Below are 55,709 nucleotides of genomic sequence, written 5' to 3'. Positions count from 1 at the left end.
ATATCCGGCGGCCGAGGTGCGCGGCGACCGGGACGCCGTTCATCCGGGCGAGTGCCTCGTTGATCCGGACGAAGCGCAGCTGGGTGTCGTACACGGCCATGCCGATCGGGGAGCGGCCGAAGATGCCGTCGAGGACGGCCAGGTCGGCCTCGACCTCGTGGAGGGCGCGGGTGTCGGAGGCGGTCGCGAGCAGCAGGAGGGTGCCGGCCGGGCCGGCGATCGGGTAGGTGCGGAACTCCAGGTCGACCTTGTGGCCGTCGCGGTGACGGACCGGAAAGACGAAGGAGGTGCCGGACCCGTCCATGATCCGCTGGAAGATCGCGAGCACCTCGGCGCGGTCGGTGTCGTCGGTGAGCAGCCGGGCGGCGTAGCTGCCGACTGCCTCCTCGGCGGTGTAGCCGAGCAGGGCCTCGGCGTCCTCGCTCCAGTGCAGGATCAGGCCGTCGCCCTGGAGCAGGGCCGTGGCGAGCGGGACCAGCCGGTGGCCCTCGGGACGTGCGGGGGTGCCGCCAGGTGCGGGGCCGGCGGCGTCGGTCGCGTCCCACTCGTTTCCGTGCATGATCAGGCAGCACCCCGGTTCGACTCGTGCCCGGCCGGGTGGGCCTCGCGGTCCGTGCCGGCCGGGTTTCTTCTCCAGACTGCACGGACATCGGCCGCCCGGCGACCCTGTGATCGGGGGCCGTCCGGGCGCTCCGGGTGCACGGGCGTCATGGGCGTACCGGGCGCAGCGTACTCTCCAGAAGGCCCGCCCACTGCCGGATCACTCCGGATCGTCGGGCGCTGTCGTCGGTGAGCAGGTTGGCCAGTCCCAGCCCGCGGGCGAGGTCCAGGGTGGCCTGCACCGATTCGCGCACGCCGGGGCGGGTCTGGTCGGCGTCCAGGAACTCGACGGCGGCCCGGTGGGCCTCGCGGCCGACGTGGCCCTCCAGGGCGATGATCCGCTCGCGCAGCGGCTCCTCGGTGGCGGCGGCCGTCCACAGGTGGAGGGCGGCGCGGAACAGCGGGCCGGTGTAGAGGCGGACGATCATGTCGACGACGGCCCGGGTGCGGTCCGGGCCGGCGGCCGGCAGCTCGTCCGCGTGGGCGCGGACGGCGGCCAGCCGCTCGGCGGTGACGCGCTCGACGGCCGCGGTGAACAGGTCCTCGCGGGTCGGGAAGTGGTGCTGGGCGGCGCCGCGGGACACCCCGGCGCGTTCGGCGACCACGGCGACGGTGGAGCCGTTCCAGCCGCGTTCGGCCAGGCAGTCCACGGCCGCCGCGAGCAGCCGGGCCCGGGTGGCGCGGCTGCGGTCCTGCTGCGGGGTGCGGGCGGCGGGGTGGCGGGTCATCGCTGCTGGTGGTTCCTGTTCCGGTGGGGGCGCGGCGGGTCGATCCTCACAGACGGGGGCCGGCCCGTGGTCAGCGGGTGGCGGCCTCGCGGGCGCGCAGTTCGCGGCGGAGGATCTTGCCGGCCGCGGACTTGGGGACGGACTCGACGAACTCCACCGCGCGGACCTTCTTGTACGGGGCGACCTGGCCGGCCACGAAGGCGCTGACCTCCTCGGCGCTGATCCGGCTGCCGGGGATGCGGACCACGAAGGCCTTGGGGCACTCGGTGCCCTCGGCGTCCGGCACGCCGATCACGGCGGCGTCGGCGATCTGCGGGTGGGTGAGCAGGACGGCCTCCAGCTCGGCGGGGGCCACCTGGTAGCCCTTGTACTTGATCAGCTCCTTGACCCGGTCGACGATGTGCAGGTAGCCGCGGTCGTCGACGTAGCCGATGTCGCCGGTGTGCAGCCAGCCCTCGTCGTCGATCATGGCGGTGGTGTCGGAGGGGCGGCCGAAGTAGCCCTTCATCACCTGCGGGCCGCGGATCAGCAGTTCGCCGGGCTCGCCGGCCCCGAGGTCGGTGCCGGTGCCGTCCAGGGCGGCGACCCGCAGCTCGGTGGAGGGCAGCATCCGGCCGACCGCGCCGGGGGCGGGGTCGGGGTCCAGCGGGGAGATCACGTGGGAGACCGGGGACAGCTCGGTCATGCCGTAGCCCTGGAGGAGGTGCGGGAGGCCGAGGCGGCGGGCGCAGGCGGCGGCGAGTTCGGGGTCGAGCGGCGCGGCGGCGCACAGCAGGTACTCGACGGAGGACAGGTCGAAGCGGTCCACCACCGGGTGCTTGGCGAGGGCGAGGGCGATCGGCGGGGCCACGATCAGCGCCTGGACCTGCTGCTCCTCGATGGTGCGGCAGAACTGCTCCAGGTCGAAGCGCGGCAGCACGACCACGGTGGCGCCGCAGCGCAGCGGCTGGTTGAGCAGCGCGGCGAGGCCGTAGATGTGGAAGAACGGCAGGACGGCGAGCACGCGTTCGCCCACGGCGGGCCGGTAGAGGGCGTCGCACTGGGCGAGGTTGGTGGCGATCGAGCGGTGGGTGAGCATCACGCCCTTGGGCAGGCCGGTGGTGCCGCTGGAGTACGGCAGGACGGCGATGTCCTCGCCGGGGTCGATGGCGACCTCGGGCACCGGCCCGGTGGCGGCGAGCAGGTCGGCGAGCGAGCGGTGGCCCTCGGCGCCGTCCAGCACGACGATCCCGGCCAGTGGGCGGCCCTGGGCGGCGAGCAGCTCGGCGGCCTGCTCGGCGGTGGGCAGGAACGGGGAGACGGTGATCAGCCAGCGGGCGCCGCTGTCGCCGAGCTGGCCGGTGAGCTCGCCGGGGGTGGCGAGGGAGGAGACGGTGGTGACGGTGGCGCCGGCCCGGGTGGCGCCGTAGAAGGCCATCGGGTAGCCGATCGTGTTGGGGCTGAACAGGGCCACCACGTCGCCCTTGCGCACCCCCGCCTCGGCCAGTCCGGCGGCGACCCGGCGGACGGCCCCGGCGAGCCGCGCGTAGCTCACGGTCTCCCCGGTGACGCCGTCGACGAGGGCCGCCCGGTCGCCGTACTGCTCGGCGGCGCCGAGCACCGCGTCATGGATCGGCAGGTCCACCGCCGGCACGTCGGGGAAGTCGCTGTGGAACACCAAGGTAAGCCTCCACTAAGGTAGTTGACGCAGAATCGGGGGCCGGCGACGGGTCTCCGGGGGCGGCCGGCCGGGGGCGCGTTCAGGAGCATACGGACAGCGGAGGGACGCTGCGCCATTGTGAGGAACGACGGCCGGAGCTCGCGTGGCACAGTTGCCGCCGGGGGGCGCCCGACGGACGGTGTGCACCACGGCCGCCCGCCCCTGGGAGCGGCCCCCGAGCCTGGAGCACCCCACCGTGAGAACCGCCTCCCGTCCCCTGCCGTCCGGCCGCCGTCTGCTCGCCGCCTCCACCGCCGCCGTCGCGCTCACCCTCGGCGCGGCCCCGGTCGCACTGGCCGCGCCCGGCGACAACGGTGACGTCAAGATCCACGAGAGCACTACGCCGGTCACCGACCAGAGGGACGAACCCAAGGTCTGCAAGTTCTATCTGGACGCCTTCAACTTCGACACCATCCAGCTGGTGTCCTGGACCATCGAGCAGCAGCCGCCCACCGGCACCGCGCAGGTGCTGTCCGGGACGATCACGATCGTCGGCGGCACCGGGCACACCGGCAACTTCAACCTGCCGGACGGGCACTACAAGCTCGACTGGACGTTCGTGGGCGAGAACGGGTCGGCCAAGCACAAGGTCTTCGACGTGCAGTGCGCCTCGTCGTCGCCCTCACCGTCCCCGTCGCCGTCCCCGTCATCGTCACCCTCGCCGTCATCGTCGCCCTCGCCCTCGCACTCGCACTCGCACTCGCACTCGCCTGGCACGTCGCCCAGCGCCTCGCCGAAGCCCAGCGGCGGGCCGACCGGAGGGGTCGAGACCGGTGGCGGCGGCACCTCCGGGACGAGCCCCGCCGAGGTGCTCGGCGGCGCGGCCCTGCTGACCGGTGCGGCCGGGCTCGGGATCCGCGCGCTGCGCCGTCGTCCCGGGCGCAATGCCGAATCCTGACCGCCTGCTCCGCGCCCGGCGCGGCGGCCCCGGCCCGTTGACGGCCGGGGCCGTCGCCGTGGCGCTGGCAGCGGGCGGCATCTGGCTGTTACGCGACGGCACCGCGGACGGCGCCGGCCCGCCGCTGCCTCCGCCTTCCGTGCCCACGAGCGCACTTCGGAGCCCCTCCGCAAGTGCGTCGCCCACCCGGCCGGCTCCCGCCGTACCGCCGCTGCCCGCCTCGGTGCCGACCAGGATCCGAATCCCCGCGATCAAGGTCGACGCCCCGATGGTGGGCCTCGGGCTGGGCACCTCCCGGCAGTTGGCCACCCCGCCGATGGAGCAGCGCAACCTGGCCGGCTGGTACCGGGACGGCCCGGCGCCCGGGGCCGCCGGCAACGCGATCACCATCGGGCACGCCGACAACCGCAGCGGGCCGGCCGTGTTCTACCGGCTCGGACTGCTGCGCCCGGGCAACACCGTCGAGGTGACCCGCAAGGACCGGCGCACCGCCGTGTTCACCGTGGACTCCGTCCGGGTGTTCCTGAAGAAGGACTTCCCGGACGCCCTGGTGTACGGCGCCACCGACCAGGCCGAGCTGCGGGTGATCACCTGCGGCGGCCGGTTCGACAAGCACACCGGGTACGAGTCCAACACCGTGGTGTTCGCACACCTGTCGGCCGTCCGGTGACTCGGGCCGTCCGGTGACTCAGTACGACTTCGGCAGGCCGAGGGTGTGCTGGGCAACGTAGTTGAGCACCATCTCCCGGCTGACCGGGGCGACCCGGCCCACCCGGGTGGCGGCCAGCAGCGCGCCCAGCCCGTACTCCTGGGTGAGGCCGTTGCCGCCGAGCGTCTGCACCGCCTGGTCGACGGTGCGGGCGGCGGCCTCACCGGCGGCGTACTTGGCCATGTTGGCGGCCTCGCCGGCGGCGAGGTCCTCGCCCGCGTCGTAGAGCAGCCCGGCCTTCTGGGTCATCAGCCGGGCCAGCTCGATCTCCACCGCGCACTGGGCGAGCGGGTGGGCCAGGCCCTGGTGGGCGCCGATCGGGGTGGACCACACCGTACGCGTCCTCGCGTACTCGACGGCCTTGCCGAGGGCCTGGCGGGCGAGACCGAGGGAGAACGCGGCGGTGAGGATGCGCTCGGGGTTGAGGCCGGCGAACAGCTGGAGCAGGCCCGCGTTCTCGTCGCCGATCAGGGCGTCGGCGGGCAGCCTGACGTCGTCCAGGAAGACCTGGAACTGCTTCTCGGGGGCGACGAGTTCCATCGGGATGGCCCGGTACTCGAAGCCGGGGGTGTCGCGCGGGACGACGAACAGGCAGGGCTTCAGCTTGCCGGTGCGGCCCCCTCCGGTGTCCGCAGTCTCGGTGCGGGCGACGAACAGCACGGCGTCGGAGTGGTCGATGCCGGAGACGAACACCTTGCGGCCGGTGAGCAGCCAGTCCTCGCCGTCCCGGCGCGCGACGGTGGAGATCCGGTGCGAGTTGGAGCCGGCGTCCGGCTCGGTGATGCCGAAGGCCATCTTCCGGCTGCCGTCCGCCAGTCCGGGCAGCCAGCGCCGCTTCTGCTCCTCGGTGCCGTAGCGGGCGATGACCGTGCCGCAGATCGCCGGGGAGACAATGAGCAGGAGCAACGGGCAGCCGGCGGTGCCCAGTTCCTCCAGGACGATGGCGAGGTCGGTGATGCCGCCGCCCCCGCCGCCGTACTCGGCGGGCAGGTTGACGCCGAGGTAGCCGGCCTTGCCGGCGTCGGCCCAGAGCTCCTCGGCGGGCTCGCCGGCCCGGGCCTTGGCGAGGTAGTAGGCGGAGCCGTAGCGACGGCCCAGGTCGCCGACGGCCTGGCGCAGGGCCCGGCGTTCGGGGGTTTCGAGGAGCTGACTGCCGATGGTGGACATGCGGGGGTCCTTCCGCAGGCTGGAATCAGGCTGTTATGAGCTGGACCACGGCGAGCAGGGTGCCGAGCTCGACCTGCTGGCCGGGGGTGGCGCGGAGTTCGACGAGGGTGCCGTCGGCGGGGGCGGTGACGCGGTGCTCCATCTTCATCGCCTCCAGGAAGAGGAGCGGCTGGCCGGCGGTGACGGTGTCGCCGACGGCGGCGGCGGTGCGGATGACGGTGCCGGGCATCGGGGCGAGCAGAGCGCCCGGGTCGGTGTGCGCGGTGGGGTCGGGGAAGCGGGGGACGGCGGTGAGCGCGGTGGCGCCGTCCGGGGTGTCGACGTACACCCGGTCGCCGTAGCGGGCGACGCGGTAGGTGCGTCGGATCGTTCCCTCGCCCAGGGTGACGTGGCCGGGTGCGGCGTCGATCAGGGCCGTTTCCGGGTGGTCCTCGGCCTGCAGGCCGTCCCGGGTGAGGCGGTAGCGGATCTCCAACTCGCTGCCGTCGTCGGTGCGGTAGCGCTTCACCTGCGGCTGGGACGGCAGGTTGCGCCAGCCGGAGGGCAGCGGGGTGCGGCGGGCTGCGGCGTCGGCGAGGGCGGCGGCCAGGGCGGCGCGGGCGGTGCCCTTGCCGTCCGGGGCTGTGAGGTCGGCGGCGTGCTCGGCCAGGAAGCCGGTGTGCAGCCGCTCGGCCAGGAAGGCCGGGTGCCGCAGCGAGCGGACCAGCAACTCCCGGTTGGTGGCCGGGCCGTGGAGGCCGGCGCGGGCGAGCGCGCCGGCCAGGCGGCGGGCGGCGGCCGGGCGGGTCGGGGCCCAGGCGATCACCTTGGCGAGCATCGCGTCGTAGTGCGGAGTGATCTCGCTGCCGGATTCGACGCCGGAGTCGAGCCTGAGGCCCCGTCCGGTGAACTCCTCGTGCTGGACGGTGAGTTCGATGTGGTGCAGGGTACCGGTGGCGGGCTGCCAGTCCTTCGCCGGGTCCTCGGCGTAGAGCCGGGCCTCGATCGCGCAGCCGGTCGTCGGCGGGGGCTCTGCGGGCAGCTTCTCGCCCTCGGCGACGGCGAGTTGGAGAGCGACCAGGTCGAGACCGGTGACGGCCTCGGTCACCGGGTGCTCGACCTGGAGGCGGGTGTTCATCTCCAGGAAGAAGAACCGGCCGTCCTCGGCGAGCAGGAACTCGGCGGTGCCGGCGCCGACATAGCGGATCGCCCGGGCGGCGGTGACGGCGGCCTCGTGCAGCGCGGCGCGCACCTCGTCCGGGAGGCCGGGTGCCGGGGCCTCCTCGATCACCTTCTGGTGGCGCCGCTGCAGCGAGCAGTCGCGGTCGCCGACCGCCCAGACCGTGCCGTGCGCGTCGGCCATCAGCTGGACCTCGACGTGCCGGCCGGTGGGCAGGTAGCGCTCGCAGAACACCTCGTCCGAGCCGAAGGCCTTGGCGGCCTCGGCGCGGGCGGCGGCCAGTTCGCCGGGGAGCTCCTCGAGCGTGCGGACCACGCGCATGCCGCGGCCGCCGCCGCCCGCCGCCGCCTTGACCAGCAGCGGCAGGTCGGCCCCGGAGGGGTCGGTCAGGGCGCCCAGGACGGGTACGCCGGCCTCGGCCATCAGGCGCTTGGCGGCCGTCTTTGAGCCCATCGCGGCGATCGCGGCCGGCGGCGGGCCGACCCAGACCAGGCCCGCGTCGAGCACGGCCTGCGCGAAATCGGCGTTCTCGGACAGGAATCCGTACCCCGGGTGGACGGCGTCGGCCCCGGCTTCGAGCGCGGCCCGGACGATCAGGTCGCCGCGCAGATAGGTGTCGGCGGGCGCGGCCCCGGGCAGCCGGACGGCGGCGTCGGCCTCGCGGACGTGCGGGGCGTGCGCGTCCGGGTCGGAGTGGACGGCGGTGGTCGCGATGCCCAGGCCCCGGCACGTCCGGAAGACCCGGCGGGCGATCTCGCCCCGGTTGGCGACCAGCAGGTTGGTGATCATGTGTGGGTCCCTCACTGCTCGGGCTTACATCCGGAAGACGCCGTAGCCGCGCGCGCCCTCGACCGGCGCGTTGTGGATCGCGGACAGGCAGAGGCCGAGCACCGTCCGGGTGTCGCGCGGGTCGATCACGCCGTCGTCGTAGAGCCGGCCGGACAGGAACACCGGCAGCGACTCCGCCTCGATCTGCTGCTCGACCATCGCGCGGATCGCCGCGTCCGCGTCCTCGTCGTACGGCTGCCCCTTCGCCGCCGCCGACTGCCGGGCCACGATCGACAGCACCCCGGCGAGCTGCTGCGGGCCCATCACCGCGGACTTGGCGCTCGGCCAGGCGAACAGGAACCTCGGCTCGTACGCCCGCCCGCACATCCCGTAGTGGCCGGCGCCGTAGGAGGCACCCATCAGCAGCGAGATGTGCGGCACCCGGGAGTTGGCGACGGCGTTGATCATCATCGCGCCGTGCTTGATGATGCCGCCCTGCTCGTAGTCCTTGCCGACCATGTAGCCGGTGGTGTTGTGCAGGAACAGCAGCGGGACGTCCCGCTGGTTCGCCAACTGGATGAACTGGGCGGCCTTCTGGGACTCCGCGCTGAACAGCACGCCCTGCGCGTTCGCCAGGATGCCGACCGGGTAGCCGTGCAGGCGGGCCCAGCCGGTGGCCAGGCTGGTGCCGTAGAGCGGCTTGAACTCGTCGAAGTCGGAGCCGTCGACGATCCGGGCGATCACCTCGCGCGGATCGAACGGCACCTTGAGGTCGCCCGGGACGATGCCCAGCAGCTCCTCCTCGGGATACTTGGGCGGTTCGGCGAGCGGGTCCGGGCCCGGGCCCGGCTTGCGGTGATCGAGCCGCGCGACGATCCGGCGGGCCAGGCGCAGCGCGTCCGCCTCGTCCACCGCGAAGTGGTCGGCCAGGCCCGAGACGCGGGCGTGCATCTCGGCGCCGCCCAGCGACTCGTCGTCGGCCTCCTCGCCGGTGGCCATCCTCACCAACGGCGGGCCGCCCAGGAACACCTTGGCGCGCTCCTTGACCAGCACGGTGTGGTCGGACATGCCCGGCACGTAGGCGCCGCCGGCCGTCGAGTTGCCGAACACCACGGCCACGGTGGGGATTCCGGCGGCGGAGAGGCGGGTGAGGTCGCGGAAGAGGGCGCCGCCGGGGATGAAGATCTCCTTCTGGCTGGGCAGGTCGGCACCGCCCGACTCGACCAGGTTCACCAGCGGGAGACGGTTGTCGAGCGCGATCTCGTTGGCGCGCAGGGCCTTTCGGAGCGTCCACGGGTTGCTGGCACCGCCGCGGACCGTCGGGTCGTTGGCGGTGATCACGCACTCGACGCCCTCGATGACCCCGATGCCGGTGACCAGCGCCGCGCCCACCGGGTGGTCGCTGCCCCAGGCGGCCAGCGGGGAGAGCTCCAGGAACGGCGAGTCCGGGTCGACGAGCAGCTCGATCCGCTCGCGCGGCAGCAACTTGCCGCGGGCGCGGTGGCGTTCGACGTACTTGGGGCCGCCGCCGGCCAGCGCCTTGGCGTGCTCCGCGGCCAGCTCGGCGAGCTTGCCGAGCATCGCGGCGCGGTGCTCGGCGTGGTCGGGGCCGGCCGGGTCGACGCGGGTGGGCAGGACGGTCACAGCTGGGCCTCCGGGCTGTCTAGGGGCGTCGCCGGGCGGTCCAGGAGGATCTCCGGGCGGTCGAGGAGGATCTCCGGGCGGTCGAGGAGGATCTCCGGGCGGTCGAGGAGGATCTCCGGGCGGTCGAGGAGGATCTCCGGGATATCGACGTGGCGGGAGCGCAGCCACTCCCCCAGCGCCTTGGCCTGCGGGTCGAAGCGGTGCTGGGCGGCTACGCCCTCGCCGAGGAGGCCGGTAATGACGAAGTTGACCGCGCAGAGGTTCGGGAGAAGGTGCCGGGTGACGGGCAAGTCGGCTGTCTCTGGCAGGAGTTCGCGCAGGAGGTCGATGGTGAGGGTGTGCGCGAGCCAGCGCCAGCCGTCCTCGTCGCGGGCCCAGACACCGAGGTTGGCGTCGCCGCCCTTGTCGCCGCTGCGGGCTCCGGCCACCAGGCCGAGCGGGGCCCGGCGGGTGGGGGTGCGCGGTAGCACTTCGGGGAGCCTTGGCGTCTCCTCGGGCCGGGGCGGCTGGGCCGGTTGGGCGGTGACCGGGACCGGGGGGATGCTCAGGCGGCGGCCGTCCGGGAGGACGGCGGTGTGCTCGACGGCTTTGGCGTCGACGTGGGCGGCAGTGAAGACCCCGTACGGCGCGCCCGGGCCGGGCGGGGCGGTGAGGTGGAAGCCCGGGTAGCCGGCCAGGCCCAACTCCACGGCTGCCTTGCCGAGTCCGCGCCCGACCTTGGCCGGGTCGGGGTCGCGGGCGGTGAGGCGCAGCAGCGCGGAGGCCGTCTCCTCGGTGGCGGCGTCGGGGTGATCGGTGCGGGCGAGGGTCCAGCGCAGTTCGGCCGGGCGCTGCCCAGGCGGCAGCGCGTCGGCCAACTGCCGTTGCACCAAGGCTGCTTTGGCCTCGATGTCGAGCCCGGTGAGGACGAACACCACCTCGTTGCGGTGGCCGCCGAGGCGGTTCAGCCCCACCTTGAGCGTGGGTGGCGGGGCCTCGCCGCGCACCCCGTCGATCCGCACCCGGTCCGGGCCTTCCTGGGTGAGCCGGACGCTGTCGAGGCGGGCCGTGACGTCCGGGCCGAGGTAGCGCTCACCGCTTGTCTCGTACAGGAGTTGGGCGGTGACGGTGCCGGTGGTGACGGCGCCGCCGGTGTCCGGGTGCTTGGTGATCACGCTGGAGCCGTCGGCGTGCAGCTCGGCGATCGGGAAGCCGGGCCTGGTCACGTCATGCTCGCGGAAGAACGCGTAGTTCCCGCCGGTGGCCTGCGCGCCGCACTCCAGCACGTGCCCGGCGACGACGGCCCCGGCGAGCGCGTCCAGGTCGGCCGGGGTCCACCCGAAGTGGGCGATCGCCGGGCCGGCCACCAGGGCCGCGTCGGTGACCCGGCCGGTCACCACGATGTCGGCGCCTTCGGCCAGGCAGGCGGCGATGCCGAACGCGCCGAGGTAGGCGTTGGCGGCCAACAGGCCGTCGGGTAAGCCGAGTTCGGTGCTGCGCGGGAGCAGGTCGTCGCCCTCGACGTGGGCGACGGCGGCCGCGATGCCGTGGCGCTGCGCCAGCTTCCTGAGCTCACCGGCCAGCCGGGCCGGGTTGAGCCCGCCCGCGTTCACCACGATCCGCACCCCGCGCTCCCGGGCCAGGCCGAGGCACTCCTCCATCTGCCGCAGGAACGTCCGCGCGTACCCCAGCGACGGGTCCTTCAGCCGGTCCCTGGCCAGGATGAGCATCGTCAGCTCCGCCAGGTAGTCCCCGGTCAGCACGTCCAGCGGCCCACCCGTGAGCATCTCCCGGACCGCCGCGAACCGGTCCCCGTAGAACCCCGAGGCGTTCCCGATCCGCAGTCCCGCACGCGCGCGCGCCAAAGCGCCTCCCCTGCCGGTGGGTTGACGGCGACTGAGCGGTCACCGCCGGGCAGCAGCGTGGCACCGGGCGGAGAAAAAAGCAATCATGCCTGCTTGTTTTCCCCACAGGCCGCCCACGCACCGGGAGTCAGCTGATTGAGGCCGGAACCGATGGTTGACCACGGGAAGCGCCAGTTGGCCACAGCGCCCATCCAGTTACGGTGAGTAGCGGGCCGGGCAGGGTAAGTACCTGTTTCTGAACCCAGAGCCGCTCGACAGGACCGGAGCGACGTAGGAAGAGAGATGAGAAATGAACGCTCTACCTTGCGCTCTCGAGAGGCAGTAGACCCGGCAAGAGAGTCACGGGTGCCGCGATACGCGCCGGGGACCCTTGCCTCACACGTGATCCAGTTCACAGGGCGAAGGTGCATAGTGGGCCGGGCGCCAGTGCCTTTCAACAGTTACAGGCGTTCGGAGGTTGGAGAGGAGGTGCTGGATGAGGCAGTCGCGAGCGGATGGTTTCGATGAGTTCGTAGCGACTCGCTGGTCGGCGCTGTTCCACCTCGCACGCCTGCTCACCGGCGGAGACCGACACCGGGCCGAGGACCTGCTTCAGGACGGGCTCCTCAAGCTGTGGTCCGCCTGGCCGAAGGTCGCCGGGCAAGCCCCTGAGGCGTACGTGCGTCAGGTTCTGGTGCGTGCGGCGGCCCGCTCGGCCCGTCGGCGCTGGTGGGGCGAACGCCCCACCGAGGAGCTGCCCGAGACTGCTGACTGTCAGGATCTGGCTGCCGTCGTGGAGGAACGCACCCGGCTGGAGACCGCACTTGCCCTCCTGTCAGCCCGGCAGCGGGCCGCGGTCGTCCTGCGCTACTACCAGGATCTGCCGGAGCAGCAGGTCGCCGAGGTGATGGGCTGCCCAGTGGGCACCGCCCGCTCCCTGGCGTCGCGCGGGGTGGCGAAACTGCGGCAGGCCCTGACCGAGGTCAGCGAGCCGGTGGGGTGAGGGAGAAACACATGGATCATTTCGAACAGGAGCTGGCACGCATGATGCGCGACACCCAGGAACACACCCCCTTCGAACCCCGGCACCGCGAGCGCTTGCAGGCCGGCGTGCGGGTACGCCGCCGCACCCGGGCAGCCCTCATGGCCGGCGGCTCCCTCCTGCTCCTCACCGGAGTCGGTGTGGGCCTTCCCGCCGCCTTCGCCCAGGACCACCACACCACCATCCCGGCCTCCACCACCACGTCCACCCCTGCGCCCGTTCCGACGGCGACCCCGACGGCGACCCCGACGGCGACCCCGACGACGACCCCGACGACGACCCCGACGGCGGCCCAGTCCCGGTAGGAGAAGGCCGGACCAGCTGCGGCCCGAAAGACTGAAATGACGGGCCGCAGCTGGATTCCGGATATTTCGTCCGGCATCGTTTCGTGCCCCGATGCGCTGACAGCGGGTGTCACCCCGGCCGGTGGTTGTTGCCTGGGCGGTGTCCTCTTTCGGGGATTCCACCCCTATGCGGTCGTTTCGGGTGATGCGGCTCTGGCATGAGTACGCGGACCGGGCCCGGGATCCGTTCGGATGTGTGCGATCTCGACGCGCTGATCAGCCCGTTCACGGGTGATGCGGCCTTCCGCCAACGGCTGGTGCTCGATGAGTCCTGGCCACGGCGGTGGTCGACGACCTGGCTGTTCGACGGCGGCCAGGTCGTCTGGCCGGTGCGGCGTCTGGAGTCGGTGCCAGTGCCGGACTCGCAGCCGGTTCGCCGGTTCACCTGGCGGGCCCGGCAGCGGCACCGGCCGGGGCTGGAGTTCATGGTCTCCACCGGCCGCCAGCACGGCTTCGAGGCCCGCCTCACGCGGCTGACGCCTGACGAGGCCCAGGCGCTGACTCTGCGGCGGTTCTCGGGCCGCGATCCCGCCGTCACCGAGCTTCTGGAGCGGCCAGGTGGGAACCAACATGCCAGAATGGTGGTCCCGCCCTGGCTGCTGCTGAGGTCAAGCCGCTACTGCCCCCAGTGTCCGGCCGGCGACGGCAGCGACGTCCAGGACCGCCACGGCGGGCCCTGGAAGCTGCATTGGCGCCTCGCGACCGTCTTCGCCTGCCTGGAGCACAGCGTCCTCCTGGAAGACCTCTGCCCCGCCTGCCACTACCCCTCTGGCACCTACGACCCGACGAATGGCAGACCATCCTGGATCGGTTGCCACCCGCCGTCGAAGGCCACTCAACCGATCCCGGCGGCGAAGTCCATCTGGGGGCATCCGCCCATATCTGGACCGCCATCACAGGCAGCGATTGGGAACTCACCCCCTGCTTCAACCCCCCGCTCGCCCCCAGTCCACAAGCGCTCTACTCCGGCCTGCCCCAGCACAACGGCCTCAAGCAAATCCACGAACCCACAGGAGACCCCTTCTGGACGGCCCTGCGGGAAGCTCTCGATGACCACACCCGCCACCTGCACAGCAAGTGATAGTGGCCAGTTGGGATTCCCCGCTGGCGGCCAGTTAGTGGGGAGCTATCTGGCCGCCACTTGTCACGGTCAGTGATCGCGGGGCTAAGGAGTCGGCCCTGTGGTCACAAGGTGCGCAGGAAGTCTTCGAGGGCCTTGTTGAAGGCTTCCGGGCGTTCCATGTTGGGGTAGTGGGCGGTCCCGTCGATCGAGATCGCGTCGCCACTGGTGACGGTGTGGGTGAGGCGTTCGGCCATGCCGATGTGATCGGGTGAGTCGATGGCGCCGTTGATGGCGAGCACAGGTACGTCGATCTTGGCGGCACGGTTCCAAGTGTCGCGGACAGGGATGCGCAGGTCGGGTTCGTCGGTGGTGTGCTTGGACAGGGTGCTGCGGGTCATCTCGCGCAGGCGGCCGACGACCTGAGGGGCGAGATCGTCGAGGGTGCGGTCCGGGCCTGCGGCGAAGAGCGTGAATGCCTCGACGGCGGCGTCCAGGTCGCCGGCGGCCATCGCCGTTTGCCAGGCGGTCCAGGTTCGGGTGGTCCAGGGGTCCGTGAAGATCGGCTCACTGGTTCCGGCGCCGCTGACGACCACGGCACTGACCAGTTCCGGATGCTCCAGTGCGGTGTCGACCGCGATGCTTCCTCCCATGGAGACGCCTACCAGGACCGCGGGGCCGATGTCCAAGTGTCGTAGCAGCGCGGCGAGGTCGTCGGTGTGCCGGAACGGTTCGGTGGCGTTGGCGGACCGGCCGTGGCCGCGGGCGTCGGGCGTGATGACGCGGTGCCGCGCGGCGAGGGTGGGTATCTGGTCGTCCCACATGCGGTGGTCCAGGAAGCCGCCGTGCAGCAGGACGAGGGGTTGTCCGACGCCGGTGTCGAGCCAGAATAGATCATTCATGACAACCAAGGTGTCATTCTTGGAGGAGAATGGCAACCAAGGTGTCATCATGGCGGTGTGAATGAAACAGATCCCGGCCAGGTGTCCGAAGAGCTGACGGACCGGCTCACCGAGGTGTTCGACCTGGTGGGGCCGTTGTACCGGCGCACCCACCGCAAGGTGGAGCAAGACATGTCCGCCGAAGGGCTGTCGGCGGGGGTGCGGGCCGTCCTCAACTTGCTTCGCGAGCACGGGCCCATGACCGTCCCTCAGATGAGTCGGGCGCAGGCGCTCAGCCGCCAGTTCGTCCAGCGCATGGTCAACGACGCGGCCGCAAGAGGTCTTGTCGAGTCCGCCCCCAACCCGGCCCACCAGAGGTCATCCCTCATCCGACTGACCGAACACGGCCAGACCGTTATTACCGCCGTAATCAACCGCGAACGCATAGTGCTGCGCCAGGCCGGCGGTGACCTCACCGAGACCGAGATTGACGCCTGCCTCCGAGTCCTCTCCCGCCTCCTCGAAGTCATGGGCAACGTCGACGTCGACTGAACCAGACCGTATGAGGTCAGCGAGATCACTTACGGAGAGTGACACCACAACTGGCCGTACGTGGGGAATTCGAGCTGGCCGCTGTCAAGCAAGTCGACCGGGCATACGAATACCCTGGCCGGCAACCCTAAGTGACGAGCTGTCGCAGCATTGGCCAACTATCACTTCCCAAAGTGGCCAACAAGCGATTCTGATTCCTGGCGCGACCTGCACACATCCCCGACTCCACGGCCAACCATCGATTCCGGTCACAAGCGGGCGCCGCGAGTCGAGCGACAGGGCCATCTCCGGCGGCCGGGGGCGGTGATCGCCCGCTCAATAGAATCGGCGGATGACGCCGATGACGCTTCCGCCGTTCCCGCCGTTCCCGATCCGGGGTGTACGGGCGCGGTACGTGCGGCAGGCCGGGTGTCCGTCCGACTTCGCGGACGTCACGGTGGACTTCGAGCCGTGGGAGGACGGGCTGGTCTTCGAGGTCGCCGATGGGGCCGAGGTCGCCGGGGGTCCTGCGGGGAGTGATCTGATGGTGTATCACAAAGCCTTCGTCGCCGGCGTGCGCGAGGAGTTGGCCGCGCGGGCGGCTGATGTCGCGGTGGCGGTGGTCGTGCACCGGACGGCCGTGCACGATGTCGACTCGCACGAGCGGGCGTTCCACGCGGCCGGGCGGGTCGCCGTCCGCGAGGCGTTCGCGCGGATCGACGGGCCGCCGCGTCGGCCCAAGCGGCGGCGGGCGGGAATGGCCTGATCCGGGCCCGTCCCGAGGAAGAGGGGAGAACCGCCGGGGCGGCCGGCCGCCGAGAGCTGATCGCCCGGATCATGCTGAGCGGCGGCCGACGCATCCCCTCAGCGCAGCGGCAAGGACAGGTCCGCCGGGCCGAAGGTCACCGTGCTGCCCGGCGGGGTGGCGCCGCCGTACAGGTCGTCCCGGGTGCCGAGCACCAGGGCGATCCGGTGGCCGGCCGGCACGTCGTACGCGGTGGGGAACAGCGTGACGTCCAGCGGGAACGCCTGCCCCGGCGGGCGTCCGGACCAGCTCTGCGGCGCGTGCGCGATCAGGCGGCCGACGCCGAGCGCATCCACGTCGTAGAGGTAGCCGACGGCCGTGCCCTGCGGCGCGGACGCGGTGACCGTGGTGTGCAGCCGGACGGCGCCGCGCACCTGCAGGCCCTGCCAGTACGGCTGCGACTGCTGCACGACGGCGGCCGAGCGGTCGAGGAGGGGGACGAGGACGGTCGGCGGCTGGTGCGCCGCCTGGTCGAGCAGCCCGGACAGCAGGGCGGCACCACCGCTCGCACCGGAGCGGCGGTCGCCCTCGACCGTGGCCCGGGTTCCCGCGTCGAACGTCAGCTGCTCGGTGCGGGAGCTGACGGACTGCCAGTCGGGGTGCTCCTCGTGCACGCCGGTCGGGCGGACCTCCAGATCGACCGGCTGCCCCTGGTCCGCCGGGGCTCCCTTGAGGTAGCGGTCGAACCAGGTGCGGGCGCTGTTCCAGGTGGCGTTGGAGAAGCCGAGCAGGCCGGTGAGCTCCTGGGTCGCGTGGTCGCCCGGGCGCAGTTCGAGGCGCTTGGGCCCGGTGAGCCGCTGGTAGAAGGCGGTGATCTGGCCGGGGTTGAAGAAGCTGTCACCCCAGCCGTTGGCCAGGAGGACGGCGGTGCCGTGGGCGTTGATCCGGTCCAGGTAGGCGGACGGCGAGCGGGTGTCCGCCCACCGGATCACGTCCGGCAGGTCGCGGTCGGCGAAGAGGTCGTCCAGGACCCGCGCGAACTCGGGGCTCCTGCGGCCGGTGGGCGCCTGGATCGCGGCCAGCACGGCGGCGGCCTGGGTGTGCCGGGTCTGCCCGCTGTACAGCGCGTCGGTCAGGTCGGCCCAGCCGCTCAACGAGGCGACGGCCTTGATCCGCGCGTCGAAGGCCGCGCCCAGCAGGGTGAGGCCGCCGCCCAGCGAGAGGCCGACCATGCCGACACGGTCGGGGTCGGCCGCGGTGCGGGCGAGGGCCCAGTCGATCACGGTCGAGATGTCGGCGACGTCCTTCGACCCGGCGACGTCCACCTCGCCGCCGGAGCCCCAGAACCCGCGCACGGTATAGGTGACGACGACGTACCCGGCGGCGGCGAAGCGGTGGCCCTGGGCGACGTACTCCAGATCGTTCTGCCCCCAGCTGGCCGGCTGCACGATCACCGGGTAGCGGCCCTGCGCATCCGCGCCCGGGGTGCCGGGGGGCGGGGTGAACACGTCGGCCTTGAGGACGACGCCGTCCTGCGCGGGAATATCGGCGAGGCGGAACGAGCCGAGGGCCTGGACGACGGCGGGCGCTGCCACGGCGGGCTGCGCGACGGCGCCCGCGCCGACGGCGAGCGCCACGGCGAGGACGGCGCTCGCCGCCCGATGTCCGCGGCTTCGGTGGGGTCGTGCCATCGCTGCTCCTCGGTTCGCAGGGGGTTTTCCGGGAGCCTAGCGATCTGACGGATCTTCAGAGGAGATGATGATCAGCCAAATTACTGGCCGGTAACGTGAGGGTGGCGGTGTCGTGCTCACGCGAGCTGCACGTGATCTCCGCAGAAGCCTCGCGCCGGCCCGGTGTTGCGACCAGGGCCGATCTGCGTACGCTCCGCATGCAATCGGGCTCGGCATGCGGGCGGCGAACAAGTCACCGTCGGGTGCGGTCATTCGGGCATCGACGGAGAAGGTCGCATTGAGTTACTGCACGCCCTGCCAACGCCATCTCAATGGCGCGCTGTCCTGTCCCGGCTGCGGACGGGCCGCCGGACCCTCGGCCGCGGAACCGCTGAACGAGGAACGCGGACACGAGGAGCGCCGGACCGAGCCTCGACACCCGAGCGAGGCGGCGCCCGCCACACCCGCGAGCCGGTCAACGAGGCGGAGTCGCGGGCGACGGAACACCAGGCGACGGGGCACTGGACGGCGGGGTGCCGTGGTGGCCCTGTCGGCGGTCGGCGCGGTGGCCGGCGGGCTGGCCACCGCCTTGCTGGCGGTCGGCCACGCGGGCGGCGAAGCGGCCCCGGCCCCGTCGGGCAAAGTGGTGGCGCCCGCCTCCCCGGGCTCCCCGTCACAGGCCCGGGAGTCCGCGAGCGCCTCTGCCATCACGGCCACCCGGGCAACGGCCCCCGTCTCCGGCACGGCCCGTCCGCAGCCGTCGTCCGCCGGCGCCCAGCCGAGCGCGTCGGGCAGCGCGACCTCGTCCACCGCTCCGCCGCCGACCGCCACCCCCGCACCCCCGCCAACCTCCGCCCGGCCGTCCGCGACGCCACCGCCGAGCCCGACCGGGCCGAGCACCGGCCCCGGCACACAGCCGGCACCCACCCCGCAGCCGACCAGACCGACGTCCACGCCGGCCCCGAAACCGAGTTGCACGCCGTTCCTGTTCTGGTGCACCTGACCTTCAGGCCCGGACACGCAGATCTTTCCGGAAGCCTCACCAACCATGCCCGTTCCCTACACATCCCGGGAACTAGGCTCCCGGAGCACACGATTCCGCTTGTGTCCTCTGTGTCCTCGAGCAAGACCACCGGCCGGTGCCGGTGGCATCGCCACGTACGGAAAGATCGAATGGACCACTGCTCGTCCTGTGGGAATCGGCCCGACCACGCCGAGCCCTGCCCCGACTGCGCCCGGCCCACGGCCGACACCCGGCCCGTGGAAGGGACCGCGGCCACGGAGGCCATGGAAGCGACCGTGGCCGTGGAAACCGTGGAAGCGACCGTGGCCATGGAGGCCGCGGAAGCCCTGGAAGCGAACGGAGCCACGGACGCCGAGGCGGCCGCAGGCACGACGACCCCTGACACCCGGTCCGACCAGCCGGCACAGCCCCCGGCACCGGCGGAGCCACCCGCCCCCGCAGACGACCTGCCGCCCGGGCAGCACGCCGAGGGACCGGCCGACGAGCCGGCCACCTCGCCCCGCGCCAGGCTGAAGCGGTGGCAACTGGCCGCCGGCGTCGCCGCAGCGGGCATCGCGATCACCGCTTTCGGCACGATCGCCCTCCACTCGAACGACTCGGACGGGTCCGTCGGCCCGGCCGCTTCGCCCAGCGCACAGCCGACCCCGGCCGAGCAGAGCACCAGCGCGCCGGGCGAGCCCTCCCCCAGCCTGCGCCCGAGCCAGCACCCGACGTCGGCCTCCCCGAAGCCCCACTCTTCCCCAGGACCGGGCCACACCACCGCCACCGCCTCGCCGACACCCGGCCACACTGGCGCCGTCCCGCCCGGGTCACCCACCCCGCCGGCACCGGGCCACGCCTCGGCCGCCCCGGCCACCCAGCCGGCACCCCCGAGCGCCCACCCCTCCTCACCCGAGCCACCCCAGCCGGCGCCGAGCCCGAGCACCAGCCCGAAGCCGACCTGCACACCGTTCCTCTTCTGGTGCACCGGCTAGGAGCGTGGGTCGGTAACGAGCAATTGGCCGGGTCGGTGTGATCGCCGATCGCCCGGCACTCCCCGCCTGGCGACGGGTGACGCTACGGTACGCGCATGCATTTCTTCCTCGGTGCTGGTTTCCGCGGGCTCATGAACGCGCTCATCAACGGCGATCCGCTGTGGCCTGCGGTGACGCTCTTCCTGGTGTCCATCCTGATCACGATCGTCATCGCCGCCGTTCGCGCCTCCCGTGGGTAGCGCGGCAGACCGCTGAGTGGCCCCGCCCCCTCAGACGTTACTGACCCACGCTCCTAGCCCCCGGCGCCACCGGGAACCAGCCGTAGGGGGCGTCGGCGTGGCATCAGGAGCTGTGGTCATCCGCCTTCTCCCTCACCGGTGTTGTGCCGGGCGGCGGACCGGCCGCCGTCGCCGGCGAGAGTGCGGACGACGTGTCGTGCTCGCCGGGCTCGGCGCCGCTGTGCGCGGTCGCAGGGCTCAGTGGTCGCCGGCCGCGGAGGGGCCCGGCAGGTCTCCGATCGGGCCGACCGCCTCGCGCGAAGAGCGGCACCGCCGCCGGCCTCCGCGGCCTCAGGCCATCTCGATGCGCTCGACGATCTGCTCGTACAACTCGTGCGCGCACAGGGCGTCGTGGGCGTCGAGGGTCTTCCCTGCCCGCACGGCATCCAGGAACGCACGGCCGGCAGCCGGCCCCGTGGGGTGGGCCGGCTGCCGGGGTGGGGTGGCGGAGGCGGTCAGCAGCCGCCGGAGTGGGCGCCGGCCCAGGTGCCGCCGTCGCCGTAGTTGTGCAGGGTGCCGAGCGCCCACGAGCCGCAGCTGTTGACGATCGCCTGCGCGCGCCAGGCGTCCGGGCTGGCCGAGTGGATGTCGGCGCCACCCGTGCAGATGTCCTTGGAGTAGGTGTTCCCGCCGCCGTAGCCGACCTGGCCGCCGTACGGGGAGACGATGTTGACGTCCACCCACGCGCCGGCGTGGCTGCTCTGGAACCCGACCGTGATCGCGCTCGACCTGTCCGCGCCCTCGCCCGGGACAGCGCCGGCCGCCCTCGACGACCACGAGCAGGCCCTGGCCTGGTACCGGGCCGAGCAGGCGGTGCTCACCGCCACGGTCGCCCGCGCCCACGCGGCCGGATTCGACGACCACGCCTGGCAGCTCTCCGCCGTGCTGGCGCCCTTCCTGCTCCGGGCCGGAGCGTGGCGAGAGTGGGAGGAGGTCAGCCGGGCCGCGCTGGCCGCGGCCGAGCGCAGCGGGCACCGGGACCGTCAGGCCCATGCCCACCGCCGGCTGGGACAGGTCCACCGGTCGGAGGACCGGCAGCCCGAGGCCCACGCCCAGCTCCGGCTGGCCCTCGATCTCTTCGACGCGCTCGGTGACCGCCCGCGCCAGGGCGGCACCGAGGCCGCCCGCACCGCCTGGCAGGACGCCCTCACCATCCTCGACGACCTCCAGCACCGCGACGCCGTGGCGGTCCGCGGCAGGCTCGACGCACTCACCAAGCCCCGGCTGGAGGGGCCTGGGCGGTGAATACCGCGCTCGGCCCCGCACTCGGCCCAGGGGCGCCCTACGGTCCGTCAGAACGAGGCTCGGCGCAGTACCGCGTCACCAGTGCTGCGGGCGCCATTCGAAGAGCAGGATGGTCGCGTCGTCCCGCAGTCGGTTGCGATGGTGGTCGAGGACGGCGTGGATGAGCAGCCGCAGCACCTCGGCCGGGCGCTGGCCGGCGGAGGAGGAGCGGATGATGAAGTCGGTGAACCGGTCGAGGCCGAACTCCGCACCGTTCGCGTCTCGAGCGTCCACAACGCCGTCGGTGTAGAGCAGGACCTGGTCGCCCGGTTCCAGTGTCGTCTCGTGGACCTGCCGGGCTGCCGGAGCGAGTTGGCCGGCCAGGCCGATCGGCGGCTGCGGGGGGCTGTCCAGCGCCCCCTCGCGCACCCGCTCGGCCCGGATCAGCAGCGGCGGCGGGTGACCGCAGTTGACCCAGTGCAGCACCCCGGTCTCCGCGTCGAGCCGGCACAGCACACCGGTGGAGAAATGGTCGGGCAGCCACTGGGCGAGTGCCCGGTCGACGGAGCCGATGATGTCGGCCAGGTCGCCACCGCCGCGGCGGGCGTTCCGCGCCGCCGCCATGGCGACCGACGTGGTCAGGCCGGCGGCCAGATCGTGACCCATGGAGTCGAGGATCATGGTGTGCAGCACGTTCTTGACCACCGAGTGGTCGAAGGCGTCGCCGGCGACGTCGTACGCCGGTTCCAGGACCGCGGTCGAGACGCACCTGCTGCTGCCGACGGTGTGGGGTGGCAGGAAGGCCCGCAGCATCTCGGCGGGCAACAGCATGGTCGCGGTGCGGGCGCGGGCGGCGAGCCAGTCGCTGTAGGCGCGCTTGGAGGTGATCAGCATGGCGAACAGATGGGCCAGCATCCGGCTGCGGCGCATCCGCACCCCGTCGAGCAAGGCGGTCCGCACCGCCAGCACGCCCAGCCGCTCCGCACCGTCGACCAGAGGCATCCAGACGATCACGCCGTCGTCGGCGTCGGCCACCCGCGGGGAGACCGTGCGGTACGCCCAGCCGGCCAACGAGTGGTCCACCGGCAGCGGCTCCAAGGCCTCGTCGAGTGGGATGAGCAGCCGTTGTTGCAGGTCGACGAGGTAGATCAGCGCGGTGCCCAGGCCGAGGGCCGAGGCGCACCGGTTCGCCAGGGCGGGCAGTTCGACCGGCAGGGCCGTCTGCGCCTCGGTGATCAACTCTTCCAGCCGATTCTCGTCGACGGTGGTGTCGGGACCGGCTGACACGTGCGGTGGATCCGACACGGGGATCACCCCTTCCGTGCCCAGTCTCACATCGATCCCGACCTCTCTCACGTCAGGCTCGATGGCACAGTGGGCCGACCCATCACATGGGCTCCGTCAGCACCGCCCTCGCTACCTGCCCCAGATCGTCCGGTACGCCTGGCGGTAGCCCGACGGGTCCCAGGAGGTTGCTCCGCCACTGTTGGCGGCGGTGGAGATGTGGACCGGGGCGACGTAGTCGCTGGCGGGCTGGCGGGAGAAGGCGCGGTTGAACTCGTCGACGATCTGCCAGCCCTGCTCGGTGAGGGGCTCGGGGACGGTGGCGGCCTGGAACTGCCTGTTGTCGATGCGCTGGAAGGCCGAGGGGTCGCCGTCGCCCGCGCCGATGTTGTACGGGGCGGCGTTGCCGGGCTTGCCGGCCGCGCGCAGGGCGGGCGCGGCGTCGGCGAAGTACAGGTCGTTGATGGCGACGGAGTGTGTCCACTGGCCCTGGAAGCGGGCAAGGAGGGCGGAGACCTCCTGGGGGGTGCGGCTGGTCGCGTCCGGGATGGGGATGTTCTCGGAGGCCAGAAGTCTCACGCTGGGGCAGGTGGCGAGTTCGCCCTTGATCAGTTGGGACTTGCTCCTGGCGAACGGGATCGAGTCGTCGGTGAAGACGACGACTCCGGCGTTGCCGTTGGACTCCGCGATGACCCAGTCCGCGCTGAGCCGCGCGACGTCCTCGACGCTGGTGGTGATGTTGCTGAAGAGCAGGGGGCTCCTGCTCGGCCCGGGGGCCGCGACCGCGTGCCAGCCGATGAGCGGGATGTGTGCCGTGTCGGCCTGCGCGACCTGCTGCGAGGTCAGCTCCGGGTCGAAGCCGCCGATGATGATGCCCGAGGGTTCGAGGTCGACCGCCTGGCCGAGCGCCGCCTGGATGCCGGCGGGCGTGCCCTGTCCGTCGATCACCCGGACGCTCCAGCCGATGACCGTCGCGGCTTCGATGACGCCCCTGGCGACACCCGCGACGCCGGGGTTGGTCATGGTCTGGGCAACGTAGACGATGGTCCTGCCGGGAACCGCCCTGGGGCCGCTGGTGGGACCGTTCCAGGGGGCGTCGGCCTGCTCGGCCTGCTGGACGTCCGCCTTCGCCCTGGCGAGGGTGGCCGGGCAGCCGGCCCTCGACGGCCCTGCGGCGGGGGCCCCGGTCCCGGTCGACAGGCCGCGCTGGCAGCCGTCCAGGGCGGTGCCGGCCGTTGCCAGCATGACTGCTGCCAGCACAGTCGCGGCGCCGCGGTTCATGGCGTGTCCGGCGAGGAAGCCCCGTCCGTCGACGGCGGCGTGAGCGAACGGCGGGTCTCGGCGGCGCCGGCGCGCAGCCGGCGGCGCGCGGAGTAGCCGGCCAGGCCGACGGCGAGGAGCAGCGTCGCGCCGTTGAACAGCGGCACGGCCCAGAAGTCGGCGCCGAGCTGCCCGATACCGGCCAGGCCGATGGCGAGAACGGCGACGGCGACCACGGTGCCCAGGGCGTTGGCGCGTCCGGGTTTGATCGCGGTGGAGCCGAGCAGCGCGCCGACGAATGCGGGCAACAGGTACTCCAGGCCGACGCTCGGGTTGCCGATCTGCTGCTGCGCGGCGAGCAGGACCCCCGCGAAGCCGACGACCAGGCCCGATCCGGCGAAGGCATAGACGCTGTAGCGGCGGGTGGGGATGCCGACGAGTTCGGCGGCGCGCGGGTTGGAGCCGATGACGTACAGGTATCGGCCGAGCGGCAGCCGTTCCTGCAGCAGCCACAGGACGGCCGCGAGCGCGAGCACGTAGGAGGCGGACACCGGCAGTCCGAGGAATGTGGAGTCGTAGAGGTCGGTGAAGGCGACCGGCAGACCGCCGGTACCGGGGAGGACCCGGGCGCCACCGGTGATCCAGCCGGTGAAGGCGTACAGGATGCTGCCGGTGCCGAGCGTGGCGATGAAGGAGTCGATCCGCCCGAACTCGACGATGACACCGTTGAGGGCCCCGAAGGCCGCTCCGCCCAGGATCACCGCCAGGCAGGCGAGCGGCCAGGGCCAGTTGCCGTCGACGATGAGCCGCAGCACCACGACGTGCGCGAGGCCGAGGCCGTAGCCGATGGACAGGTCGAACTTGCCGGTGGCGATGGGGATGGTCGCAGCGAGCGCGAGGATGGCGGGGATCGACTGGTTGGACAGGATCGAGGAGACGTTGTTGAGGGTGGGGAAGGTGTCCGGCAGCGCGACGGAGAAGATCAGGAACAGCAGGGCGGCGAGGGCCGGCAGGCCGTAGCTGCCGATCAGGTGCCCGCGCCGGCGGCCCTGCGGGGATCGGCGGAAGGGGGGCGCGGTCATCGGCCTGTCGCACGCCTGTTGCCGTCACCGCCGGTGACGGGAGGCACGGCCGAGGCGGCGGAGGTGAGTTCGGTGACGGTGAGGGCCGCACCGGTCGGCTCGGCGGTCACGGTCCCGCGGACGAATACCAGGGCACGGTGGCACACGGTGACGACCTCCTCGAAGTCGGTGGAGATGAGCAGGACCGCGAGGCCGGCGGCCAGCGCCTGGTCGAGCAGGCGGTAGAGCTCGGCCTTGGCGCCGACGTCCACGCTGGCGGTGGGCTCTTCGAGGATCAACAGCCGCCGGTGCACCCGGAGCCACCGGCCGACCATGATCTTCTGCTGGTTCCCGCCGGACAGCGTGGCGATCGGCGCCTCGCTGTCGCGGGGGTGCACCGAGAACCGCTCGATCAGGGCGGCGGCCTCGGCCCGCTCGCGCCGCGGGCTGATCCAGTGCAGCGCCGACCGGCCGCCCGCCCGGGGGTTGGCCAGAAAGTTCTCACGGACCGTCAGTTCGGCGGCACAGCCCTCCTCCTGGCGGTTGCCGGTGACCAGGCCGACGCCGGAGTCGACGGCAGCGGCCACCGTGTGCGGGGTGTACGGCCGGCCGTCGAGCAGGGCCCGCCCGCCGAGGATCGGACGGGATCCGGCGAGGGCGCGGCCCAGGTCGAGGTGGCCGGCGCCGGTGAGGCCCACCATGCCAAGGATTTCGCCGGCGCGCAGCTCCAGGCTGACCGGCCCGGCGTTCGCGGTCCGCACCCCGTCGAGGCTCAGCACCACCGGGCCCTCGGCGGGGGCGACCGGGGCGGCCCGGTGACCGACCGGTTCGCGGCCCACGATGTCGTGGACCAGGCGCCGGCGGCTGTGGCCGGCGAGCGGGCCGGAGCTGATCAGACGGCCGTCGCGCAGGACGGCGAAAGTGTCGGCGACCTGGTGGACCTCGTCGAGCCGGTGGGTGACGTAGACGATGCCGTGCCCTCGGTCGCGCAGGGTGCGCAGTACGGCGAAGAGCCGGGCGCAGTCCGCGGCGGGGAGGCTGGCGGTCGGCTCGTCCAGGACGATGAGCTCCGCCCGCGTCGCCAGCGCGCGGGCGATGGCGACCAGCGAGCGCTCGGCGGGGGCGAGGTCGGCGATTCGCGCGTCGGCGTCGAGGTGCCCGCCGATCAGGGCGAGGGCGTCGGCGCAGCGCTCCCGGGTGCGCCGCCACGAGACCAGTCCGTGACGGCGCGGGTAGCCGGCGACCAGGGCGATGTTCTCGGCGACCGTCATCCACTCGACGAGACCGAGATCCTGGTGGATGAAGGCCATGCGGCGAGCGGCGGCCTCGGTGCCGAGCGGGTGCCCGGCCACCGTCACCTCGCCCTGGTCCGCGTGGTGGACCCCGGCGAGTGTCTGGATGAGGGTGGACTTGCCGGCGCCGTTCGGACCGAGCAGGGCCAGGATGCTGCCGCGATGGATGTCGAGGTCGATCCCGGCCAGCGCGGGAGTGCCTCCGAACCGCTTGCCGAGACCGCGGATGCGGACGAGTGGGCCGCGGCCCGCGGGTGGGCCCGCCGAGGGGTCGGGAGCGTCGCGCATGGACCACCGTTCCTACCAGCTCAGCCCGGCCGCCGCGGTGTCGACACGCCACGGTTCCCGTCGATGTCCGAAAGGCGGGTCATTCGATTCCGGGAATGTCCGCGAACTGGTTGTCGAAGAAGTGGCTCTCGAAGGGGTCGGGACCGCCGGACGCATCCAGGGAGCATTCGGCCCAGATGACCTTGCCCCGGGCGGTGTAGCGGGTGCCCCAGGCCTGGGTGAGCTGGGCGACGAGGAACAGGCCGCGACCGCCCTCGTCGGTGGTGGCCGCGTGGCGCAGGTGCGGGGCGGTGCTGCTGCCGTCGGAGACCTCGCAGATCAGGGCACGGTCGTGGATCAGACGGACCTGGATGGGCTCGGTGCCGTAGCGGATGGCGTTGGTGACCAGCTCGCTGAGCAGCAGTTCGGTGACGAAGGCGACCTCGTCCAGCCCCCAGTCGCTCAGCCGGCGGGCGGCGGCGGCGCGGATGTCGGAGACGCGGGCCGGGTCGGCGGGCAGGTCCCAGGTGGCGATCCGGTCGGGGTCAAGGGCGTGGGTGCGGGCGACGAGCAGCGTGACGTCGTCGGCCGGGTGTTCGGGTACCACGGCCTCCACGACCGCGCGGCAGGTGTCCTCGGGCGAGCGGTTCGGGCGGGCCAGGGCACCGCACAGCCGGTCGAGGGCCGCGTCGACGTCGCGGTGGTGGTCCAGGAGGAGTCCGTCGGAGTAGAGGACCAGCTGGCTGCCCTCGGGGAGGTGGAGCTCGGCCGTTTCGAACGGCAGACCGCCCAGGCCGAGCGGGGGCCCGGCGGGGAGGTCGGGAAGGGTGACCGTGCCGTCCGGGCGGACCACCGCGGGTGGCGGGTGGCCGGCGCGGGCGACGGTGCAGCGCTGCGAGGTCGGGTCGTAGACGGCGTACAGGCAGGACGAGCCGATGATGCCGTCGCTGCGGGTGGCGGGGTCCGCGCCGTCCTCGTCCCGGTCCAGGCGCCCCACGAGGTTGTCCAGGTGGGTGAGGAGCTCGTCGGGGGCGAGGTCCAGTTCGGCGAAGTTGTGCACGGCGGTGCGCAGGCGGCCCATGGTGGCGGCGGCGTGCAGTCCCTGGCCGACGACATCGCCGACGACCAGGGCGACCCGGGCACCGGAGAGGGGGATGACGTCGAACCAGTCCCCGCGCACCCCGGACCCGGCGGGCAGATAGCGGTGGGCGACCTCGATGGCGCTCTGCTCGGGCAGGCTGCGCGGGAGCAGGCTGCGCTGCAGGGCCAGGACCATGGCGTGTTCGCGGGTGTAGCGGCGGGCGTTGTCGATGCAGATGGCGGCGCGGGTGGCCAGCTCCTGGGCCAGCGAGCGGTCGTCGTCCCCGTAGGGGGCGGGGTCCTGTGCCCGGTAGAAGCTGGCGATGCCCAGCACGACGCCGCGGGCCAGCAGCGGGACGGCGATCAGGGAGTGGACGTGGTGCGCGAAGAAGCGCTCGGCAGCCTCGGGGTCCTGCGAAATCCAGCCGGCGGCTCTCCGCAGATCGGGTTCCAGCACCGTCTGCCCGCTGGCCAGGCAGCGGCGATGGGGCGTGGTGGGGCTGAGGTCGACCCGTTCGCCGACCGGGTAGAAGGGGCAGTCGGTGCTGATGCCGTGGACCACCGTGCGGTGCAGCTCGCTGCCGGGGTCGGTGGGCTCCTCGCCGCGCAGGACGGTCTCGGGAAGGTCGATGGTGACGTAGTCGGCCAGCCTCGGGACGGCCATCTCGGCGAGTTCCCAGGCGGTGCGGCTCACGTCCAGGGTGGTGCCGATGCGGGTGCTGGCCTCGGACAGCAGCTCCAGGCGGCGGCGGGCCGCGACGGCGTACTGCCCCACGCCCGGCTCACCCAACAGCAGCAACCTGGTGGCCGCGGGGGCCGCCGGTGCCTCGGCCGCGCGCCCCGGTGCGGCACCCGCAGGGCGCCTGAGCGGTGGGGCGGCGGAGGTTGTGGCAGGCGCCGGGAGGCCGACCGGCTGGTCGGCCCGGTCGGGGGTGGCGAGCCGGGGCAGCGAGTCGCCGTGCAGGACCGCCTCGATGACGAAGCCTTCCACTCCGGACGGGCTGGTCATCGGACGGCTCAACAGGGTGACCCGCCGGCCGTGGGAGAGGGCCACCTCGACCATGGTGCGCTGGGCCGAGGAGATCAGCTCGGTGGCCATCTGCTCAAGCAGCATCTGGTCGTGCCGGTCCAGCCCACTGCGGGGCAGCTCGTCCATCCCGACCAGGCGCCCGTCCCCGGCAACCTGGTCGGTCTGCAAGCGGCGCCTGGAGTCGAGGTACGCGCGCAGCAGGGCGCGCTCTCGCGCCGAACTCTGCGCCAGCAGGCGCCGCTCGATGGCGGAGGCGGCCTTGCGGATCAGGGTCTCCAGCTGCGGGTCCTCGTAGGCGCGCGGATAGCCGAAGCAGAGGACGCCCTCGATCCGTCCGCTGAGGGGGTCGCGGACGGGAAGCGCCGTACAGGCGTTCGACTGACCGCGCTCGGCGAAGTGCTCGGCTCCGTAGACATGGATGAGCCGCCGTTCCGCGAGCGCCAGCCCGATGCCGTTGGTCCCCCCGTACTGCTCGGCGAACACGAAGCCCGGGGTGCTCTGGATCGCGGGCAGCTGCCTGACCATGGACGCTTCGCCGAAACGACGTTGCAGTACCGCCCCGTCCCCGTCGGTCAGGGCCACGTTCATCCGGCTGCCGGCGAACCTGGATGCCAGCCGGTCCAGCACGGGCCCGGCCGCGCGGACCAGCCGGCCGTCCAGATCGATGTCCGGCCGGTACGGAAGCTCGGACCGGTCCGGTGAGAGCCCCAGCGACTGGCAGCGTTGCCAGGAGTTCAGGATCAGACTCCGCACGCCGTCCTCGATCGGTTCACCGAGCAGGAACCGCTCACGGACCCGTGCGGGGCCGATCGCCACCTCACCTGAAGCTGTCATGATCGCCACAGCGCTCACATTCCGTGGAGCTGCACCCTTCGGTGCAATAGTAGGACTTTGCCCAATGAGGATTTTGCCCATAAAGCGGTACTCATCACCAGATTGCGCACGCTCCCCCGGCACGGTGGCGGCACTCCGACCGTTACCGCACCATCGGCAGAGCGGGGGACGGGTTGAGGAGCGAGATGACCAGTGCCAACGGGCCGGCGATGAGCCGCGACGAGTTCGACGCGCTCTTCGAGCAGCTCCGCCGCGACCGTCTCCCCGGGCCGGTCGAAGGGACGCGACGAGTGGCGGCGGCCGGACTCGTACGCACGGGTGAGGTCGTCGCCATGGGGCGGCCGTGGGACAGCGTGCCGGGGCCCGACAACCCCAGACCGGCACTGCACCGGATGACCGAACTGGCGGACATCACGGCCCCCGAGCCGACCGTTCACCGGGACTTCATCGCCTCCGACTACCACGGCAAGGCGCAGACGCACCTGGACGCGCTCTGCCACATCGCGTACGGCGGACTGCTCTTCGCGGGAGTGCGGGCGCGGGAGGTGGTCTCCTCGCGAGGTGCCACCTACGGCGCGGTGACCGACCTGCTGCCCGGGCTGGTGGGGCGAGGCGTCCTGCTGGACGTGGCACGCCTGCGGGGCCGTGCCTGGCTGGAGCCGGGAGAGGCGGTCGGCGGCCCGGAGCTGCTGGTCTGCGCCGAGGAACAGGGCAGCCCGCTCCGCCCCGGAGACATCCTCCTGGTCCGCACTGGCCACCTCGCCCGACGGCGGCGGCTGGGCGCGTGGGACCCGGACGACCTCAGCGCGGGACTGCATCCCGGCGCGATGCGCGTGCTGAGCGAGTCACAGGCCTCGGCACTGGGCGGCGACGGCGACAGCGACGTGCGTCCGAGCCCCGTCGACGGCGTCCACTCGCCGATCCACGTGCTGGCCATCACCGCCCTGGGCCTGCCGCTGATCGACAACCTGGACCTGGAACCGCTGGCCGAGGCGTGCGCGCGCACCTCGCGATGGGAGTTCCTCTTCGTCGCCGCACCCCTGAACATCCCCCGCGGCACCGGCTCCCCGATCAATCCGCTCGCGGTCTTCTGAGCGGGACCGGGAGCCGGTCCGCGCTGTCGTGACGGCAGGCGTGACCGCACCGCCCCGGACGCCGGGGTCTCCGCGGGAGGCTCGCCACGGAGCTCTCCATCACGCCGATGGAGTCGATGAACCCGGTCACCGCTCCCGGCGGACGGCGAGCAGGGCCGCGTCGTCCGTCAGCCCGGAGCCGACGTACGCCCGCACGTCCACGAGCAGCTCGTCCAGCAGGGCGTCCGGCTCCCCGTGCGGCAGGGCGGCCACGCGCTGGGCGAGCGGGTAGAACCGGCTGGCCGCGTCCCGGGCCTCGGACACGCCGTCCGTGTAGAGCAGCAGCAGGTCGCCGCGGTCGAAGGTGAGCGACCTGGCGTGGTAGTCCCCGCCGACCAGGCCGAGCAGCGCCAGCGGGGGTGCCTCGACGGACGGCTCCACCGCGCTGACCCGACCGCCATGGCAGAGCAGCGGCGGCGGGTGCCCGCAGTTGACCACGACCGCCGGTCCCGGTGTGTCGGGGATGCCGACCAGAACCGCCGTGACGAACTCCTCGCTCGCCGGACGACGGGCGAGCGCCGAGTCCAGCCGCCTGGCCACCTGCGCCAGATCCGGCTCGGCCCGCGCGGCCTCACGGAACACCCCCAGCACGTCGGCCGCGGTCTCCACCGCGGCCAAGCCCTTGCCGCACACGTCGCCGAGGCACAGCCGCACCCCGTACGGGGTCCGCATCACCTCGTACAGATCCCCGCCGATCCGTGCCTCGGCCTCCGCCGCCACGTAGCGCACCGCGACCACCAGCGGCCCCATCCGCCGGGGCACCAGGCGCAGCAGGGCACGCTGCGCGGCCTCGGCGACCGTGTGGACCCTGGCCAGCTCCCGCTCCTGGGCCGTCACCACCAAGACGTTGGTGCAGCTGAAGAAGGTGACCACGACCACCGTGGCCGCCGCGGTCGCCATCACGACCGCGGGCACGTCGCCGTCGTAGACCGCCAGGCCGGCGACGATCGCGCTGGCGACCACCCCCGCCGCCAACGGGACCGTGGCCCGGCGGGCGCCCACGCCGGCCAGTACGGGGAGGGCGGCGAGCATCGGGGCGAACGTGACACCGGGCCCGCTGGCGAAATCCAGCGCCACCGCGACCGCGACCAGCGCATAGCCACCGGTCGTGACCTCGCGCGACCACCTGGGCAGGAACCGCGGCGGACGCCATGTTCTCGTGTCCGAGACATCAGCCACCGGACTGCCCTCCGTCCCGCTCGTCCCCACAGCCGAGTCGTTCCCCACTCCACAGTTAAGCGCAGTCGCAGGTGGTCGAGGCGGGCCATGCCGGGCGTGAAGACGAACAGGACATCCGCCTCGGCCCCGGGGGCCGCCGCGAGGCCGGGAACGTCGGCCCGGTTCCTGCGGGCCGGGATCCTTCCCGTGCTCCGGGCGGCGCTGTCACCACTCGTCGTAGTCGCGGATCACCCGGAAGCTGCCCACGACGCCGTCGTCACCGAACACGCCCCCGTGGACGGTACGGGTCACAACGCCGTTGGTCTCGCCGTGGGGACCCACGATGGCGACCGGAGCGCCGTTGTCACAGGTGAAGCCGCGGAAGACCTCGACAGTCTTCCAGCTGTCGTTGAAAACACTGAAGCTACTGGCGCCCAGTCCGCTGATCGCGGTGATGCAGCCCTCGGAGGAGGCGGAGTACGTACGGTCGTTGAAGTGGATCCGTCCCTCCTCCCTGTGGCCGTAGCCCCTGTGGCCGTGGCCGCGTCCGCCGTCCTCGCGGTCGCGGCCCTCGTGTCTCTCTCCGTTTTCGCCGCCACCGCCCTCGACAGCCGTGGCCGGGGCGGCTTGCTGGACGGGCTGGGCCCCCTGCTGGACAGCCGGGGGCGCCGGGGCGGCTTGTTGGACGGGCTGTGCCGCCTGCTGGACAGCCACGGACGCCGGGGTGGATTCGGCGGTCAAGGCGTAGGTGATACCGCTGGCTGCAAAGACCGCCGCGCTTACTCCGGCAGCGGCCACAGCCAATGTGCGCGTGCGCATGTCACTTCTCTCTGTCTCACGGACGTCGGCCCGGTGACCGACCTGCGATGAACGTAATGACAGCCCTCATGACTGTCATTTCGGACATGTCCGAGGTGTGACACCGTGAGTCCAGCCGGGTGGAAATGCAGCGCGTATCGCATATTGAGGAAAGAGCGGCAGGCCGAGCCCTGAGAACGGCGGGTGCCGAACACCCCACCGGGCTTCCGCCTGCCTCAGGTCGACTCGATGCGCTCGACGATCCGCTCGCACAACTCGTGGGTGCGCAGGGCGTCGTGGGCGTCGAGGGTCTTGCCGGCCCGCACGGCGTCGAGGAACGCCAACACCACCTGCTCGATGCCGCGTTGGCGGGCGACCGGCACCCAGTCGCCGCGGCGGCGGACGGTCGGCTGGCCGCGGTGGTCGATCACCTCGGCCAGGTTGTGGACCGCGCGCTTGGAGTCGGCGCCGGAGACCTCCAGGATCTCCTCGGTCGAGCCGCTGAGGCGGTTCATGATGCCCAGGGCCGTGAAGCCGTCGCCGGCCAGCGTGAGGACGACGTGCTCGACCAGGCCGTCGCGCACCCGGGAGCGGACGTCCACATGCTCGATCTCGCCGGGGGCGAGGAAGCGCAGGGTGTCGACGACGTGGATGAAGTCGTCGTAGACGAGCGTCCGGGCGGCCTCGGGGAGGCCTTCGCGGTTCTTCTGCAGCACGATCAGGTCGCGCGGGCGCTCCTTCGCCTGGGCGTAGCCGGGCGCGTGGCGGCGGTTGAAGCCGACGGCGAGGGAGCGGCCGGTGCGGTCGGCGAGGGTGACGAGGCGGCGGGCGCCGTCGAGGGTGTGGTCGAGCGGCTTGTCCACGTACACGTCGACGCCGGCGCTGAGCAGCTGCTCGACGATCGGGACGTGCTGGTCCGTCGCGGCGTGGACGAACGCGGCCCGGATGCCGCTGCCGATCAGCTCGCCGAGGTCGGTGAAGCGGTGGGCGGGGTCGATCCGGTGGGCGTCGCCGAGGCGGTCGAGCTTGGCGCGGTCGCGGGTCATCAGGCGCAGGTCGAGGCCGGGCAGGGTGGTGAGCACCGGGAGGTAGGCCTTCTGCGCGATGTCGCCGAGGCCGATCACCCCGACCGGGAGCGCGGCGTCGGACGTGGCGGTCTCGCTCATGGGGACTCCTGCCTGTACGGACGGTCATCGGCCAGGCCCACCCTACTGGCCGCGCCCGGCGGGCTCAGGCGCCGGTCGCGGCGGCCTCGGCGAGAGCGTCCAGAACCGGCCGGATCAGCGGATGGCCGTCCGCGCCGGCCCGGACGGCGGCGAAGACCCGGCGGGTGGCGAGCTCGCTGTCCACCGGACGGACGGCGACCTGCCCGAGGTCGACGCCACGCAGCGCCGAGCGCGGCACCAGGGCGACGCCCGCGCCGGCGGAGGCGAGGGCGACGACGGCCCGGAAGTCGTCCGAGGAGTGCACCAGGCGGGGCTGGAAGCCGGCGTGCTCGCAGGCCAGCAGGACGACGTCGTGGCAGGGGTTGCCGGGGTAGGGCCCGATCCAGGGCTCGTCGGCGAGGTCGGCGACGGCGATCGGGCCCCGGCCGGCCGCCAGCGGGTGGCCGAGCGGCAGGACGGCCTCGAACGGCTCGGCGTACAGCGGGACGCGGGTGAGCCGGGCGTCGTCGGCGCGCGGGGCGCCGCGGTACTCGACGGCCACCGCGAGGTCGGCCCGCCCGTCGAGGACCATCGGCAGGCTGGCGTCGCCCTCGGCGTCCAGCACCTTGAGCCGGACGCCCGGGGCGCGCTCGGCGAGCAGGCCGATGGCGGGGGCGAGGACGAGGGCGATGCCGGTCGCGAAGGAGGCGACGGTGACCTCCCCGGCGACGCCGGCGCTGTACGCGGCGAGGTCGGCCTCGGCGCGCTCCAGCTGGGCGAGGACGGCGTCGGCGTGGCCGAGCAGGATCTCCCCGGCGGCGGTGAGCCGCACGCCCCGGCCCTCGCGGGCGAGCAGGTGGTGGCCGGTCTCCTGCTCCAGTGCCGCCAGCTGCTGGGAGACCGCGGAGGGGGTCAGGTAGAGGGCCGCCGCTGCCGCGGTCACGGTGCGGTGGTCCGCCACGGCCCGCAGGGTCCGCAGCCGTCGTGCGTCGATCACACGCCAATTCTGCCAGCGCGCCGCGGTAGTCCCGTCCCGCGGCCGCCGGGCCGGACCGGCGATCTTGCAAACTCCGGTATGTGGCAAGCCTGTTGGCAATGTTTGCGCCAATCTTCACGCTCGGACGTTGACCTTCCGCGGGAAGCCCGCTTGGCTCTCTCCGGGCCGGCCGTGGGGGTGCACAGTGCGGTCCGGCGTCGTCACCAGGGGAGGAACCCGCATGACCACGAACCGATCGAGGCGCCGGCTGCTGCGCGGCGGCGGCTCTTTGCCGGCGGCCGCGGTGCCGGCCGGCACCGCGGCACCGGCCGAGGCCAGGCCGCCGAAGGGTGACACCGCCCGGGTGAGCGTCGGCCTCGACGGCGCCCAGCCGGACGGCGCCTCGAACGCGCTGGGGCTGAGTGCGAACGGCCGCTACGCGCTCTTCTCGTCCAAGGCCACCAACCTGGTGCCGGGCGACACCAACAACGCTTTCGACGTCTTCCTCCGCCGCCTCTGACCCCGGTTCCGGCCCCGTGACGCGCCCCCGGCTCTCGCACCGGAGCCGGGGGCGCCCCCGCTCGAAGTCCCGTCCCGGACACGATCGTTGACGTAACCGCAAACGGGAGCGGGACGCCGGTTCGAGCCGGGGTCCCGCTCCCGCGCGGGAGGGTGGGGCAGATGGTTCTTGGTGCCCGTGGCCGGTCCGGTTCCGAGCGGACCGGCCACGGGCGGTTCAGGGGCGGCCCGGCGCCCGGACGGGGGCGCGGGCCGGTCGGGTCACTCCCCCAGCGCGGCGCGCGCGTCGACGAAGGCCGCGACGGCGCGCTCGACGTCCTCGGTGGAGTGGGCCGCGGACAGCTGCACCCGGATCCTGGCCTGGCCGTGCGGGACCACCGGGTAGGAGAACCCGATCACGTACACGCCGCGCTCCAGCAGGAGTTCGGCGAGCCGGCCCGCCTTGGTCGCGTCGCCGATCATCACCGGGGCGATCGGGTGGTCGCCGGGCAGGATCTCGAACCCGGCCTCGGTCATCTTCGTGCGGAACAGCGCGGTGTTGGCCGCCAGCCGCTCGCGCAGCTCGCTGGAGCGCTCGACCAGGTCGAGGACCTTGAGCGAGGCCGCCGCGATCACCGGGGCGAGCGAGTTGGAGAACAGGTACGGGCGGGAGCGCTGGCGCAGCAGGGCGACGATCTCGCGGCGGGCGGCGACGTAGCCGCCGGAGGCGCCGCCGAGCGCCTTGCCGAGGGTGCCGGTGATGATGTCCACGCGGTCCATCACGCCGTGCAGTTCGGGGGTGCCCTTGCCGTTCGCGCCGACGAAGCCGACGGCGTGCGAGTCGTCGACCATGACCATGGCGTCGTAGCGGTCGGCCAGGTCGCAGATCTCGCGCAGCGGGGCGACGTAGCCGTCCATCGAGAACACGCCGTCGGTGACGATCAGGCGGCGGCGGGCGTCCTGGGTGTCCTGGAGCTGCTTCTCCAGGTCGGCGAGGTCGCGGTTGGCGTAGCGGTGGCGGCGGGCCTTGCTGAGCCGGATGCCGTCGATGATGCTCGCGTGGTTGAGCGCGTCGGAGATGACGGCGTCGCGGTCGTCGAGCAGGGTCTCGAAGACGCCGCCGTTGGCGTCGAAGCAGGAGGAGTACAGGATGGTGTCCTCCTGGCCGAGGAAGGCCGAGAGGCGGTCCTCCAGCTCCTTGTGGACGTCCTGGGTGCCGCAGATGAAGCGGACCGAGGCCATCCCGTAGCCCCAGCGGTCCAGCGCCTCCTTGGCGGCGGCGAGCACCTCGGGGTGGTCGGCCAGGCCGAGGTAGTTGTTGGCGCAGAAGTTCAGCACCTCGCCGGGGCGCCCGCCGCCGGTGACGGTGACGGCGGCGCTCTGCGGGGTGCCGATCACCCGCTCCGGCTTGAAGAGGCCGGCCTCGCGGATCTCGTCGAGGGTGGCGGCGATGTCAGCGCGCACGTTGTCGAACACGAGCAGACTCCTAGTCGAATCGGCGGGGCTCAGGCGGTCCAGTCGAGGATGATCTTGCCGCAGTTGCCGCTCGCGGCGTCGTCGAAGGCGGCCTCGAAGTCGGTGGCGGCGTACCGGCCGGTGATCACCGGGCTGAGGTCCAGGCCGCCCTCCAGCAGCACGGACATCGCGTACCAGGTCTCGAACATCTCGCGGCCGTAGATGCCCTTGATGGTGATCATCGAGGTGACGATCGAGGCCCAGTCCACCGGGAACTGCTCGGCGGGCAGGCCGAGCATGGCGATCTTCCCGCCGTGCGTCATGTTGGCGATCATCGACTGCATTGCCTCGGGGCGGCCGGACATCTCCAGGCCGACGTCGAAGCCCTCGCGCAGGCCCAGCTTCTGCTGGCCCTCCTCGATGGTGTGCTCGGCGACGTTGAGCGCCAGCGTCACCCCGACCCGGCGGGCCAGGTCCAGGCGGTACGGGGAGACGTCGGTGATCATCACGCTGCGGGCGCCGGCGTGCTTGGCGACGGCGGCGGCCATGATGCCGATCGGGCCCGCGCCGGTCACCAGCACGTCCTCGCCGACCAGCGGGAAGGACAGCGCGGTGTGCACGGCGTTGCCGAAGGGGTCGAAGATCGCGGCGACGTCCAGGTCGACCGGCACCCGGTGCACCCAGACGTTGGAGGCGGGCAGGGCCACGTACTCGGCGAAGGCGCCGTCGCGGTTGACGCCGAGGCCGATCGTGTTGCGGCACAGGTGGCGGCGGCCGGCCTGGCAGTTGCGGCACTTGCCGCAGACCAGGTGGCCCTCGCCGCTGACCAGGTCGCCGACCGCGATGTCCGCGACGCCGGCGCCGATCTCGGCGACCTCGCCGACGAACTCGTGGCCGAGCACGAGCGGCGTCTTGACGGTCTGCTGCGCCCAGCCGTCCCACTTGCGGATGTGCAGGTCCGTGCCGCAGATGCCGGTCCGCAGCACCTTGATCAGCACCTCGCCGGGGCCGATCGCGGGCTTCGGGACGTCCATCAGCCAGAGTCCGGGCTCGGCCTTCTGCTTGACGAGTGCCTTCACGGGCGACGGCTCCTGACGTGCGAGTGGGGCGGCCTGCGGGCGTGGGCAGGCCGACGGGGCCCGGAGCGGCCGTTCCTGGCAGCCGCACCTCCGGGCAGGCAGCAATCTGCCTGGTGGGAGGGGGTGCGGTCCATCGAGGAATTCTTAAGGGCGACCACAGCTGGGCTGAACGATCGTGCCCGAGCCGGGCCCGGGGGCGGCTGCGGCGTGCCGGTGCTCACCCGTTCGGCGGAGCGCGGGGCGGCGGTGGCGACACCAGCCCAGGACGTGCCTGACCGTCAGATACCCAGCACCTGGCGGAGATCGTACGAGACCGGCTCCTCCAGCTGCGCGTACGTGCAGCTCTCCGGCGTGCGGTCCGGCCGCCAGCGGCGGAACTGCGCGGTGTGCCGGAAACGGCTGCCCTCCATGTGGTCGTACGCGACCTCCACCACCCGTTCCGGCCGCAGCGCCACCCAGGACAGGTCCTTGCCCCCGGTCCACCGGCTGACCGCCCCCGGCAGCCTGCCCTCCGCGTGCGCGGCCTCGTCCGCCCAGGCGCCCCAAGGGTGTTGGGCGAGGTCGGTCATCCGCAACGGCGCCAGCTCCTCGGCCAGCTCGCGGCGGCGGGCCATCGGGAACGCGGCGCAGACGCCGACGTGCTGGAGCCGCCCCTCGGCGTCGTTGATGCCGAGCAGCAGCGAGCCGACCACCGGGCCGCTCTTGTGCTCGCGGTAGCCGGCCACCACGCAGTCGGCGGTGCGCTCGTGCTTGATCTTGAACATGGTCCGCTCGCCGGGGCGGTACGGCTGGTCCAGCGGCTTGGCCACCACCCCGTCCAGCCCGGCGCCCTCGTACTCGGCGAACCAGCTCTGCGCCAGCGCGCGGTCGGTCGAGGCCGGGGCGGTGAACACCGGGTCCGCGGCGCCGCCGAGCGCCGACTCCAGGGCCGGGCGCCGCACCGACAGTGGCTCGTCCAGCAGGGAGACGTCACCGAGGGCGAGCAGGTCGAAGGCGACGAAGGAGGCGGGCGTCTTCTCCGCCAGCAGCTTCACCCGGCTCGCGGCCGGGTGGATGCGCTCCAGCAGTTCCTCGAACCGCAGCCGGCCGTCCCGGGCGATCACCACCTCGCCGTCCAGCACGCAGCGCGGCGGCAGCTCCTGCTTGAAGGCCTCGACCAGCTCGGGAAAGTACCTGGTCAGCGGCTTGCCGGTGCGGCTGCCGAGCTCGACCTCGTCCCCGTCGCGGAACACGATCGAGCGGAAGCCGTCCCACTTGGCCTCGTACTGCATCCCCGGCGGGATCTTGGCCACCGACTTGGCGAGCATCGGCGCCACCGGCGGCATCACGGGCAGGTCCATGCCTTCGATCCTCGGCCCAACCACCTCGGGGCGCGCGCCGGGCGCGGCGCGCTTAGCGTGAGAGGCATGGGCTCCGCCGTGGAACTGGATGTTGCCGGGCGCACCGTCCGCTTGTCGAACCCGGACAAGGTGTACTACCCCGAGCGCGGGTTCACCAAGCTGGACGTCGCGCAGTACTACCTGGCCGTCGCCGACGGCGTGCTGCGCGGGCTGCGCGACCGGCCGACCACGCTGCAGCGCTTCCCCGACGGGGTCGAGGGCGAGTTCTTCTACCAGAAACGCGCCCCCAAGGGCCTGCCGGACTGGCTGCCGACCGCCCGGATCAACTTCCCCAGCGGCCGCTCCGCCGACGAGATCTGCCCCACCGAGCCCGCCGCCGTCCTGTGGGCCGCCAACCTCGGCTGCCTCACCTTCCACCCCTGGCCGGTCCGGCGACACGACACCGACCACGTCGACGAGCTGCGCGTCGACCTCGACCCGCAACCCGGCACCGACTTCCGCGACGCCGTCCGCGCCGCCCACGAACTGCGCGCCCTGCTGGCCGAGTTCGGGCTGCGCGGCTGGCCCAAGTCCTCCGGCGGGCGCGGCCTGCACGTGTACGTCCCGCTGGAGCCCTTGTGGACGTTCACCGACGGCCGGCACGCGGTGATCGCGCTCGGCCGGGTGCTGGAGCAGCGGATGCCCGGGCGGGTCACCACCGCGTGGTGGAAGGAGGAACGCGGCGAACGGATCTTCGTCGACTACAACCAGATGGCCCGTGACCGCACCATCGCCTCCGCCTACTCGCTGCGCGCCCGCCCCCGCGCCACCGCCTCCACCCCGCTGCGCTGGGAGGAGCTCGACGACGCCTCGCCCGAGGACTTCGACCTGCGGACCGTCCCCGCCCGGTTCGCCGAACTCGGCGACCTGAACGCGGAGATGGACGGGACGGCGTACCGGCTGGACGCGCTGCTGGAGCTGTACGAGAAGCAACTGCGCGACGAGGGCCTCGGCGAACTCCCGTACCCGCCAGACCATCCCAAGGCCGAGGGCGAGCCGACCAGGGTCCAGCCCAGCCGGGCGCGGAAGACGTAGCGTCCGCGCCGATCGCGGCTGGTGTCGATCGCGGCTGGTGTCGATCGCGGCCGGCGTCGATCGCGGCCGGTGACATGATGGCGCGGTGCCGTTCGACCACAATGACCACTACCACCGCCTGCTGCTGCGCCAACTCCCGCCCGGCGCCCGCAGAGCCCTGGACGTCGGCTGCGGCACGGGCACCTTCGCCCGGCGGCTCGCGCGGCGGGGCGTGGACGTGGACGCCGTCGACCGCGATGCGGGGGTGATCACGGCGGCGCGGGGCGTGGCCGGTACCGGGCGTCCCGGGCTTCCCGGGCCTCCCGGGCTTCCCGGGCGGGTCAACTTCCGGCAGGCGGACGTCGCCGCGCTCAGCCTGCCGCCCGGCACGTACGACTACATCTCCTGCCTGGCCAGCCTCCACCACCTGCCGCTCGACACGCTCCGGACGCTGCGGGACGCGCTGGCGCCCGGCGGGGTGCTGGTGGTGCTCGGGTGCTACCGGGAGGCGTCGGCCTGGGACCGGGTGGTGAGTCTGGCGGCGGTGCCGGTGAACGCGGTGTGCCGGGTCGGGGTGTTCGTCCGCGAGCGCTCTGTTGGTCGGGCCGTTTCTCGGGCGTCCGTTTCTGAGGCGTCCGTTTCTCCGCCGTCCGCGCCGACGATGGCCCCGGCCGGGTCGTTCGCCGAGGTCCGGGCGTACGCGGCGGAGCACCTGCCGGGGCACCGGATGCGGCGGCTGCTGTTCTGGCGGTACCTGCTGGTCCACCGGACGCCGTCCGGGCCGCGGTGATCAACTACCCTGGGCGCCTTCAACGGGCGACGGAGGGGTACGCATGGGCGCGCGGGGGCTGGCGGGGATCCTGGCGGACGCGGCGGGCGGGATCTTCCCGCCATCGGACGGCTCGGTGACGGTCGTCCCGCAACCGTCCGAGCGCGAGGCCGGGGTGCTGTCGTTCTCCGCCCACGCGGTGGTCTTCACGGACGAGGACCCGGCCTGGGTGCACGAGACGCTCGCCGCGGTGCCGAGCGATCCGCTGGCCGCGCCGCTCTGTCCGCCCTTCCTCACCGCGTTCGCCGAGCGCACCGGGCGCATCGTCAACAACATCGACCTGCTCACCGTCGCCCACCGCCTCCCCGGCCCGCCGCCGGTCTCCTTGGCCCCGGTCGAGGACCGCGAGCACCCGCGCGTGGTGCGCGCGCTGCGCTACCGCGAGGACGTCCGGGTGTTCACCGCCGACGGCGGCGTCCTCGTCCTCGGGCGCGGCGTCGCCGGCCGCTGGGAGGCCGCCATCGAGGTCGACCCGCAGGCGCGGGGCCGCGGCCTCGGCCGGGCGCTGGCCACGGCGGCGCGGCACCTCCTGCCGGAGGGCGACGTGATCTGGGCGCAGCAGGCGCCGGGCAACGCCACCAGCGTCCGGGCCTTCCAGGCCGCCGGGTACAAGCCGGTCGGCGCCGAGACACTGCTCGTGGTGGGGCGGCCGTGACGTCGCCGGGTTCCTCGGCGGGTTCCTCGGCTTCCTCGGCCTCCTTGGCTTCCTCGGCTTCCTTGGCTTCCTTGGCTTCCTCGGCTTCCTTGGCTTCCTTGGTTTCCGTGCCGGAGGACGTCCGCGCCCAGCTGGCCGTCCGCTTCGGCCCGTCCGCCTCCGCCTGGTGCGACGCGCTGCCGTCCGTCGTCGACGGGCTCGCCGAACGGTGGGGGCTGACCGTGGCGGCGGCCGGGGGCGGCGGGACGGCCCGGGTGTTCCGCTGCACGGACGGCGCCGGCGCCACCGTCTGGCTCAAGCTCACGCCGGACCAGCAGGTGGCGGCCGAGGAGGAGGCCGCGCTGTGGGCGTGGTCGGGGCTGCCGTCCGTGGTGCCGCTGCTCGCGCACGACCCGGCGACGGGCGCGCTACTGCTGGCGGGGGTGGCGCCGGGGACGACGCTGCGGGAACGGTCGTGGCGGCTGGAGGAGGTCGCGGGGCTGCTGACGGCGCTGCGGTCCGTCCCCGTGGCCGGAGTGGCGCTGCCGTCGCTCGCCGAGCGGGTGGACTTCCTGTTCGACCTCACCGAGCGGCGCGCCCCCGGGGTGGTCCCGCCATCGGCGCGGGCGGCCGCCCTGTCGCTCGCGGCCGGTGGCCCCGTCGCGCTGGTCCACGGCGACCTGCACCCCGGCAACGTCCTCGACGGCCCGGGCGGGCCGGTCGCCATCGACCCGCGGGCGAGGCTCGGCGACCCGGACTTCGACCTGGTCGACTGGGTGCTCGACGGCGTGACCGAGCAGGCGTCGCTCGAAGCGCGGATCACCGAGCTGTCCGCCCTCGTCCCCGGCTCCGACCCGGCCCGCACGCTGGCCTGGTGCCGGGCGACCGCCCCGGTCATCGTCGCCCCGCGGCTCGCCGCCGGGCGCGACGACGCGGGCACGGCGTTCCTGGCGCGCCTCGCCGGCCTGTCGGCGCGCCTCACCGGCCTGTCATAGCCGGCAGGAACCAGCAGACGCCGCCGAACACCGTCAGTGCTTCTCGCAAACGGGTGGCGGGTACGGGTGCGTACCCGTACGCTGGCAGTGACCGAAGGGAGCACCCCATGGCTGACGCCAACATTCGGATTCCGGCCGAGGCTCGCGACCGGCTCGCCGCGATTGCGGCCGCCGAGCACCTGTCGCTGCGCGCCTACCTCGCCCACCTGGCCGAGACCCTGCTCACCCCCGACGAACGCGCCGAGCGCGCCGAACAGGCCCGCGCCGCCCTCAAGACGTGGAACGGCTACGACCCCGACCCCGCGCACACCGAGCAGCTGGACGTCGAACTCGACCGGCGCCTGGCCCGGGCGGCGACCCGGTGACCGAACTGCACGTGGTCCTGGACGACACCGCCATGGTTGCAGCCGGCCGCGGCAACCTGCTGGCCTCCCGCCTCATCCACCGGGCCCACGCCGAGCCCGGCTGGTACCTCTACGCTCCCGCCTGCGCCCTGGTGGAAGCCGACCGCGCCCGACCCGGCACGGCCGAGCACCTGGCCGCACTGCCCGGCGTCACCGTCCTCGACCTCGACCTCTCCGCCGCCCTGACCGTGGCCGCCGACACCACCTGGGCCCAGGCCCACACCCGCTACGCCGCCTCACCCACCGCGGACCGCCCGGACGGCGCGATCATCGCCACCACCGACGCCGGGCGCTGGACCGGCCACCCCGTACGGATCATCGACCTCAGCCCCTGATCGGACCCGCCGGTCCTTCAGCCCACGCGGGCGCCCGCAGGGGCCAGGTCGGCGATGATCCGTACCGCGTCGTCGATCTGCGTGTCCGTCAGGTCACCTCGGGCGGTCAGGCGCAGCCGCGAGATCCCGTCCGGGACGGACGGCGGGCGGAAGCAGCCGACCGCGAGGCCCGCCCGGCGGCAGTCGGCGGCCCAGGCCACGGCGGCCTCCGGGCCCGGGGCGCGCACGGACACCACAGCCGCGTCCGGCTCGCAGGCGTGCAGGCCGGCCGCTGTCAGTCGGGCCGCCAGCGACCGGGCGACCTCGCGGGTGCGGTCGGCGCGCTGGGGCTCCGCGCGCAGGAGGCCCAGGGCGGCGAGGGCGGCGCCGGCGGCGGCCGGGGCGAGGCCGGTGTCGAAGATGAAGGTGCGGGCGGTCTCCGTCAGGTGGCGGATGACCCGGCGGGGGCCGAGGACGGCGCCGCCCTGGGAGCCGAGCGACTTGGAGAGGGTCACCGTCGCGACGGTGTCCGGCTGCCCGGCGAGCCCGGCCGCTGCCAGCGCCCCACTCCCGCCCGGGCCGAGGACGCCCAGCCCGTGCGCGTCGTCGACGAGCAGTGCGGCGCCGTGCGCACGGGCGGCGGCGGAGAGCGCGGGCAGCGGGGCGGCATCGCCGTCCACCGAGAAGACGGAGTCCGTCACGACGAGCGCCCGCCTCTGCGTCCGCTCCCCGAGCACTCCCCGCACGGCCTCCGGGTCGCTGTGCGGAACCCGCTGGACGTCCGCCCGCGCGAGCCGGCAGCCGTCGATGAGCGAGGCGTGGTTGTAGGCGTCGGACACGATGAGCGTGTCCGGGTCGGTGAGCGCGGTGAGAACGGCCAGGTTGGCGGTGTACCCGGACGAGAACACCAGCGCGGCCTCCGCCCCGCAGAACTCGGCCAGCTCCTCCTCAAGTTCCGTGTGCAGCGCGGTCGTCCCGGTGACCAGCCGCGACCCGGTCGAGCCGCCGCCCCACCGCAGCGCGGCGTCGGCCGCGGCCCGGGTGACGACCGGGTGCCGGGTCAGCCCGAGGTAGTCGTTGCCGGCCAGGTCGAGCACCGGGTCCTCGGCCTCGCGGCTGCGCAGCGTGCGGGTGAGCCCGGCATCGGCGCGCAGCGCGGCGGCCTCGTCGAGCCAGTCGAAGACGTCCGCCGGGGCGAGGACGGAGGGGTGCGGTTCGGACGCGAGGGGGTGGGCCATGCCCGGCACTCTGGCACGCCCGCCGAACACCGGGCAATGTGCGCCTGGGCACATGATCGGCATCTCCAGCCGGCCGGGATCTACAAGGGAGCGGCAAGGGAGCGACAACGGATCGGCAAGGGCTCGACAAAGGGATCTGCGGAGGGATCGACAAGGGGAAGGCCGAGGGCCCGGAAGCCCCGGGCTTTGCCCGGGGTGGCGGCGAACAGGCAAGATAGCCGGGTGACCCTCCTTGATCTGATGCCGAAGCCCGCCACGCCCGACGCGCTGTACGAGACCTTCGCTGCCTGGGCGGAGGAGCGGGGGATCACGCTGTACCCGGCGCAGGAGGAGGCGCTGATCGAGCTGGTGTCGGGGAACAACGTGATCCTGGCGACGCCGACCGGTTCGGGCAAGAGCCTGGTGGCGGCGGGGGCGCACTTCGCGGCGCTCGCCGAGGGGAAGCGGACGTTCTACACCGCCCCGATCAAGGCCCTGGTCTCGGAGAAGTTCTTCGACCTGGTCAAGATGTTCGGCACCGAGCAGGTCGGCATGATGACCGGCGACGCGAGCGTGAACCCGACCGCGCCGATCATCTGCTGCACGGCCGAGGTGCTGGCGCAGATCGCGCTGCGGGACGGTACCCGGGCGGACATCGGCCAGGTGGTCATGGACGAGTTCCACTTCTACGCGGAGCCGGACCGCGGCTGGGCGTGGCAGATCCCGCTGCTCGAACTCCCGCAGGCGCAGTTCCTCCTCATGTCCGCGACGCTCGGTGACGTGCGCCGGTTCGAGGAGGACCTGACCCGCCGCACCGGCCGTCCGACCACCGTCGTCCGCAACGCGACCCGCCCGGTGCCGCTGTTCTACGAGTACCGCCGCACCACCCTCCACGACACCCTGGAGGAGCTGCTGCAGACCGGCCAGGCCCCGGTCTACGTCGTGCACTTCACGCAGAAGGAGGCGGTGGAGCGCGCGCAGTCGCTGATGAGCATCAACATGTGCTCGAAGGCGGAGAAGGACGCCATCGCCACGCTGATCGGCAACTTCCGTTTCACCACCAAGTTCGGCCGCAACCTGTCCCGTTTCGTGCGCCACGGCATCGGCGTGCACCACGCGGGCATGCTGCCGAAGTACCGTCGGCTGGTCGAACGCCTCGCCCAGGCGGGCCTGTTGAAGGTCATCTGCGGGACGGACACGCTCGGCGTCGGCGTCAATGTGCCGATCCGCACGGTGCTGTTCACCGCCCTCTCCAAGTACGACGGCACCCGCGTCCGCATCCTGCGCGCCCGCGAGTTCCACCAGATCGCCGGACGCGCCGGCCGGGCCGGGTTCGACACCGTCGGCCAGGTGGTGGCGCAGGCGCCGGAGCACGTGATCGAGAACGACAAGGCGATCGCGAAGGCCGGGGACGACCCGAAGAAGAAGCGCAAGCTGGTCCGGAAGAAGGCGCCGGAGGGCTTCGTCGGCTGGACCGAGGAGACCTTCGACAAGCTGATCGCCGCCGACCCGGAGCCGCTGGTCTCCCGCTTCAAGGTCAGCCACGCGATGCTGCTGTCGGTGATCGGCCGCCCGGGCAACGCCTTCGAGGCGATGCGCAAGCTCCTCACCGACAACCACGAGGACCGCTCCGCCCAGCGCCGCCACATCCGCACCGCGATCGCGATCTACCGCTCGCTGCTGCAGGGCGGCGTGGTCGAGCGCCTGCCGGAGCCGGACGCCGAGGGCCGGATCGTCCGCCTGACGCTGGACCTGCAGGAGAACTTCGCGCTCAACCAGCCGCTCTCCACCTTCGCCCTGGCCTCCTTCGAACTCCTCGACCCGACCTCGCCGTCGTACTCGATGGACGTGGTGTCGGTGGTCGAGGCGACGCTCGACGACCCGCGCCAGATCCTCGCCTCGCAGCAGAACAAGGCGCGCGGCGAGGCCGTCGGCGAGATGAAGCGCGACGGCATCGAGTACGAGGAGCGGATGGAGCGGCTCCAGGAGATCACCTACCCGAAGCCGCTGGAGGAGCTGCTCACCCACGCCTACGAGGTGTACCGCCGGGCGCACCCGTGGATCGGCGACCACCAGCTGACGCCGAAGTCCGTGGTCCGCGACCTGTACGAGCGGGCGATGACCTTCTCCGACTACGTCGGCCACTACGATCTGGCGCGCACCGAGGGCATCGTGCTGCGCTACCTGGCGGGCGCGTACAAGGCGCTGGAGCAGACCGTCCCCGAGGACGTCAAGACCGACGACCTCAAGGACGTCATCGCCTGGCTCGGCGAGCTGGTCCGCCAGGTCGACTCCAGCCTGCTCGACGAGTGGGAGCAGCTCGCCAACCCGACCGAGCCGCAGGCCCCCGAGGTGGCGCTGGACGACAAGCCGGCGCCGGTCACGGCGAACGCGCGGGCGTTCCGGGTGCTGGTGCGCAACGAGATGTTCCGCCGCGTGGAGCTGTGCGCGCTGGAGCACTACGACGAACTCGGCGACCTGGACGGCGACTACGGCTGGGACGCGGACCGCTGGGCGGACGCCATGGACGGGTACTGGGAGGAGTACGACGACCTCGGCACCGGCCCGAACGCGCGCGGCCCGAAGATGCTGATCATCGAGGAGGAGGACTCCTCCTGGCGGGTCCGGCAGATCTTCGACGACCCGGAGGGCGACCACGACTGGGGCATCAGCGCCGAGGTCGACCTGTACGGCTCGGACGAGGAGGGCCGGGCGGTGCTGCGGGTCACGGCGGTGGACCGGCTGGGCGGCTGACGGCTGACGGCTGACGGCTGACGGCTGACGGCTGACGGCTCGTCAGTTTGCCTACGGGGGCCCGGCTTTGCAGTTGCCGGGCCCCCGTTTCGCGCTTGACGGGCCCCTGTTTCGTTCTTGCCGGGCCCCTTCGCGCTTGCCCGTTTCGTGGGTGGATTACATCCAGACGAACTGCGAGCCCGCCGAGTACGACACCGCGCGGGTCGCCTCGTCCAGGATCTGCTCGGGGGTGGGGGCCGGCGAACCGGACGGCGCCGGCGTCGCGGCGGGCGGGGTGCTCGGGGTCGCCCCCGGCGTGTGGGTCTGGCCCTCGGGGAGGCGCGAGCTGGTCACCGTCACGTAGTGCCCGACCGCCTCGACCCGCGGCTCGGTGCCGGGCTTGGGAGCCGCACTCGCGGAGGGGGCCGGCGCCTCGTTGGCGTCGGGGAGGATGAAGGCCAGCGCGCCCGGCTTGGCGCGCAGTGCGTCGGCGGCCTTGACGGCGGTGGCCTGGTCGGCGAATCGCAGGACGGTGACGCTGCTGAGCACCGGCTTGTCCTGACCGGTGAAGCTCACGGTGAGGTAGGCCTGGCAGCCGCTGTTCTTCAGCAGCTCCTGGCCGCGGTCCTGCTGCGCCTCGACGCAGTTCTCGCCGCGCCGCACGCCGTTGCGCTTGCCCTTGTAGGCGCCCATCTCGATCAGGCGCTGGGACGGGAAGTACGTCTCGACGTTGAGGGCCTCGGGGTCGGTGGGCGGCGGCGGGGCGCCCACGACCGGCGGCGTCTTGGTCGCGTCCTTGCTGGACGGACCGAGCCCGGGTATGAAGTCGCCGGGCGTCGGCCGGGTGATGATCCAGCCGCCGGCGACGACCACGCCCACGACGACCGTCCAGCCCACCATCCGGCGGGCTGTCAGCCGCCCGCCCCGGTACGCGCCGGCGCCGCCGCCGAATCGCCGCCCTGCCCGGCCTTCCTGGCCGTCTCCCGGAGTCGGGGTGCGCTCCCCCTGCGTGGTCATGGCGCAGATTCTAAGCAACCGTCGGGTGGCCTGGATCACGGGGTGGGCGGTTGTCGATCATCGTCCGGCGCCGACGCTGAACCGGCGCGGCGCCGGCGAGTCACCGATGCGGCACCGGTGCGGCACCGGTGCGGCACCGGTGCGGCACCGGTGCGGCACCGGTGCGGCACCGGCGACTGCTACCGGCGGGTAACCCAGGGTCCGCGCCCCCGTCAAGGGGACTGACCAGCGCCGTAGCCGTGAGCTTCGACACTGTGGTAAGTGGCACATCCTCCTGCCGATCTTCTGGTGGGTTTGCTCTGGCGTCAGCCGAACACCAGCAGGCAGGATCAGCCCCATGGATCTGCTCGATACCCTCACCGCCAAGGGCCTGCGCGGCGAAGCTCCGACCCGCGAAGAGGCTCTGGCCGTCCTCGCCACCACCGACGACGAGCTGCTGGACGTGGTCGCCGCCGCCGGGAAGGTGCGCCGGCGGTGGTTCGGCCGCCGGGTCAAGCTCAACTACCTGGTGAACCTGAAGAGCGGCCTCTGCCCCGAGGACTGCAACTACTGCTCCCAGCGACTGGGCTCCAAGGCCGAGATCCTCAAGTACACCTGGCTGAAGCCCGACCAGGCCGCCGACGCGGCGCGCGCGGGCGTCGCGGGCGGCGCGAAGCGGGTCTGCCTGGTCGCCAGCGGCCGCGGCCCGACGGACCGCGACATCGACCGGGTCACCGACACCATGGCCGCCATCAAGGACGCCGACCCCGAGGTCGAGATCTGCGTCTGCCTTGGCCTGCTCTCCGACAACCAGGCGGAGCGGCTGAAGGCGGCCGGCGCCGACGCGTACAACCACAACCTCAACACCTCCGAGAACACCTACGGCGACATCGCCACCACCCACACCTACGCGGACCGGGTGGACACCGTGCAGAAGGCGCACGGCGCGGGCCTGTCCGCCTGCTCCGGCCTGATCGCGGGCATGGGCGAGACGGACGAGGACCTGGTCGACGTCGTCTTCGCGCTGCGCGAGCTCGGCTCGGACTCCGTCCCCGTCAACTTCCTCATCCCGTTCGAGGGCACTCCGCTCGCCAAGGAGTGGAACCTCACCCCGCAGCGCTGCCTGCGCATCCTGGCGATGGTCCGCTTCGTCAACCCGGACACCGAGGTGCGGATCGCCGGCGGGCGCGAGGTGCACCTGCGGTCGATGCAGCCGCTGGGCCTGCACATCGCGAACTCGATCTTCCTCGGCGACTACCTGACCAGCGAGGGCCAGGCCGGGCAGACCGACCTCGACATGATCAAGGACGCGGGCTTCGAGGTCGAGGGCGCGGGCGAGGCGACGCTGCCCCGGCACCGGGCGGATGTTGCCGCTGCCGCGTCGGGTTGTGGCACCGCGGCTTCGGCTTGTGGCAGCGCGGCCTCGGCGTGCGGCAGCGGGGGCGGGTGCGGTCCGTGCGGCGGACACTCGCACGACGCGCCCGTGTCGGAGACCGCTGACGAGTCGGGCGACTCGGGCGACTCGGCCTACTCGCGCGACTCGGCCGACGAACTGCGCAGCGATCTCGTCAAGGTCCGCCTTCGCGGCGCCGGTACCGAACTCGCCCCCAATGCCTGATAGTTCTGGAGATCTACGCATCATGCCCCAGCTGTCCGCGGACACGCTGCTCACCCTCGACCGCGCCCACGTCTGGCACCCGTACGGCCCGATGCCCGGCACCGTCACCCCGTTCGTGGTGGAGTCCGCGTCGGGCGTCCGGCTGCGGCTCGCCGAGCCCGTCGCGGACGGGCGGCGCGAGCTCGTCGACGGGATGTCGTCCTGGTGGGCGGCTATCCACGGCTACCGGCACCCGGTCCTGGACGAGGCCGTGCGCGACCAGCTGGGGCGGATGAGCCACGTGATGTTCGGCGGGCTCACCCACGAGCCCGCCGTCCGGCTGGCGGCCCGGCTGGTGGAGATCACACCGGAGCCACTGCAGCACGTCTTCCTGGCCGACTCGGGCTCGGTCGCGGTCGAGGTCGCGATGAAGATGTGCCTGCAGTACTGGCAGTCCATCGGCCGCCCGGAGAAGCGCCGGCTGCTCACGTGGCGCGGTGGCTACCACGGGGACACCTTCCACCCGATGTCCGTCTGCGACCCCGACGGCGGCATGCACCACCTGTGGGGCGGGGTGCTGCCCGGGCAGCTCTTCGCGCCGCAGCCGCCGGCCGGTTTCGATGCTCCGCTGGATGCTCAATACGCCTCGAAATTTGAGGAGTTGATGAAGTGTCACGCGGACGAACTGGCCGCCGTCATCGTCGAGCCGGTCGTGCAGGGCGCGGGCGGGATGCAGTTCCACTCCCCCGCCTACCTGCGCATGCTGCGCGAACTCTGCGACCGGCACGGGGTGCTGCTCGTCTTCGACGAGATCGCGACCGGATTCGGGCGCAGCGGCGCGCTGTTCGCCGCCGAACACGCGGGGGTCTCGCCGGACGTGATGTGCCTCGGCAAGGCGATCACGGGCGGATACCTGACGCTCGCGGCCGCCCTGTGCACGAGCGAGATCGCGGACGGGATCAGCCGCGGCGAGATGCCGGTCCTGGCCCACGGGCCGACGTTCATGGGCAACCCGCTGGCGTGCGCGGTCGCCAACGCGTCCATCGACCTGCTGCTGGGGCAGGACTGGCAGGTCGAGGTGAAGCGCCTCGAGGCGGGATTGGTGGACGGGCTCGCTTCTGCTGCCGACATCCCGGGCGTACGGGACGTGCGTGTGCAAGGTGCCATCGGCGTGGTGCAGTTGGACCACCCGGTGAACGTGGTGGCGGCGACGGAGGCGGCAGCGCGGGAGGGTGTGTGGCTGCGGCCGTTCCGCGACCTGATCTACACGATGCCGCCGTACGTGACGGAGGACGAGGACGTGGCACGTATCGCTGCCGCCGTGACCGCTGCGGCGGTGGCGGGATGAGCGCGAGGATCCTGTTCGTCACGGGGACGAACACCGAAGTCGGGAAGACGGTCACCACGGCGGCCGTTGCGTCGGCGGCCCTGCAGGGCGGCCTGCGCGTGGCGATGCTCAAGCCGGGCCAGACGGGTGTCGGGCCTGGCGAGCCCGGGGACGCGGAGGAAGTCCGGCGGCTGGCAGGCGAACTGACGCTCCGTGAGCTGGTGCGCTACCCGGAGCCGCTGGCCCCGGACATGGCGGCCCGTCGGGCAGGCCTGCCGTGCTTGTCCCCCTCCGAAGTGGCTGCTGCCGTAGCAGAGTTGGCTGCGTCGCACGACCTGGTACTCGTCGAGGGCGCGGGCGGGCTGCTCGTCCGGTACGACGAGGACGGGCGGACGCTGGCCGACCAGGCACGGGCGGTACGCGATGCCGGACTGCCGGCCGAGGTGTTGCTGGTCGCGTCGGCCGGACTCGGGACGCTGAACATCGTCGCGCTGTCGGCGGAGGCGCTGGCGGCGCGGGAACTGCCGCTGGCGGGGGTCGTCGTCGGCTCCTGGCCGTCCGACCCTGGGCTCGCCGATCGCTGCAACCTCGTCGACCTGCCGCGCTCGGCCGGTGCACCCCTGCTCGGCGCGCTCCCCGAACGCGCGGGTTCTTCCGCCGACTTCGCCGCGCTGGCGGTCGTCTCCCTGGCGCCCGATCTGGGCGGTACATGGGATGCGAAGCACTTCACGGAGTCGCACTGGCCGGAATGAGCCCGGCTTCGCTCGAACGTGTGATGTCGGCCCCCGAACCATGTGCGGGGGAGGTAGGGCTCAATACCGTTCTTTCCATGACAGATGGGCTGACGGTAGACGAGGCTCTTCGGGCCTTGGCCGCCCTGGAGGCGGCGTGGAAGGACGACGACGAGGCGCTGTCCGCCCTCGCGGAGGGCGGGACGGGCGAGCGATCGCTGCCGGCGCTGGTGGCGGCGTACGGCGAGCACGCGATGGACACGCTGATGGCGCTGGCCTTCGGACTGCGGTCGACGATGAGCGACGAGGAGATCGCGGAACTGTCCGACGCGGTCAGCGCCAACATCGGCGCCCGGATGAGCGCGCTGCTGACCCAGGCACTCAAGGCGTGGGGCGCGGTGGCGGCGCCGGACGACCTGGTGGTGACGAAGGCCATCGCGCACGTGGTCATCGACGCGATGCGCGCGGTGACGGAGGACCCGAACAAGACGGAAGTCCTGCCGCTGCTCGCGACGTTCCGGACGTACGCGCTGAACAACCCCTGAGGCACCATGAGGTGGGGGCTCCAGAGAGCCCCCACCTCTGTCATTTCTGAGTATTCATCCACCACGCCGCAACCGAAAGGCCCCCGGTGGACGAAGCGAGGAAGACGAGAAAGAACACCAGCACGGTTGCCGCGATCGACCCATCAGCGGGCACCGCAAGGGTTGCGGCACCCGCAAGCGCCAAGCTAATCACGGTAATTGCCGCGACGGCCGCAGCTACTGGCGCATTCCCCTGCGGAGGACGAGCACCAGGCGCTCGATGACGTCCGGCCGGGCGCCGCCCAGGTCGATCAGGATGATGCCGGTGGCTTTGGCCGACTGCCAGTCGATGCCGAGGGAGGGGAGTTTCACCTCGGCGGCGTGCAGGACGGCCTGGAGATCGTCGAGGATGTCGGCTGCGTCGCGACGGTCCTCGGCCGTGATCTTGTCGATCATACTGCTCATGGGGCATCTCACTGTTCGGTGTTCGTGATCCAACGGGCTTCGGTGTCCCAAACATCTGAGCGTCTCTCCCCCGGGCTTCGAGCCGAGGCTCGAAGCCCGGGGCAGTAGATCACGGGTGCTGGAGGCCGGGAGACCTCCTGGACGTTGGATGACACGGGCACAGTTCAGGGCAGCTGCGCAGTCGGTCAATCCATCCCGGTCAGCCCAGGACGGTCAGGCCTCCGCCTGCGCCGTCCAGGGATGGGGGTGCCTCCTCTTCTGGGGTGATGTAGCGGCGGCCGGAGAGGCGGATGGCTACTGCGTCGCCGAGTACCAGGCGGTCCGTGGTGTGGAGGGCGATGCGCTCGCCGGGGTCGAGGCGGCGTTCGGTGCCTCGGGTCAGGAGGGTGCCGTTGCCCGAGCCCAGGTCGACTGCGAAGGGCAGCGGGCCCTTCGGTGACTCCTCCAGGGAGAGCATCAGGTGTCGCCGGCTCACCTGTCGGACGTCCTCGGGCGGGCGGAGTTCGGTCGCCGCGAGGTTGACGCCGTGGGTCAGGTCGCCGCGGCCGAGTTGCACTGCGCTGCCCAGGCTGATCGGGAAGCGGAGGAACTCCGTGCCGGTGCGGGCGTCGGAGGCCACGAAGAGGCGGGTGGTCCCCCGTGGGCCGGCCTCCTCCAGTGGGAAGCCGCAGCAGCTGCAGACCACGGTGCCGTCGCGGGCGAGGGATGGCCAGTCGAGCAGCCGGTCCGGCCACAGGAACGCCTTGACGCAGCCCCTCGCGGTGCAGCGCCAGTGGCTGCGCAGGACCCGTTCCTGTGCGGCGACGCTCGGGTCGATGTGCCGGCCGTGCTTGAGGTCCTTGCGCTCCACCGCCAGGGATACGGCGTGGGCCGGCACCCGCCGGATGCCGCTGGGCCGCAACCGCACCTCGCCGTCCCGCAGTTCCCAGGAGAGGAAGCGCGACGGGGATCGCTCGATCCACGGGTGCAGGCGGCGGAGGTCCTTGAACTGGTCCTCGCTGATCACGTGCCAGCCCCGGTCCCGGGCGAGCTCCAGCAGGACCGGGTCGGCGGTGGGCGCGGTCCGCACCTGCCCGACGCGCTCCATCCGCCGGAACGCGCGGGCGTCCTCCGGGAGCAGGGCGCGCCGCAGCGAGTTGTCGGCCACCAGCACCAGCGGACTGTCCGCGCCGTACCGTCGCCGCCAGGCCGAGCACACCAGCTCCAGCCGGTCCAGCAGCGGGAAGTGCCGCCGCAGCGGCGGCAGGCGCTCCGACCAGCAGACGTTCGAAACGTCGACCACGGCGCCGGTGGGGATCGGATTGTCGGCCAGGTAGGGTGCGGCCGGGCCCAACTGCCCTTGTGTCGGCGGCATTTCGTCCATCGCCCTGCGGTCTCCCGTTCAACGACCAGGAGTGCTCAAGCTAGCGAGCCCCCACAGGGACAGCAAGGCACCGCGCTGTCACCGCCCAGGACGCGTGCAGGCGCCTGTGCAGGCCCCCGTCTCGCCGTCGACCAGGCACAGGTGGTCGTGCGCTCCGCAGTCGTCGAGCACCAGCACCCGGTCGCCGAACGGGACGGGGAGCGCGGGCTCCACCGCCCGCCGCCGTGAACGGCGTCCAGTAGGGGTCGTCGACCAGAGCGACCCGATGCGGGCTCTGCCACAGCAACCGGCCGTCGGACCCGGCGTATCGAGTCGTCCAGTTCGAACCGCGGGACATCGGCGTGCTTGCCGGGGTTGGCGTGCAGCGTCTTCTCGGCCGAGCCGAACAGGTCGGACAGCGCCAGACTCGCCTCGCGCGACACCTTCTCGTCGTCCCACTGCACCAGGAACTCCACCGGGACGGTGATCCGCGCGGCGGCGTCGGCCAAGGTCTCCGCCGCGAAGCGGTGGGCACGCGCCACGATGCCGGGGGCCTTCTTGTACGGCGTCCACAGTCACGTTCGGCCGCACGGCGTGACGTCCTACGCGCGGCGCACCTGGACGCCGCACTCCTGGATGGCCCTCTCCTGGGCGTCCGTGAGCCCGTCGTCCGTCACCAGGTCGTGGACGTCGGCGAGCGGGCAGATCGAGGCGAAGGTGACCCGGCCGACCTTGGTGCTGTCGGCCAGCACGACCGAACGCGCGCTGCTGCGCAGGAAGGCGCGGTCGGTCTGGGCCTCCATCTCGTCGTGCGTCGTGCAACCCTCGTGCGCGGTCAGGCCGTCCACGCCGATGAAGGCGAGATCGAAGTGGTACTGCGAGAGCATGCGGTCCGCGGCCGGGCCGACCAGTTCGTAGCTGACCGGCCGGGCGATGCCGCCGATCACGATCAGGCGGATCTCGGGGCGGACGATCAGCTCGGCCGCGATGTTGACGGCGTTGGTCACCACAGTGATCCCGCCGCGCTCGCCGAGGACGCGGGCCAGCTCGGTGGTCGTGGTGCCGCCGGTCAGGCCGACCACGGCGCCTTCCGGGACCAGCTCGGCCGCCGCCCGGGCGATCCGCCGCTTCTCCTCCTGCCGCTTCTCGCTGCGGTGGCGCAGGGGGAGTTCGAGGTTGACGGCACCGGTGACGGCTCCGCCGCGGGTGCGGTGGAGCAGCCCCTGGTCGTGCAGCTCCTGGAGGTCCCTGCGCACTGTCGCGCCCGACACCCCGAGCAGCTCCGAGAGCGCGTGCACGTCTGCGCTCCCCGCCTCCGCGATGTGGGACAGGATCCGGGCGGCGCGATCAGCTTTGAGCATGGACGGAGTGTAGGTCAGGTCTGGGGAGCCCTCCCCGCACCGGGGCTCTGCGGTTGACGGGTACGACCCGTTGATGCGCATATCTGCTCGCTACAATGTCTACATGGTCAGATATGAGCATGCAAGACGCTGCAGTGATCGGAACAGGGCATGACCGCCCCCAACAGCCTTGCCCTGGCCGGCGCCAGGCTGGTCCTGCCCGGCGGCGTCGAGGGCGACCGGATGGTCATCGAGGGCGCGACGATTGCGAGGTTCGGTGGTGAGGCCGCTGTCGGCGACCTGGACCTGACCGGCCACACCGTCGTCCCCGGCTTCGTCGACCTGCACGTCCACGGCGGCGGCGGCGCCTCCTACGCCTCCGGCATCGCCGAGGAAGCCCTCAGGGCAGCCCGCACCCACCTGGAACACGGCACCACCACCACGATCGCCTCCACCGTCACCGGCGAGATCGACGACGTCGCCCGCCAGGCCGCCGTCCTCTCCGAACTCGTCGAGGACGGCATACTCGCCGGCATCCACTTCGAGGGCC

The 55,709-nt window shown here is 72.6% G+C and carries 53 protein-coding genes and 4 pseudogenes (1 of these 57 running past the window's edge); 25 read left to right on the top strand and 32 right to left on the bottom strand.

Features of this window, described 5'->3' with window-relative positions; all coding sequences use genetic code 11:
- The 3 genes from KV557_RS44190 to KV557_RS28725 form a co-directional block, all read right to left on the bottom strand.
- On the bottom strand, positions 1–559 hold the start of the coding sequence (locus KV557_RS44190; protein ID WP_218204434.1) for a SpoIIE family protein phosphatase. It extends 1,907 nt beyond the left edge of the window; only the first 559 of its 2,466 coding nucleotides appear in the window; it begins with the start codon at positions 557–559; its stop codon lies beyond the left edge, outside the window.
- Positions 560–707: 148 nt separating this feature from the next.
- Positions 708–1,328 carry a TetR/AcrR family transcriptional regulator gene (locus KV557_RS28730; protein WP_218204433.1) on the bottom strand — a complete coding sequence of 207 codons (621 nt, stop codon included), beginning with the start codon at positions 1,326–1,328 and terminating at the stop codon, positions 708–710.
- Positions 1,329–1,398: 70 nt separating this feature from the next.
- Positions 1,399–2,988 (bottom strand): 4-coumarate--CoA ligase family protein, encoded by a 1,590-nt coding sequence (locus tag KV557_RS28725; protein ID WP_218204432.1) that lies wholly within the window; start codon positions 2,986–2,988, stop codon positions 1,399–1,401.
- 235 nt (positions 2,989–3,223) lie between these two features.
- Here KV557_RS28725 and KV557_RS28720 point away from each other — a divergent pair, with 235 nt between their 5' ends.
- Positions 3,224–3,925, top strand: coding sequence for a hypothetical protein (locus KV557_RS28720; protein WP_308130123.1), 702 nt, complete (start codon positions 3,224–3,226; stop codon positions 3,923–3,925).
- Positions 3,912–4,595 (top strand): class F sortase, encoded by a 684-nt coding sequence (locus tag KV557_RS28715; protein ID WP_218204431.1) that lies wholly within the window; start codon positions 3,912–3,914, stop codon positions 4,593–4,595. Before KV557_RS28720 ends, KV557_RS28715 begins: the two co-directional genes overlap by 14 nt.
- An 18-nt stretch (positions 4,596–4,613) precedes the next feature.
- Here KV557_RS28715 and KV557_RS28710 read toward each other — a convergent pair whose 3' ends face one another.
- The 4 genes from KV557_RS28710 to KV557_RS28695 are packed head-to-tail and all read right to left on the bottom strand — an operon-like array spanning position 4,614 to position 11,138.
- Positions 4,614–5,801, bottom strand: coding sequence for an acyl-CoA dehydrogenase family protein (locus KV557_RS28710; RefSeq protein ID WP_218204430.1), 1,188 nt, complete (start codon positions 5,799–5,801; stop codon positions 4,614–4,616).
- Positions 5,802–5,826: 25 nt separating this feature from the next.
- On the bottom strand, positions 5,827–7,749 hold the full coding sequence (locus tag KV557_RS28705; protein WP_218204429.1) for an acetyl/propionyl/methylcrotonyl-CoA carboxylase subunit alpha: 1,923 nt from the start codon (positions 7,747–7,749) through the stop codon (positions 5,827–5,829).
- A gap of 24 nt (positions 7,750–7,773) precedes the next feature.
- Positions 7,774–9,372 carry an acyl-CoA carboxylase subunit beta gene (locus tag KV557_RS28700; RefSeq protein ID WP_218204428.1) on the bottom strand — a complete coding sequence of 533 codons (1,599 nt, stop codon included), beginning with the start codon at positions 9,370–9,372 and terminating at the stop codon, positions 7,774–7,776.
- On the bottom strand, positions 9,369–11,138 hold the full coding sequence (locus KV557_RS28695; RefSeq protein WP_374106683.1) for an acyclic terpene utilization AtuA family protein: 1,770 nt from the start codon (positions 11,136–11,138) through the stop codon (positions 9,369–9,371). The genes KV557_RS28700 and KV557_RS28695 overlap by 4 nt, the downstream gene beginning before the upstream one ends.
- Before the next feature lie 553 nt (positions 11,139–11,691).
- On the opposite strand from KV557_RS28695, the gene KV557_RS28690 reads away from it, so the two are divergent.
- The 4 genes and pseudogenes from KV557_RS28690 to KV557_RS43100 all read left to right on the top strand — a co-directional run bounded on the left by KV557_RS28690 (position 11,692) and on the right by KV557_RS43100 (position 13,662).
- Positions 11,692–12,198 carry a SigE family RNA polymerase sigma factor gene (locus KV557_RS28690; protein WP_218204426.1) on the top strand — a complete coding sequence of 169 codons (507 nt, stop codon included), beginning with the start codon at positions 11,692–11,694 and terminating at the stop codon, positions 12,196–12,198.
- Positions 12,199–12,209: 11 nt separating this feature from the next.
- Entirely contained in the window at positions 12,210–12,542 is a 333-nt protein-coding gene (locus tag KV557_RS28685; protein ID WP_218204425.1) for a hypothetical protein, read from the top strand.
- Positions 12,543–12,739: 197 nt separating this feature from the next.
- Positions 12,740–13,306: pseudogene (locus KV557_RS44565) on the top strand (TniQ family protein); the annotation flags it as partial.
- Positions 13,307–13,392: 86 nt separating this feature from the next.
- Complete coding sequence (locus KV557_RS43100) at positions 13,393–13,662, top strand: hypothetical protein (protein ID WP_256178101.1); 270 nt, start codon at positions 13,393–13,395, stop codon at positions 13,660–13,662.
- A 104-nt stretch (positions 13,663–13,766) separates the two neighbouring features.
- Here the strand turns inward: KV557_RS43100 and KV557_RS28675 are convergent, their stop codons facing one another.
- Entirely contained in the window at positions 13,767–14,543 is a 777-nt protein-coding gene (locus tag KV557_RS28675) for an alpha/beta fold hydrolase (RefSeq protein WP_256178081.1), read from the bottom strand.
- Between the two features lie 57 nt (positions 14,544–14,600).
- Between KV557_RS28675 and KV557_RS28670 the strand changes: the two genes are divergently transcribed.
- On the top strand, positions 14,601–15,074 hold the full coding sequence (locus tag KV557_RS28670; RefSeq protein WP_308130122.1) for a MarR family winged helix-turn-helix transcriptional regulator: 474 nt from the start codon (positions 14,601–14,603) through the stop codon (positions 15,072–15,074).
- Positions 15,075–15,405: 331 nt separating this feature from the next.
- Positions 15,406–15,819 carry a hypothetical protein gene (locus KV557_RS28665; RefSeq protein WP_218204424.1) on the top strand — a complete coding sequence of 138 codons (414 nt, stop codon included), beginning with the start codon at positions 15,406–15,408 and terminating at the stop codon, positions 15,817–15,819.
- A gap of 98 nt (positions 15,820–15,917) precedes the next feature.
- Here the strand turns inward: KV557_RS28665 and KV557_RS28660 are convergent, their stop codons facing one another.
- Together KV557_RS28660 and KV557_RS28655 are read right to left on the bottom strand one after the other, a co-directional pair.
- Positions 15,918–17,489, bottom strand: coding sequence for a CocE/NonD family hydrolase (locus tag KV557_RS28660; protein ID WP_218204423.1), 1,572 nt, complete (start codon positions 17,487–17,489; stop codon positions 15,918–15,920).
- 282 nt (positions 17,490–17,771) lie between these two features.
- The gene (locus KV557_RS28655; RefSeq protein ID WP_218204422.1) at positions 17,772–18,467 is read right to left on the bottom strand and encodes a hypothetical protein; all 696 of its coding nucleotides are present in this window, start codon (positions 18,465–18,467) and stop codon (positions 17,772–17,774) included.
- Between the two features lie 300 nt (positions 18,468–18,767).
- Between KV557_RS28655 and KV557_RS28650 the strand changes: the two genes are divergently transcribed.
- Both KV557_RS28650 and KV557_RS28645 read left to right on the top strand, forming a co-directional pair.
- Positions 18,768–19,466: a hypothetical protein gene (locus KV557_RS28650; protein ID WP_218204421.1), complete on the top strand. Its 699-nt coding sequence runs from the start codon at positions 18,768–18,770 to the stop codon at positions 19,464–19,466.
- Positions 19,467–19,561: 95 nt separating this feature from the next.
- Positions 19,562–19,705 (top strand): hypothetical protein, encoded by a 144-nt coding sequence (locus KV557_RS28645; protein ID WP_218204420.1) that lies wholly within the window; start codon positions 19,562–19,564, stop codon positions 19,703–19,705.
- Between the two features lie 330 nt (positions 19,706–20,035).
- On the opposite strand, the pseudogene KV557_RS28640 reads toward KV557_RS28645, so the two are convergent.
- A pseudogene (locus tag KV557_RS28640) lies at positions 20,036–20,140 on the bottom strand (gfo/Idh/MocA family oxidoreductase); the annotation flags it as partial.
- 59 nt (positions 20,141–20,199) lie between these two features.
- A complete protein-coding gene (locus KV557_RS28635) occupies positions 20,200–20,424 on the bottom strand; it encodes a hypothetical protein (RefSeq protein ID WP_218204419.1) in 225 nt (74 codons plus the stop codon).
- Here KV557_RS28635 and KV557_RS28630 point away from each other — a divergent pair.
- Complete coding sequence (locus tag KV557_RS28630; protein WP_218204418.1) at positions 20,411–20,989, top strand: hypothetical protein; 579 nt, start codon at positions 20,411–20,413, stop codon at positions 20,987–20,989. The two genes, KV557_RS28635 and KV557_RS28630, sit on opposite strands and share 14 nt — an antisense overlap.
- A gap of 75 nt (positions 20,990–21,064) precedes the next feature.
- On the opposite strand, the gene KV557_RS28625 is transcribed toward KV557_RS28630, so the two are convergent.
- The 5 genes from KV557_RS28625 to KV557_RS28605 all read right to left on the bottom strand — a co-directional run bounded on the left by KV557_RS28625 (position 21,065) and on the right by KV557_RS28605 (position 29,076).
- The gene (locus KV557_RS28625; RefSeq protein ID WP_308130121.1) at positions 21,065–22,255 is read right to left on the bottom strand and encodes a PP2C family protein-serine/threonine phosphatase; all 1,191 of its coding nucleotides are present in this window, start codon (positions 22,253–22,255) and stop codon (positions 21,065–21,067) included.
- 129 nt (positions 22,256–22,384) lie between these two features.
- Entirely contained in the window at positions 22,385–23,533 is a 1,149-nt protein-coding gene (locus KV557_RS28620) for a substrate-binding domain-containing protein (RefSeq protein WP_256178080.1), read from the bottom strand.
- Positions 23,530–24,594, bottom strand: coding sequence for an ABC transporter permease (locus KV557_RS28615; protein ID WP_218204416.1), 1,065 nt, complete (start codon positions 24,592–24,594; stop codon positions 23,530–23,532). The genes KV557_RS28620 and KV557_RS28615 overlap by 4 nt, the downstream gene beginning before the upstream one ends.
- Positions 24,591–26,153, bottom strand: coding sequence for a sugar ABC transporter ATP-binding protein (locus tag KV557_RS28610; RefSeq protein WP_218204415.1), 1,563 nt, complete (start codon positions 26,151–26,153; stop codon positions 24,591–24,593). Before KV557_RS28610 ends, KV557_RS28615 begins: the two co-directional genes overlap by 4 nt.
- A gap of 79 nt (positions 26,154–26,232) precedes the next feature.
- Positions 26,233–29,076: a SpoIIE family protein phosphatase gene (locus KV557_RS28605; RefSeq protein ID WP_218204414.1), complete on the bottom strand. Its 2,844-nt coding sequence runs from the start codon at positions 29,074–29,076 to the stop codon at positions 26,233–26,235.
- A gap of 185 nt (positions 29,077–29,261) precedes the next feature.
- Between KV557_RS28605 and KV557_RS28600 the strand changes: the two genes are divergently transcribed.
- Positions 29,262–30,170: a cyclase family protein gene (locus tag KV557_RS28600; RefSeq protein WP_218204413.1), complete on the top strand. Its 909-nt coding sequence runs from the start codon at positions 29,262–29,264 to the stop codon at positions 30,168–30,170.
- Positions 30,171–30,296: 126 nt separating this feature from the next.
- Here KV557_RS28600 and KV557_RS28595 read toward each other — a convergent pair whose 3' ends face one another.
- From KV557_RS28595 to KV557_RS28580, 5 genes and pseudogenes are all read right to left on the bottom strand, one after another.
- Positions 30,297–31,388: a PP2C family protein-serine/threonine phosphatase gene (locus KV557_RS28595; RefSeq protein WP_308130120.1), complete on the bottom strand. Its 1,092-nt coding sequence runs from the start codon at positions 31,386–31,388 to the stop codon at positions 30,297–30,299.
- A 62-nt stretch (positions 31,389–31,450) separates the two neighbouring features.
- Positions 31,451–31,528: pseudogene (locus KV557_RS43095) on the bottom strand (cupin domain-containing protein); the annotation flags it as partial.
- Positions 31,529–31,592: 64 nt separating this feature from the next.
- Positions 31,593–32,186, bottom strand: coding sequence for a hypothetical protein (locus KV557_RS28590; RefSeq protein ID WP_218204412.1), 594 nt, complete (start codon positions 32,184–32,186; stop codon positions 31,593–31,595).
- A 215-nt stretch (positions 32,187–32,401) separates the two neighbouring features.
- Positions 32,402–33,331, bottom strand: a complete 930-nt coding sequence (locus KV557_RS28585; RefSeq protein ID WP_218204411.1) for a Gfo/Idh/MocA family protein — start codon at positions 33,329–33,331, stop codon at positions 32,402–32,404.
- Between the two features lie 64 nt (positions 33,332–33,395).
- Entirely contained in the window at positions 33,396–34,307 is a 912-nt protein-coding gene (locus tag KV557_RS28580) for a LysR family transcriptional regulator (protein ID WP_218204410.1), read from the bottom strand.
- 220 nt (positions 34,308–34,527) lie between these two features.
- Here KV557_RS28580 and KV557_RS28575 point away from each other — a divergent pair, with 220 nt between their 5' ends.
- The gene (locus KV557_RS28575; protein WP_218204409.1) at positions 34,528–34,806 is read left to right on the top strand and encodes a hypothetical protein; all 279 of its coding nucleotides are present in this window, start codon (positions 34,528–34,530) and stop codon (positions 34,804–34,806) included.
- A gap of 260 nt (positions 34,807–35,066) precedes the next feature.
- Here the strand turns inward: KV557_RS28575 and KV557_RS28570 are convergent, their stop codons facing one another.
- The 3 genes from KV557_RS28570 to KV557_RS28560 form a co-directional block, all read right to left on the bottom strand.
- Positions 35,067–36,260: a glycine C-acetyltransferase gene (locus KV557_RS28570; protein WP_218204408.1), complete on the bottom strand. Its 1,194-nt coding sequence runs from the start codon at positions 36,258–36,260 to the stop codon at positions 35,067–35,069.
- A 29-nt stretch (positions 36,261–36,289) separates the two neighbouring features.
- Positions 36,290–37,318, bottom strand: a complete 1,029-nt coding sequence (gene tdh, locus KV557_RS28565; protein WP_218204407.1) for an L-threonine 3-dehydrogenase — start codon at positions 37,316–37,318, stop codon at positions 36,290–36,292.
- A 278-nt stretch (positions 37,319–37,596) separates the two neighbouring features.
- The gene (locus tag KV557_RS28560) at positions 37,597–38,658 is read right to left on the bottom strand and encodes an ATP-dependent DNA ligase (RefSeq protein WP_218204406.1); all 1,062 of its coding nucleotides are present in this window, start codon (positions 38,656–38,658) and stop codon (positions 37,597–37,599) included.
- A 66-nt stretch (positions 38,659–38,724) separates the two neighbouring features.
- Between KV557_RS28560 and ligD the strand changes: the two genes are divergently transcribed.
- The 6 genes from ligD to KV557_RS28530 all read left to right on the top strand — a co-directional run bounded on the left by ligD (position 38,725) and on the right by KV557_RS28530 (position 42,908).
- Entirely contained in the window at positions 38,725–39,732 is a 1,008-nt protein-coding gene (ligD, locus tag KV557_RS28555; protein ID WP_218204405.1) for a non-homologous end-joining DNA ligase, read from the top strand.
- 85 nt (positions 39,733–39,817) lie between these two features.
- Positions 39,818–40,501, top strand: coding sequence for a class I SAM-dependent methyltransferase (locus KV557_RS28550; protein WP_218204404.1), 684 nt, complete (start codon positions 39,818–39,820; stop codon positions 40,499–40,501).
- 43 nt (positions 40,502–40,544) lie between these two features.
- A complete protein-coding gene (locus KV557_RS28545) occupies positions 40,545–41,195 on the top strand; it encodes a GNAT family N-acetyltransferase (protein ID WP_218204403.1) in 651 nt (216 codons plus the stop codon).
- A gap of 107 nt (positions 41,196–41,302) precedes the next feature.
- Positions 41,303–42,169 (top strand): phosphotransferase, encoded by an 867-nt coding sequence (locus tag KV557_RS28540; RefSeq protein WP_308130127.1) that lies wholly within the window; start codon positions 41,303–41,305, stop codon positions 42,167–42,169.
- 107 nt (positions 42,170–42,276) lie between these two features.
- Positions 42,277–42,534, top strand: a complete 258-nt coding sequence (locus KV557_RS28535; RefSeq protein WP_218204401.1) for a hypothetical protein — start codon at positions 42,277–42,279, stop codon at positions 42,532–42,534.
- Positions 42,535–42,539: 5 nt separating this feature from the next.
- The gene (locus tag KV557_RS28530) at positions 42,540–42,908 is read left to right on the top strand and encodes a hypothetical protein (RefSeq protein ID WP_256178088.1); all 369 of its coding nucleotides are present in this window, start codon (positions 42,540–42,542) and stop codon (positions 42,906–42,908) included.
- Between the two features lie 17 nt (positions 42,909–42,925).
- Here the strand turns inward: KV557_RS28530 and KV557_RS28525 are convergent, their stop codons facing one another.
- Positions 42,926–44,125: an 8-amino-7-oxononanoate synthase gene (locus KV557_RS28525; protein ID WP_218204400.1), complete on the bottom strand. Its 1,200-nt coding sequence runs from the start codon at positions 44,123–44,125 to the stop codon at positions 42,926–42,928.
- Between the two features lie 240 nt (positions 44,126–44,365).
- On the opposite strand from KV557_RS28525, the gene KV557_RS28520 reads away from it, so the two are divergent.
- Positions 44,366–46,858, top strand: coding sequence for a DEAD/DEAH box helicase (locus tag KV557_RS28520; protein WP_256178087.1), 2,493 nt, complete (start codon positions 44,366–44,368; stop codon positions 46,856–46,858).
- A 156-nt stretch (positions 46,859–47,014) separates the two neighbouring features.
- Here KV557_RS28520 and KV557_RS28515 read toward each other — a convergent pair whose 3' ends face one another.
- On the bottom strand, positions 47,015–47,854 hold the full coding sequence (locus KV557_RS28515) for a hypothetical protein (RefSeq protein WP_218204398.1): 840 nt from the start codon (positions 47,852–47,854) through the stop codon (positions 47,015–47,017).
- Positions 47,855–48,191: 337 nt separating this feature from the next.
- Between KV557_RS28515 and bioB the strand changes: the two genes are divergently transcribed.
- From bioB to KV557_RS28495, 4 genes are all read left to right on the top strand, one after another.
- Positions 48,192–49,451: a biotin synthase BioB gene (gene bioB, locus KV557_RS28510; RefSeq protein ID WP_218204397.1), complete on the top strand. Its 1,260-nt coding sequence runs from the start codon at positions 48,192–48,194 to the stop codon at positions 49,449–49,451.
- A 22-nt stretch (positions 49,452–49,473) separates the two neighbouring features.
- Positions 49,474–50,778 (top strand): adenosylmethionine--8-amino-7-oxononanoate transaminase, encoded by a 1,305-nt coding sequence (locus tag KV557_RS28505; RefSeq protein WP_218204396.1) that lies wholly within the window; start codon positions 49,474–49,476, stop codon positions 50,776–50,778.
- Positions 50,775–51,509 (top strand): dethiobiotin synthase, encoded by a 735-nt coding sequence (gene bioD, locus KV557_RS28500; RefSeq protein ID WP_218204395.1) that lies wholly within the window; start codon positions 50,775–50,777, stop codon positions 51,507–51,509. The genes KV557_RS28505 and bioD overlap by 4 nt, the downstream gene beginning before the upstream one ends.
- Before the next feature lie 77 nt (positions 51,510–51,586).
- Complete coding sequence (locus KV557_RS28495) at positions 51,587–52,033, top strand: hypothetical protein (protein ID WP_218204394.1); 447 nt, start codon at positions 51,587–51,589, stop codon at positions 52,031–52,033.
- 216 nt (positions 52,034–52,249) lie between these two features.
- Here the strand turns inward: KV557_RS28495 and KV557_RS28490 are convergent, their stop codons facing one another.
- The 5 genes and pseudogenes from KV557_RS28490 to KV557_RS28480 all read right to left on the bottom strand — a co-directional run bounded on the left by KV557_RS28490 (position 52,250) and on the right by KV557_RS28480 (position 55,180).
- Entirely contained in the window at positions 52,250–52,477 is a 228-nt protein-coding gene (locus KV557_RS28490) for a hypothetical protein (protein ID WP_218204393.1), read from the bottom strand.
- Between the two features lie 199 nt (positions 52,478–52,676).
- Positions 52,677–53,840, bottom strand: coding sequence for an FHA domain-containing protein (locus tag KV557_RS28485; RefSeq protein ID WP_218204392.1), 1,164 nt, complete (start codon positions 53,838–53,840; stop codon positions 52,677–52,679).
- Between the two features lie 78 nt (positions 53,841–53,918).
- Positions 53,919–54,053: a hypothetical protein gene (locus tag KV557_RS43090; RefSeq protein ID WP_256178100.1), complete on the bottom strand. Its 135-nt coding sequence runs from the start codon at positions 54,051–54,053 to the stop codon at positions 53,919–53,921.
- A gap of 89 nt (positions 54,054–54,142) precedes the next feature.
- A pseudogene (locus KV557_RS43085) lies at positions 54,143–54,328 on the bottom strand (alpha/beta hydrolase); the annotation flags it as partial.
- 93 nt (positions 54,329–54,421) lie between these two features.
- A complete protein-coding gene (locus tag KV557_RS28480; protein WP_218204391.1) occupies positions 54,422–55,180 on the bottom strand; it encodes a DeoR/GlpR family DNA-binding transcription regulator in 759 nt (252 codons plus the stop codon).
- Between the two features lie 150 nt (positions 55,181–55,330).
- On the opposite strand from KV557_RS28480, the gene KV557_RS28475 reads away from it, so the two are divergent.
- Positions 55,331–55,709, top strand: a 379-nt coding sequence (locus KV557_RS28475) for an amidohydrolase family protein (protein WP_218204390.1), incomplete at its 3' end; no start/stop codon positions are given.

It is taken from the genome of Kitasatospora aureofaciens (assembly GCF_019192735.1).
In the GTDB taxonomy this organism is placed as follows: Bacteria; Actinomycetota; Actinomycetes; order Streptomycetales; family Streptomycetaceae; genus Kitasatospora; species Kitasatospora aureofaciens_A.
This window is presented reverse-complemented; position numbering and strand designations above follow the sequence as displayed.

Excerpts from the sequence above, each read along its gene's own strand:
- KV557_RS28660 (WP_218204423.1), bottom strand. The coding sequence starts at position 17,489 with ATGGCACGACCCCACCGAAGCCGCGGACATCGGGCGGCGAGCGCCGTC.
- KV557_RS28600 (WP_218204413.1), top strand. The coding sequence starts at position 29,262 with ATGACCAGTGCCAACGGGCCGGCGATGAGCCGCGACGAGTTCGACGCG.
- KV557_RS28590 (WP_218204412.1), bottom strand. The coding sequence starts at position 32,186 with ATGCGCACGCGCACATTGGCTGTGGCCGCTGCCGGAGTAAGCGCGGCG.
- KV557_RS28665 (WP_218204424.1), top strand. The coding sequence starts at position 15,406 with ATGACGCCGATGACGCTTCCGCCGTTCCCGCCGTTCCCGATCCGGGGT.
- KV557_RS28525 (WP_218204400.1), bottom strand. The coding sequence starts at position 44,125 with ATGGCCCACCCCCTCGCGTCCGAACCGCACCCCTCCGTCCTCGCCCCG.
- KV557_RS28710 (WP_218204430.1), bottom strand. The coding sequence starts at position 5,801 with ATGTCCACCATCGGCAGTCAGCTCCTCGAAACCCCCGAACGCCGGGCC.
- KV557_RS28620 (WP_256178080.1), bottom strand. The coding sequence starts at position 23,533 with ATGAACCGCGGCGCCGCGACTGTGCTGGCAGCAGTCATGCTGGCAACG.
- KV557_RS28575 (WP_218204409.1), top strand. The coding sequence starts at position 34,528 with ATGACCACGAACCGATCGAGGCGCCGGCTGCTGCGCGGCGGCGGCTCT.
- KV557_RS28685 (WP_218204425.1), top strand. The coding sequence starts at position 12,210 with ATGGATCATTTCGAACAGGAGCTGGCACGCATGATGCGCGACACCCAG.
- KV557_RS28485 (WP_218204392.1), bottom strand. The coding sequence starts at position 53,840 with ATGGACGAAATGCCGCCGACACAAGGGCAGTTGGGCCCGGCCGCACCC.
- KV557_RS28605 (WP_218204414.1), bottom strand. The coding sequence starts at position 29,076 with ATGACAGCTTCAGGTGAGGTGGCGATCGGCCCCGCACGGGTCCGTGAG.
- KV557_RS28630 (WP_218204418.1), top strand. The coding sequence starts at position 20,411 with ATGTTGACGTCCACCCACGCGCCGGCGTGGCTGCTCTGGAACCCGACC.
- KV557_RS28730 (WP_218204433.1), bottom strand. The coding sequence starts at position 1,328 with ATGACCCGCCACCCCGCCGCCCGCACCCCGCAGCAGGACCGCAGCCGC.
- KV557_RS28615 (WP_218204416.1), bottom strand. The coding sequence starts at position 24,594 with ATGACCGCGCCCCCCTTCCGCCGATCCCCGCAGGGCCGCCGGCGCGGG.
- KV557_RS28515 (WP_218204398.1), bottom strand. The coding sequence starts at position 47,854 with ATGACCACGCAGGGGGAGCGCACCCCGACTCCGGGAGACGGCCAGGAA.
- KV557_RS28480 (WP_218204391.1), bottom strand. The coding sequence starts at position 55,180 with ATGCTCAAAGCTGATCGCGCCGCCCGGATCCTGTCCCACATCGCGGAG.
- KV557_RS28585 (WP_218204411.1), bottom strand. The coding sequence starts at position 33,331 with ATGAGCGAGACCGCCACGTCCGACGCCGCGCTCCCGGTCGGGGTGATC.
- bioD (WP_218204395.1), top strand. The coding sequence starts at position 50,775 with ATGAGCGCGAGGATCCTGTTCGTCACGGGGACGAACACCGAAGTCGGG.
- KV557_RS28520 (WP_256178087.1), top strand. The coding sequence starts at position 44,366 with ATGCCGAAGCCCGCCACGCCCGACGCGCTGTACGAGACCTTCGCTGCC.
- KV557_RS28645 (WP_218204420.1), top strand. The coding sequence starts at position 19,562 with ATGCATTTCTTCCTCGGTGCTGGTTTCCGCGGGCTCATGAACGCGCTC.
- KV557_RS28695 (WP_374106683.1), bottom strand. The coding sequence starts at position 11,138 with ATGCTCACGGGTGGGCCGCTGGACGTGCTGACCGGGGACTACCTGGCG.
- ligD (WP_218204405.1), top strand. The coding sequence starts at position 38,725 with ATGGGCTCCGCCGTGGAACTGGATGTTGCCGGGCGCACCGTCCGCTTG.
- KV557_RS28705 (WP_218204429.1), bottom strand. The coding sequence starts at position 7,749 with ATGATCACCAACCTGCTGGTCGCCAACCGGGGCGAGATCGCCCGCCGG.
- KV557_RS28535 (WP_218204401.1), top strand. The coding sequence starts at position 42,277 with ATGGCTGACGCCAACATTCGGATTCCGGCCGAGGCTCGCGACCGGCTC.
- KV557_RS28690 (WP_218204426.1), top strand. The coding sequence starts at position 11,692 with ATGAGGCAGTCGCGAGCGGATGGTTTCGATGAGTTCGTAGCGACTCGC.
- KV557_RS28560 (WP_218204406.1), bottom strand. The coding sequence starts at position 38,658 with ATGGACCTGCCCGTGATGCCGCCGGTGGCGCCGATGCTCGCCAAGTCG.
- bioB (WP_218204397.1), top strand. The coding sequence starts at position 48,192 with ATGGATCTGCTCGATACCCTCACCGCCAAGGGCCTGCGCGGCGAAGCT.
- KV557_RS28715 (WP_218204431.1), top strand. The coding sequence starts at position 3,912 with ATGCCGAATCCTGACCGCCTGCTCCGCGCCCGGCGCGGCGGCCCCGGC.
- KV557_RS28505 (WP_218204396.1), top strand. The coding sequence starts at position 49,474 with ATGCCCCAGCTGTCCGCGGACACGCTGCTCACCCTCGACCGCGCCCAC.
- KV557_RS28490 (WP_218204393.1), bottom strand. The coding sequence starts at position 52,477 with ATGAGCAGTATGATCGACAAGATCACGGCCGAGGACCGTCGCGACGCA.
- KV557_RS28675 (WP_256178081.1), bottom strand. The coding sequence starts at position 14,543 with ATGAATGATCTATTCTGGCTCGACACCGGCGTCGGACAACCCCTCGTC.
- KV557_RS28610 (WP_218204415.1), bottom strand. The coding sequence starts at position 26,153 with ATGCGCGACGCTCCCGACCCCTCGGCGGGCCCACCCGCGGGCCGCGGC.
- KV557_RS28495 (WP_218204394.1), top strand. The coding sequence starts at position 51,587 with ATGACAGATGGGCTGACGGTAGACGAGGCTCTTCGGGCCTTGGCCGCC.
- KV557_RS28545 (WP_218204403.1), top strand. The coding sequence starts at position 40,545 with ATGGGCGCGCGGGGGCTGGCGGGGATCCTGGCGGACGCGGCGGGCGGG.